Source organism: Chryseobacterium sp. FR054, from assembly GCF_056844565.1.
In genome coordinates, this window is the sequence record NZ_JBXDSA010000002.1 from 788,503 (window position 1) to 846,173 (window position 57,671).

Below are 57,671 nucleotides of genomic sequence, written 5' to 3' on the forward strand. Positions count from 1 at the left end.
GATAAATGCCTAAGATACAAAGATTAAAATAATAAGAATATTGTGAATGAAAAATGTCTGAAATTAATGTTTTACAAACCGTTTGTAAATAGAATTAAATAATTATTTTTGCTCAGCTTAACAAATATTAAAAAAAAATTAAAATATGGCATCAGGCTTTTTTGCAATTTTAGATGATATTGCAGCATTGATGGATGATGTGGCAGTTACCAGTAAACTGGCGACACAGAAAACAGCAGGAATTTTAGGAGACGATCTTGCGGTAAATGCCGAAAAGGCAACCGGTTTTCTATCCTCCCGCGAACTTCCGGTTTTATGGGCCATCACAAAAGGATCATTCATTAATAAACTGATTATTCTTCCCATTGCTTTCCTGCTCAACTGGCTCTATAAACCGGCCATTGAGATCATTCTTATCCTGGGAGGGTTATATCTGGCCTTTGAAGGAGTGGAAAAGATCATCGAATTTTTATTTCACCGTTCCAAAAAAGGGCATGAAGTAGTACAGGAAAGTGAAGAAACTGAAAATTCTGAAGTGACAGAAAAAGCTAAAATAAAATCGGCCATCACCACAGACTTTATCCTTTCCATTGAGATTGTTATCATCGCTTTGGGAACGGTAATTCAGGAAGAACATCCGTTGCTTACACAGATTATTACAGTAACATTCGTATCGTTTATTGCTACGGTAGGAGTATATGGGATTGTTGCACTTATCGTAAGAATGGATGATGCAGGATTCAAGCTGATTAAAAAGAGCCACGATAAAGGAGTTGTTTCCAAACTGGGGCATTTACTGGTAAAAGCACTTCCCGTAATCATCAAAATATTGGGAGTAGTGGGAACTATCGCTCTTATTCTGGTATCAGGAGGGATTTTCTCCCATAATATCCACTATCTTCACGAGCTGCTTCCTACCTGGCCTTCCATACTGAAAGAATTTACTTTCGGAATTGCAGGCGGACTGGCTGCCGTAGCTGTTTTCACCGTAGGAAAAATGATTTATTCCCTTGCCGTAAAGAAATAATTAATTGACGACTGTAATTGAAATAAAAACTCAGCGGTGGATTGACTGCTGAGTTTTTTATTGTTATTATTGAAATCAACAGGTGTTTTTAATGCGCCTGAAAAACAATCAAAGCACAAAAAAAAGAGACCCTAAGGCCTCTTTGTATTAATTGAATAAATCTTTTACTTTGTCAAAGAAAGTTTTTTCCTTTCCGGATGGTTCTGCAACCATATCTCCGCTGTTCATCTGCTTTTCAAAGAATTCTTTCTGTTCCTTATTAAGCTTCTGCGGGGTCCACACATTGATATGGATGAACATATCACCTTTACCATAGCTGTCTATGCTTGGAAGACCTTTTCCTGCCAGTCTCAGAATTTTTCCGGACTGGGTTCCCGGATCAACGGTGATCTTCACTTTTCCGCCAACAGTTGGAACTTCTTTTTTCGTTCCTAAAGCTGCTTCTGCAAATGAAATATATAATTCCTGATGAAGGTTGTCCCCTTCTCTCTTGATGGTTTTATCAACTTCCTCTTCAATGATTACCAAAAGGTCTCCCGGAACTCCGCCGAAAGGAGCATCATTTCCTTTTCCTCTTACATTAAGCTGGATACCGTCTCTTGCTCCGGCAGGAATATTGATGGTTACCTCTTCCTCATCTTTGATCAGTCCCTGAGCGTTGGCTCCGGCCGGAATTTTATCGGCTACTTTCCCGATTCCCTGACAGGTTCCGCAGGTCGTCTGGGTCTGCATCTGCCCGAACATGGTATTCATTACTTTAAGCTGAACACCGGACCCGTTACAGGTAGGACATGTTTTGGAAGTAGCACCTTCTGCCACCTTCATTTTTTTAACTTTGATGGTTTTCTGGGTTCCGTTTACCATCTCTTCAAGGTTCAGCTTGATTCTGATTCTTAAATTGGAACCTCTTGCCTGCTGGCGGCCACCGCCACCACCGCCGAAACCTCCAAAGCCACCTCCGAAAATATCTCCGAACTGGCTGAAAATATCTTCCATATTCATGCCGCCTCCGAAGCCTCCGCCTCCGAAACCTCCGTTGCCGCCTACTCCGGCATGGCCGAACTGGTCATAGCGGGCACGCTTCTGCTCATCGCTCAGTACTTCGTAAGCTTCAGCAGCTTCTTTGAATTTTTCTTCCGCCACCTTATCTCCCGGATTTTTATCAGGGTGATATTTGATGGCCATTTTACGGTATGCTTTTTTTATTTCGTCGCCTGAAGCAGATTTGCTGATCTCCAGAACCTCGTAATAATCTCTCTTTGACATAATGCTTATAACTGATTACTGATAAAATGATAATTGATGTTTACTGCATACAGATTAAGCCGTTGCCAATCAATTATTTTTCATCATTTGATATTAGTTTCCTGTTACTACTTTAGCGAAACGGATCACTTTATCATTCAGAGTATATCCGGTTTCAATAACATCTACGATTTTTCCTTTCAGATCTTCCGATGGAGCAGGAATCTGAGTGATGGCTTCATGGAAATCCACATTGAAGCTGTCTCCAGCCTTTACTTCCATCGTTTTTAAGCCTTTTTCGCTCAGTTTATTTTTAAATTTCTGATAAATAAGTTCTACTCCCTGAAGGTCGGCAGGGTTTCCGTTTTTAGCGATTTCTTTCAATGCTCTTTCAAAGTCATCTAAAACCCCTAACATAGAAACCATCATGTCCTGGTTGGCGTACTGGAAGAATTCCATCTTCTCTTTAGCCGTTCTTTTTTTATAGTTTTCGAACTCTGCATACAATCTGATGTAACGGTCTTTTTCTTCTGCCAAAAGTTCCTCTGCAGAAGGTGAAGATGTCACATTGTCTCCGGATGTTGCTTCGTTCTGGATGTTGTTCTCTTCCTGATTATTGATGCTTTCTTCGTTAATATCCTGGTTTTCCATAATTCAATATTTATTTACACATTGATTTGACAAAGATTCTGCCAAATGGAAAAATCAGGACATTAAGGCAGAAAAAGTGAAAAGGAAATGTCAATAATGAATGGTGAAAAATTAATTTCTCAACCCTTCAAACAATCATCAATTATTACCCTATTACCCATTACCTATTACCCATTGCCCATTGCTCATTATTTCCCCATAAACGTCTGATACAGCAGATACAGGTTTAAAACAATAATAATCACGGAAATCACCCATACACAGATCTTAAGGAAGGGTTTATTGGCAAATTCTCCCATTTTGGCCTTGTCGTTGGTAAACATCACCAGAGGAACGACCGCAAAACTCAGCTGCATCGACAGGATTACCTGGCTTAATACCAGCAGGTCTGTGGTTCCCTGTTCACCATAAATAATAGCAACAATCAGGGCCGGAATAACAGCGATAAGTCTTGTAATCAGTCTTCTCAGCCAGGGTTTCAGTCTGATATTCAGGAAACCCTCCATGACGATCTGCCCGGCAAGAGTTCCGGTAAGGGTAGAGTTCTGTCCAGAGGCCAGAAGGGCAATGGCAAAAGCAATACTTGCCATAGAAGCTCCCAGAATAGGAGTAAGCATTTTATAAGCGTCATGGATGTCTGCTACATGCTCATTTCCCGTAGTGTGAAATGTTGCCGCAGCCAGAATAAGGATGGCTGCATTGATGAAGAAGGCAAGCATCAGAGATACGGTGCTGTCCAGAGTCGCAAATTTGATGGCTTCTTTTTTTCCCTCCCTGTCACGTGTATAATCTCTGGTCTGTACAATACTGCTGTGCAGATACAGATTGTGGGGCATTACAGTCGCTCCCAGAATCCCGATTGCAATGTACAGCATGGCCGGATTCTGAATAATTTCTTTCTGAGGAACCAGGCCGCCGAGAATTTCGTTGAAAGCAGGTTTGGAAATAACGATTTCGTAAACAAAACAGGAGAGGATGATAAAAATAAGTCCGCCCACAATACTTTCTATCCATCGGAAGCCTTTGGCCTGAAGAAGAAGGATAAACAGTACATCAATCGTGGTGATCACAATTCCCCAGGTGAGAGGAATATGGAACAGGAGATTTAATGCAATGGCAGAACCGATCACCTCGGCAAGGTCACAGGCAGCAATGGCAATCTCACAGAATACCCACAAAATGAAGTTGGTGGTAGGGCTGAAGTGATCCCGGCAGGCCTGTGCAAGATCTCTTTCTGCCACCACTCCAAGTTTTACGGAAAGATGCTGAAGGACCATGGCAAAAATATTGGAGATAAGAATAACTGAAAGCAGGGTATAGCCAAACTGTGCCCCTCCGGCAATATCGGTAGCCCAGTTTCCGGGGTCCATATATCCTACGGCAACCATAAGTCCCGGACCTGCAAAAGCAAGATATTTTCTCCAGAAAGTTGCTTTTTTAGGAACTTTGATGGAAGAATAAACCTCGGGAAGTGAATGAGCCGTTTTATCTTTACGCCATGCGTTTTTTATATTGAAATTCATAAATGTTAGAAATGACTAACAAATTTAATTAAATAAATATAAATATGAAAATAAGAAAAAGAAAAATCCCGGAAAATTAATTTCCGGGATTAAATTTTTATTGATTCTAAAAAGGATTATTTAGCAAATCTTACTGCCATCTTTCTGTCGGCAGCTCTTTCTGCATCAGAAGCTTTGGCATCTACCGTAGCAAATTTGCTTCCGTATCCGTCAGCTTCCAGAACCTGAGCTCCTACGCCTGCTTTGGTTAAAGCAGCTTTAATGAACTCAGCTCTCTCTTTGGATAATTTGATGTTGGCAGCTTCGTTTCCTGTTTTATCAGTATAGCCTCCAATCTTGATTTTAGCTTCCGGGAATGCTTTTAAAATAGCTACCAAATTATCCATCTGGCCCTGAGAACCTGCTTCCAGTTCAGTAGAGCTTCCCATTTTGAAATTTACATGGTCAAAATTATACCACTTATCTTTTAAAGCAGCATCGTCTGCGGCATTTTTATATCCTCCTGACTTAAGGAAAGCGATCATCTGATCTTCCATACCTCCTTTATAACCTTTCAGCATTACCCCGTTAAGGTCGATGTTTTCATCTGTTTTGGCTGCCGGAGTTGTAGTGGCTGATGAAGTATCTGCCGGGGTAACAGCAGCAGATGAATCTCTGGATGAACCTGTGGAGTCTGTGGCAGTAGTAGTGGTGGTGGTTTGCTTTTTCTCACACTGTTTCCATAAGAAATAACCGGCAGCAATTAACAGCAAAAGCGGAAGCAGCCATTTCCAGATGGAGCCTCCGCCTTCGTTATTGTTATTTCTGTCAGGATTTGTTCCTGTAGGGGTAGTACTTCTCGTTACTTCTACTTTAGGCTCTTCACTGGCCGCCGCAGCAGCAGCAGAAGTGTTACTGTCATTATCAAACTTATATCCTTTAGCCCAGTCACCGATATTCAGTGATGCCAGAGAAAGTCCTGCCGGCAGTAATGAAGAGATAATTCCTTTCTGGTCATTCAGTAATCCTGAAATCCCGGATTTATCCAGATTGTTATCCGCGGCGTATTTTCCGATGGATCCCACCGTGGCTCCTGTTACCAGATTCAGCAATGAACTGGATGAGTTATTGCTGATGCCTGCAAAAGTCGCAATAGAATTGATGATTCCGCTTACCTTGTCTCCGAAAATCGAAGTGAGAAGATTAGCGATCATGGGATTATTAGAAGCGCCTCCTAATAAATTTCCCAAAATTCCGCTTGACGAAGCTCCGCTTATGGCATCCAAAACACCGGGGTTGTCCGAATTATTGGCTAATCCTCCTACCACAGCAGGGAGTAAACCTCCAATTGCTTTTGATATACCGGATTCACTTTCTCCGAACTGGGATGCTGCCTGTGAAACCAATGCAGGACCCAGCTGCCCTTTAATTAAATCAATGACATTTAAAGACATAATAAATTTATTTTGAGATTAATGTTCTATAAAATTAAACAAAAATCTGTCCAAATGTCACTTTTTTTAAATATTTATTTAAATTCTGTCGGAATTTTTGGAAATTGACAAAATTATTAGTAGGCTTTTGCGAATAACACACGTCTTTTTGAAGGCTTTCCTGAGATCATGGAAACTCCCTCTTCAATGTCGTCATCTAAAGGAATACATCTGATGGTAGCTTTCGTTTCGTCTTTGATCTGCTCTTCTTCTTCAGCCGTTCCGTCCCAGTGTGCATAAATGAAACCTCCTTTTTCTTCAAGAACCGTTTTGAACTCTTCATAAGAATCCACTTTGGTGATATTATCTTTTCTGAAGTTGAAGGCTTTTTCAAAAATATCTTTCTGAATGGTCTTCAATAGTTCTTCGATGTAGCTATCCAGTCCTTCAATAGAACGGACTTCTTTGGTAAGGTTATCTCTTCTTGCAATTTCAACAGACCTGTTTTCCAGATCTCTTGGTCCCATTGCAATTCTTACCGGAACCCCTTTTAGTTCATATTCTGCAAATTTCCAGCCCGGTTTGTTCTGGGTATCGTTGTCAAATTTCACAGAGATTCCCTTTGCTCTCAGTTTAGCCTGGATATCCAGAGCCACTTCACTGATCTGGGCAAGCTGTTCATCTCCTTTAAAGATCGGAACAATCACTACCTGGATCGGAGCCAGGGTAGGAGGAAGTACCAATCCGAAATCATCGGAGTGGGTCATGATGAGTGCTCCCATCAGACGGGTAGAGGTTCCCCATGAGGTAGCCCATGCGTGTTCAATTTTTCCTTCTTTATTGGTGAACTTTACATCGAAAGCTTTTGCGAAATTCTGACCCAGGAAGTGAGACGTTCCTGCCTGAAGGGCTTTTCCGTCCTGCATTAAAGCTTCAATACAGTAGGTCTCGTCAGCACCTGCAAATCTTTCAGAAGGTGTTTTTAACCCCTGAATTACCGGAATGGCCATAAAGTTTTCTGCAAAATCGGCATATACCTTGTTCATTTTTTCGGCTTCTTCCACGGCTTCTTCTTTGGTGGCGTGCGCTGTATGGCCTTCCTGCCATAAAAATTCAGCGGTTCTCAGGAATAAACGCGTTCTCATTTCCCAGCGTACCACATTGGCCCATTGGTTGATCAGGATCGGAAGGTCTCTGTAAGACTGGATCCAGTTTTTATAGGTATTCCAGATGATGGCTTCAGAAGTCGGACGTACGATAAGTTCTTCTTCCAGTTTGGCATCCGGATCTACAATCAGTTTGGAAGGGTTGTCCGGATCTGTTTTTAATCTGTAATGGGTAACCACTGCACATTCTTTAGCAAAACCTTCTGCATTTTTCTCCTCAGCCTCAAACAAGCTCTTGGGCACAAAAAGCGGGAAATAAGCATTAACGTGACCGGTTTCTTTGAATTTTTTATCCATTTCATCACGCATTTTTTCCCAGATTGCATAGCCGTATGGTTTGATCACCATACATCCTCTTACTCCGGAGTTTTCTGCTAAGTCAGCTTTTACAACCAGCTCATTATACCATTTGCTGTAATCTTCGCTTCTTGAGGTTAATTTTGCCATTATTTTTTAAAATTTTTTTAACTTTTGTACATTATTGTAATCTAAAAATAAAAATCTATTTTTGATAGATTTTTTTACCAGTGTTTGGTACATTTTTGGTACAGATTGCAAATATAATTTAAATTAAAAATTTATACGTTATCATGAAAAAAAATATACATAAAAATTTGCTTGGTTTGTTAAAATCCAAAGGGATTTTAGCCATATCGGGCGGATTGCTGCTTGTGTCTTGTGGCGCTCAGATGGGCGGATACACAGAGACAGACGGGGTGTACTATGACCCGAATAAAGATACGCTGCCGGAAGGAGTAATTATCAATGATGGCGGAAACCGTGTAGGTGAATATTACGATTATTATCAGGACTCTAATGTGATTCAGAATGCGGAAGCTAATGCAAGAGAGCGTGATAACAGATATAATTCATGGAGTGATGTCAATCTGAATGTCAATGCTACGGATTCAGACTGGGGTAATTTTGCAGGCTCACAGACCAACTATTATGACAATTCCTGGGGGTGGGGATACCCGTGGGGATGGTATGGCGGTTATAACCCATATTGGGGCTGGAACCGCGGCTGGGGCTGGGGTATGGGATTATCCTGGGGCTGGGGCGGATCGATCGGCTGGGGCTGGGGAGGCTCTATGGGCTGGGGAAGTCCGTACTGGGGCTATGGATATTCTCCTTATTGGGGAGGCTATTATGATCCATTCTGGGGAGGAGGCTACGGTTATCCTTACTGGGGCTGGGGCGGTGGCTACTGGGGCCACGGACATTACAACAGACCGATTTACAGAAGAAGCAGCGGTGGTGGTTTCAGTAATCCCGGCCTAACCAATGCTGTTTACAATACCAATACTTACAGAGGTGGTTTCAGAAACAGCGGTGATGCTGTGAGAAGTTCCAATAGTGGTTTCAGAAGCGGGAACAGTTCAAACGGCGGTTTCCGTAATTCAAATACAAATGGCGGCTTCAGACAGGGGAACACCAATGGAGGTTTCAGACAGGGAAATACCAATGGAGGTTTCAGAAACCAGTCTCAGGGTGGTTTCCGCAATTCGAACTCTCAGCCAAGACCTAATTATAACTACACTCCACAAAGAGATAATAGCGGTTTCAGATCGAATGGCGGTTTCAACAACAGCAATTCAGGCGGCTTCAGAGGAGGAGGTTCTTCAGGTGGTGGCGGAGGCTTCAGAAGCGGCGGCGGAGGCGGCGGCTTCAGAAGTGGCGGCAGATAATTGTAAACTAAATAACTATTAAAAAAATAATGTTAAAAAAATCTTTAGTATTAACGGGCATAGCTGCGGCATTTTTTGCACAGGCTCAGGATGTTTCTGTATTGAGGAATACTGTAGATGTATATTCCGGTTCTCCTATGGTGGGATCAGCAAAATTCAATGCAATGGCAGGAGCTAACGGAGCCCTGGGAGGTGATGCCAATTCACTGCTTACAAACCCTGCCGGTTTAGGAGTAGCTATTTCAGGTGAGGTTTCAGGAACTTTATCCATTGCAGGAAACAGAAACAAGAGTACCTGGAACAGCTCTACGGTCAATTACAGTAAAACAACAACTGATCTTGGAAATGTCGGTGGAGTGATTACTTTTCCGCTAATGACTGAGACGGCCTGGAAGTTTATCAATATCGGTATCAATTATTCCAACCAGTCATTAGATAACTATATAGAATCTCCGGGGAGCAATAATCTGATCACGGATTTCAATGACGGTAAAAGTGCATCACTGGCCGGACATGCCTACAACAGATATGGAAATCTTTCCAAAACAAGCTTCGGGGTAGGTGCCAATTATAATCACAGTGTGTATATAGGTGCCGGTTTAAACTTCTTTGGAGCTTCTCTTGATCAGTATGATACGGCAGTTTTTCAAATGACGGATAACGGATCTTTAGAGTTTTTTGACAGACAGAATACCCCTTTTTCTGAAAGGTCAACCGGTTTTTCCGCTTCCTTAGGGGTTATCGGTAAGTTGAATCCTAATTTCAGAGTAGGTGCATCCATTGAAACACCTACATTCTGGTCAATAGACAGGGAATACAATTTCTATAACGATCCTCAGAGAGGAGATGGTGTTGGCGGAGAAAATAACAAGCTCACCACACCACTTAAAGCAACCGTGAGTGCAGCGTTTGTAGCAAGCAAAAACTTCTCGTTGAATGTAGATTATACGCTGGGAGTTACCAGACCTAAATATAAAGTATACTCAGGAACAGAAAGTGAACTGAACAGTTTCTTTAAAGATAATTATAAGAATGTTTCAGAAGTGAGAATCGGTGCAGAATACAGAATAAAGCAGCTGAGACTGAGAGGAGGATATTCTTATTCTTCCAATCCTTTTGATGCTTTAACGGTAAGCCAGCTGAATCCTGATGCTTCCACTTCGGACCGCTCAAACAGTGACATGATACTGAATGACCGGAATCTGGCTTCTTTCGGTATAGGGTATGACTTTAAGTCATTCTATGTAGATGCATCCTATCAGTACATTACCTCTTCATACAGTAATCCTTATTTAAGAGGTATTGAGACAGGAAATCCTTCTACGGATACGGCTTATTATTCCGGCAGCAGAATTCTGGGATCAGATTATTTTGTGGTAAGCGATGTGAAAAACAACAGAAATAACTTCTTTATTACATTCGGCTGGAAGTTCTAATTCCAGATTGTGTAATGAGTGATTAAATTGAGGCTCCGGACCAATGGTCCGGAGCTTTTTTTATTGGCCGTATTTTTAAGGCTGTGAAAATTAAGTTTACAGGTACTGAAAACTGCTGTAAGATCAGATTATGTTGGGAAAGATAAAAACAGATCAGTATTTATGATTGATGTATTGAGAATTTCCCTCTTTCATCACCGTTTTCAAACCTTTATCCAAACTGAAATGAAATTAATGATGATGTCCCACATGAGAGTGGTTGTGGAAAAGATGCATAACCAGCGCTAAAGAAACGCCTACGATGACCAGACCGATCTTGACCCAGTCGATATTGTGATTCTTGTTGCTTTCAAAAATAATGACGGATGAAATATGAAGAAAAATCCCGCCTACGATAGCCAGAAAATAAGGCTGCAAATCCGGATTGAAATAATTACCCAAAAGCATTCCCATTGGAGAAGCAAGAGCAAAGAGGGCAACGATCAGGAGGGAGGGGTATGATGATCCCTGGCTATCATTTTTCCTGTTGAATAAGAAGGCACCGAGAATGAACGAAATAGGAAGGTTGTGAAATACAATTCCCAGCAGGTAAGGGGAAAGCTCATGCTCTTCATTGGCCAGAGGAATTCCCTCGATAAAGGCATGGACAAATAATCCTACCATTAAAGCAACGGGAAGGATGTTATGCTCATTATGATGATGAAAATGTCCGTGCTCGAAACCTTTCGTCAGTGCTTCAAGGATCATCTGCAGAAGAACTCCTGCAATAACGAATATTCCCAGGCTGCTTCCTGCTTCGGAGGTGTATACCTGAGGAAAAACTTCATTCAGGCAGATCGTAATCAGGAATCCTGCACTCAGGATCAGCAGATTTTTGGCCAGTTTTTCTTTTTTTCCGAAGTGCTTCCCAAGGAATACTCCTGCTATTACACTCAGAATCAGTAAAAGTACCGTAATCATTATTTTTTCTTAAATAGATTAATGCATCTTGGAGAGATGTCTTTAGAGAATTCATTTAACTGATAATCTCCCCAGACTTTTATTCTTTCAAAACCACAGTTTGCCGCATAAGAATGAATCTCTTCCAGTGAATGGAGTTTTACTTTTTCAAAAAAATGAAAAGGTTTCCCATCTGCTTCAAAACGAATGTCTTTGATCACGTGCCGGCCTTCAATCTTTTTAAGGATCTTAAATTCAATATCTCCGCGTGTTACAGAGGCTTCAGGTACTAATGTCCTCCTCACATATTCCTGGTTCAGATAGTCCAGAACGAAATAACCTCCGGGCTTCAGGACATTGTATACGGACTGGAATACTTTTTTATCGTCATTTTCATTGTCGAAATAGCCGAAACTGGTAAACAGATTGAATACTGCATCCATAGGATCGGCATCAATCGGATTTCTCATATCGTGTACATCGAAAATAAGGGTCTGGTTTTCAAACTGTCTGTCGAATTCTATACTCTGTCTGGAAAGGTCAAGCCCCAGTACATCATACCCCAGTTTATTCAGGAATACGGAATGTCTTCCTTTTCCGCAGGCAAGATCAATAATTCTGGATGCTGGCGGCAGCTGAAGGTCTTTCGTCAGTGCTGTAATAAAGTTTTCTGCTTCCGTATAGTCTCTGTTGTTGTAGAGAAGATGATAATAAGGGGTATCAAACCAAGATTCAAACCATTCCATAATACAAAAATAACTAAATTTGCGCTGTTAAAAGCAAAGTATTTTTATTTTGAAGGATAGACAGGCTCAATCGGATTTTGAATTATGATCGTTAATCTTTTAATTTTTAAATCATTAAATCTTTTAACACCTTAAATTATGGATATAGAAAATCTAAAGATTCAGATAAAAACATTCTTCGGGCTGGAACAGGTTTTGGCAGAAGAGATCAAAAAATTGGGAGGAAGAAAGGTAGAAGTGAAAAACAGAGCTGTAAATTGCGAAGGTGATCTCGGCTTTCTTTATAAAGTAAATTATTCGGCAAGGACTGCTTTGAAGATCCTGATTCCTATTTATGAGTTCAAAGCATTCAATCAGCATCAGTTTTATGACAGGCTTTTTAAAGTATCCTGGGAAGAGTTTATGGATGTAGACCAGTCTTTTGCGATTGATGCTACGGTAAATTCCGAAACCTTTAAGCATTCGCAGTTTGTGACCCTTAAAATGAAGGATGCAATTGTAGATTATTTTCAGGATAAGTTCAAGAGACGTCCTAATGTAGAAACAAGATCGCCGGACATTAAATTTCACCTGCATATTGACCGTGAGCTGATTACCATTTCTCTAGATTCTTCAGGAGATGCCCTGTTTAAGAGAGGATACAGGAGAGAGCAGGGGGAAGCACCAATCAATGAGGTTCTTGCCAGCGGAATGCTTCAACTGGCAGGCTGGGATGGGAAAGGAAATTTCCTGGATCCTATGTGCGGTTCGGGAACTCTTCTGATTGAAGCGGCCATGATTGCCATGGATCTTCCGGCACAGATTTTCAGAAAGAGATTTGCATTCCAGAACTGGAAAAACTATGATGCGGATCTGTTTGCCAAGATCAAAGAATTCAGGATCAACAGGGTAAAAGAATTTACGGGAAAAATTGTAGGGTATGATATTGATGCCCGCATGCTGAATGCAGCAAGAATGAATATTGAAGCGGCCGAAATGGAAGATGTGATTGAAGTGAAAAAACAGAATTTCTTCGATTCCAAAAAAGATCTTTTCCCGTTACTGATGGTATTCAACCCTCCTTATGATGAAAGAATTTCCATTAATGATGATGATTTCTATAAAAAGATAGGAGATACGTTTAAAACCCATTACCCGAATACACTGGCCTGGCTGATTTCTTCCGATCTTGAAGCTGTAAAAAAGATAGGGCTTCGTCCGTCAAGAAAGATCAAACTGTTCAACGGAAAACTGGAAACAAGATTCCTTCAGTATGAAATGTATGAAGGAACCAAGAAAGTTCATAAGATTGAAAATTCAAAATAAAATACCAACCTTCCATTCCGGAAGGTTTTTTTATTGGGCAGTCTGTCTTTTTAAATTTTATTTGAAATATCGGAATTCTTTAAATGGTAAAATAAATTAACCTCAGTGTGGGATAATATTTGAAGCTGGAAGTTATGTAAGACATCATTATGATAAGTGCTGATCTCTTTATATTCTTTTTAAATTTTATTTGAAACATTAAAATCCTTTTAAGGTAAAATGAATTAAGGAAAAAATCAAAGATTTTTTATAGGTATAATGCTTTAAGGTAAGACCTTACTTCATATTCTAAAGATCTTACGTCTCCTCATTTTGCCCAATATTTTTGGATAAAACCACGGAATCAGCCCTCAAAATTATTTTTTTGATCCGGCCGGAAGTTCTGATCCGTTTTTTAAAAATCTTATTCTGTTCTGTTTATATTAATCGGATTGCATCCGATTCTATGTTAAATCGTCCCTTCGGAACTCTTTTGAAATAATTCTTTAATTTTGGGTAAATTCAGGATAAAATATGAACTGGGATTTTTTTGAGGTTACAGATTGGATATCAAATGTTGTATCCTTTGGATCATCATCATCTTCAACATTGAATTATGATGACAAACCTAAGAGCGGTAAGAAAATAAAATATCTTACAGAAAAGGCCGCTACTGTTTTCATAGCTATGGCTTCCGTACTGCTGTTTTTTGTTTTTAAAGATCCGCTCCCGCAGGAAAATTACTGTCAGACTCTTATTGTTGCTTCGCTGATTGGTATTGCGGCTTCCGGTATTCTTTTTTTTATTTTGCACATTTTAGAGCTTTATTATTTTAAAAGCCTGTTCAGACTGGTGCTTTTCAGTGGTTCAGCGATTTTATTTTTTATTTCACTGGTACTTTGTGTCTATTTTAAATCCGGTCTTTTTATTTAAATAAAAAGCTCCCTGAAAAAGGAGCCGGGTATTGTAAAAAACGGCTTCGGGCCGGTATCATTTTATAGAGTTGTTTTGGTAAACATCTGAACCGACATATATCCTCTTCCCCAGTTAAAATTCGGATCCGTAGGTGCCCACATGTTAAACCTGATCGTTGAGGCATCTGAGGTAGGCTCTACATAACCATTTAAAGCATAAGTTACATTAATTGGAGTAGCTGTATTATTAACAACAGTATCACCTACCGTAGCATTTACGGAGGCCATTCTTGACGCAACTCCCGTTGAAATGGCAGGTACGGTGTATTTTCTTGATCCGGCCGGAAGTTCTGATCCGTTTTTCAAAAATCTTATTCCGAAATATCCCCCGAAATTGGTTGATATTGTAGTGGTACCGATAGGAACACTGTAAGTGGTAACCAGTTTGGCCTGAGTAAACGGAGGAATGGTGATGGTAATATTTAGTCCTAAATTGAGATTATTTACCGTAGTTCCTGATGTTACAGGCTGATCTACGGGAGCAGCTGCGGTAACGTCAAATACGTTGTCAAGTCTCCAGGCTGTTTTGTCACGCTGCTGATAGGTGATCCATTGGGGAGCAGAAGGAGTTCCGTAATTGGTGTAAAAACCTTCTTCCATATTTACGGTGACATTGGTATTGTAAACAATAAGACCTTTTGCCGGTGAAGGAATTGTAGTTCCGTCGGAAGGAGTGCTCAGGCTGACACGGGGAATGAGCATGCCTTTATTGGTAGCATCAATCTGAAATTTTGCAGAGGCATCCGGTGTTATTGTCCCTAAACCTGCTGATCCGGCTGAGGTAACAATGAAGTCATTGGCGATCTGTGCGGCGGTAGGAACGGCGGCATTATCTTTACTTCCATCCACATGAAGGGTCCCGCTGGGGTTGTTTGTTCCTATTCCCACTTGGGCATATGAGAAAAGACTGAAAGCCAGTAAAATAGGAGTTAAATTTGTTTTCATAAATTATATTATGTTAAAAATGTTTTTAAAAATAATAATATTAATTTAAATTTTTCTTAAAATTAATCAATATTGTATGAATTATTTTTTCAATAATGATTTATGGCTGTTTTTTTGTACTGATCAAAAAATGTTGGATAATCTATGGCAAAGTGTTTGCGGATTCTTTTGTGAATAAGTATTTTTGAAAAATTTTTGATTTGAAGCCTAGTATTTCCATTGTCGTTGCTATTTTTAACCGGAAAGATGAACTTTTTGAGTTGCTCAACTCATTATCTCATCAGACTGACAAAGAGTTTGAGGTCATTATTGTTGACGACGGTTCTTTTATAGATCTTAAGCCCACGATACATAATTTTGAGGGAATGCTGGATGTTAAATATTTCCGTAAAGACAATTCAGGACCGGGGCTTACCAGGAATTACGGGGCAAAAAGAGCTCAGAATGACTGGCTGCTTTTTGTAGACAGTGATGTGATCGTGGAAAAGGATTATATTGAAAATATTAAAAAAGACATTGAGACCATTCCATGTGATGCATTTGGTGGGGCAGATAAGGCTCATAAAGGTTTTAACCTGATGCAGAAAGCCATTTCCTATTCTATGACATCTGTTTTTACAACCGGAGGAATCAGGGGAAATAAAAAGTCGGTTTCTAAATTCCAGCCGAGAAGTTTTAATATGGGAGTAAAGAAATCCGTTTTTGAAAAAGTCGGCGGTTTTTCTGAAATGAGAATTGGCGAAGATCCGGATCTGTCGATGACACTTTGGGAAAATGGCTTTACAACAGCTTTTTTTGATGATATTGCTGTTTATCATAAACGGAGGGTAGACTTTGGTAAGTTTTCAAGGCAGGTGTATCAGTTTGGCTGTGCAAGACCGATTCTCAACCAAAGGCATCCGGATTATGTAAAAATATCATTTGCCTTTCCTACCTTATTTCTGTTAGGATATATTCTGGGCTTTTTAGAGTACATTATGATGAGCAGGGGAATTATCCTTGCATTTTACGGGCTGTACACTTTTATGGTGTTTTTTCACGCACTGGCTGTTACCCGGAATATAAGTATTGCCGGTATGGCGGTAATTTCCACTTATATCCAGATGTTTTCTTATGGCTACGGCTTTTTAAAATCATGGATATTGCTGAATATTTTCAGAATGAAGCCGGAAGATGCTTTTCCGAAGCATTTTCATATAAAAAAATAAAAGCTGCCGGAGATCCGACAGCCTTTGTAACAATAAATTTAAGATATGAATATGGTTTCATGGTTGAGAACGCCTGTTTTCAGCATGCATTCCCGCATTTTTTGATAAGTTCTCTCTATATCCTGATCCAGTCCGATAGAGAATCTGATAAGTCCGTCCGATATTCCCATTGCTTCCCGCTCTTCCTCAGGGATTTCTGATGAGGTGGAGCTTCCTGAACAGGAGAATAGGGTTTTATAAAAGCCTAAGCTTACCGCCAGATAGCCCAGGTTTTCCTGCTGCATCATTTCCATCAGTTCGTTGGCTTTGTCCGTTGTTCCTGCATCCAGTGCCAGCAGGCCTCCGAATCCATAGTCTTCATGCATCATGCTTTTCATCAGCTCATGATCCTTGTGAGATGCCAATCCCGGATAAGAAACCTTTAATCCGTCTTTTTCAAACCGCTCTGCAAGATATAAGGCATTGTGGCTGTGCTGTTTCATTCTGATGTGGAGGGTTCTCAGGTTCTTCAGGATGCTGGCAGAACGGAAACTGTCCATTGTCGGTCCCAAAAGCATGCACGCTCCGTTGTTGACGTTTTTGGTATCATTGATGAATTCCTGGCTTCCGCAGTATACTCCGCCAACAGTGTCACTGCTTCCGTTGATGAACTTGGTAAGACTGTGGATCACAATATCAGCCCCCAGTAGTTTTGGGGAAACAGAAAGAGGGGAGAAGGTGTTGTCTACAATCAGCTGTAAACCATGTTTTTTACAGATCTCAGAAAGTTTTCTAAGGTCTGCCACTTCCAGAAGCGGATTGCTCACACTTTCACAATAGATGATTTTTGTGCTGGGTTTTATGGAATTTTCGATAGATTCAAAATTGCTGATGTCTACGAAAGTGGTTTCAATATTGAAGGGAGGCAGGAAATTTTTTAAAAAAGCATATGTTCCTCCATAAATGGTTCTGCTGGAAATAATATGATCTCCGCTTTTACAGATCTGCATCAGAACGGAGGTAATAGCTCCCATCCCTGATGCCGTTACATTGGCCGCTTCAGTGTTTTCCATCTTAGCCAGAGCCTGTGCCAGATAAAGATTCATCGGGGATGAATGTCTGGAATATAAATAACATCCTTCTGCGTTTCCTTCAAAAGTATCAAACATGGTTTTGGCAGAAAGAAAAGTATAGGTAGAGCTGTCAGAGATCGAAGGGTTTACTCCTCCGAATTCACCAAAATACTGAAGGTCCTGGATCTCATTGGCTGCATTGAAATTTTCCATAAGCTTTAGGTTTTATTGATGGCCTAAATATGCTTTGTTTTCAGAATTATTACAATATAAATTTGAATTTGTAGAATATAAATCTATTATTTGCGTTTTGATTAGAAAATATGTTTATTATCTTTGAAAATGTTAAACTTTTTCCAAAAAATTATCTATGAATTTTGATGAAACAGATAAAAAACTGCTGCTCTTATTACAGGAAGACTGTAAACAAACCACCAAAGAACTGTCTTATAAGCTCGGACTCTCTGTTACGGCGGTATATGAACGGGTAAGAAAGCTTGAAAACCTGGGGGTGATCTCAAAGTATGTGGCTCTTCTGGACCGGCATAAGGTAAACCGTGATTTTATTGTCCTGTGTCATATAAAATTAGCACAGCACAAAAAGGAATTTGTTCTGCAGTTTGAAAAGGAGATCCTGAATCTTAGTGAAGTCACAGAATGTTTTCATGTAAGCGGAGACTATGATTATATCCTTAAAATAGGGGTAAAGGATATGCAGGACTACCGGAATTTTATGCTTACCAAGCTCACGGCATTACAGCATATCGCAAGTACCCACAGCTCATTTATGATCTCTGAAGTAAAAAATACAACCGCAATTGCACTTTGAGCCGTTGGTTCTGATGATTAAATCAGAACACCGTGTTTGGATGAAATAGGTTCCGGAAGATCGGTTTCTCCGCTCATCTGAAGAAGATCAATTTCAATGGTTCTGCATATGGAAAGCATCGGAACATCAAACATCAGCCCGGCAAAAGGATTTTCCGAATAATCTCCTACCAGTTCCATGATGATATAGATCCATCCGATAATAATGCAGAAAGGAATAGAAGCCCAGATTCCGAAATCTCCCAGTTTGGCAAATTCATTCACCAGTCCCAGCGGAAGCAGCATAATAAACAGAATATTGAAGATAAACGCAGTACTGGCGAACTGTCTGGGCGATGGAAATTTTTTGATTCTTTCCGCCTGTCCCTGGAAAGCATAGAATTCATTCAGGCAGGTCTGAAGCTGCATCTGATTGAAATCTGTAATGACATTCATATTTTTCAGCTCATTGATGTCTTTTGCCTGCTGTGAATTCAGGTATGTGGCAAAGTTCTTATAATCGTCCTTGAGATCATATTCTTCTTCCGAAAGGTATTTGTGAAGAAAAATAGGAGCTCTTCCGTAGTCGGGGAATCCCGCTTTGATCAGTCTGTTTCTTCTCAGGTTGATATTTCCGAATTTATTTTCCGAGCTGATGTGTTCCCATTCAGTAGGCACCAGAAGCTGTTCGCGGAAAGTGTACAGCCATGCAATATGGCGGTAAACGATTCTTCTTTTCCGGTCTTCCAGATCGAAAGCTCCTACCTTTTCATTTTGAGTGTCAAAAGCGTAAACCATAGAAGCAAAGGAACGGCTGGAATTGACGATGCCTCCCCAGATCTTTCGGGCTTCCCAAAGCCTGTCATAAGCCTGATTATTTTTAAAGCCTACCAGAAAGGCTTCCGCTGTACCTATCAAAGCTACCGGTACCCAGGGTATGATCATCCACTCCCAATTGAAAAAATAAAAAAGAACGGCAATCAGGGTACACCATATACTGATGAGAATCAGATGAGCGCCGGATAAATTGAGAACCTGTCTGTAATTAACATATTTTGTTGTGATCATAATGCTTCAGGAAATTTGATGTGCATATAAACAAAATGAATACCAAAATGAGGTATCCCTTTGCTTATTAAAATTAATAAAAAAAACCTCTGGAAAATCAGAGGTTTCAAATATTTAATAATGAAGCATTTCTTCTATTTTTTTGCTGAGTTTTTCAGCATTCGGAAGCATTTCTTTCTCCAGAACAAGATTGATCGGAACGGCCGGGACATCCAGCGATCCCATAGTTTCTACCGGAGCATCCAGGTATCTGAAGCAGTTTTTAGAGATGCGGTGGGCAAAAGCTTCTGCGAACGAATTGTTAAGCTGTTCCTCAGTCAGCACGATGCATTTACCATGTGCTTTTACTCTTTCAAAAACAAGTTCTTCATCCAGTGGAATTAAAGTTCTCAGATCGATGACCTCAACTCTTCCATTAAAGTTCTTAGCCGCTTCTTTAGCCCAGTAAACACCCATTCCATAAGTTACCACAACCAGTGTTCTGCCTTTTTCCGTTTCATTCTGATCTGCTTCGATGATCACTTTTCCTTTTCCGAACGGAAGGATATAATCCTCTGCCGGTTCAATGGTCTTGGCATCTTCGGTTCCTGGAACTTTGCTCCAGTACAGACCTTTATGTTCCAGCATAACGACCGGATTCGGATCGTAATAAGCGGCCTTTAGCAGACCTTTAAAATCTGCTGCATTACTCGGATAAGCAATTTTGATTCCTTTTATATTGGCCAGGATACTTTCCACGCTTCCGCTGTGGTAAGGTCCGCCTCCGCCATAAGCACCAATCGGTACACGGATGATATTGCTTACGGGATATTTCCCTCCACTCAGGTAGCTTGATTTTGAAATCTCTGTGATGAGCTGATTGATTCCCGGATAAATATAATCGGCAAACTGAACTTCCACGATAGGCTTTAATCCTACGGCACTCATTCCTGTGGTGGATCCAATGATATAAGCTTCCTGGATCGCCGTGTTGAATACTCTTTTGTTTCCGAATTTTTTACCTAAAGTAACCGTTTCACGGAAAACTCCCCCGATTCTTTCTCCTACATCCTGCCCGTACAGCAAAGCTTCCGGATGTTTCCACATCAGTTCCTGAATGGCGTGAATGGCAGCGTCTACCATAACGATCTTCTCACCATCCGCAGGTTCACGGGTTCCTGTTTCTTCAGTGATTGGAGTGGGCGCGAAAACGTGCTGCATAACCGTTTCTGGCTTTGGATCTTCAGCATTTTTTGCTTTTTCAAAAGCCTCTTCAGCTTCCAGTCTTGCTTTTTTCGTGATCTGTTTTAAAAGATCTTCATCGGTTCCGGATTCCAGCAGGTGTTTTCTCAGGATTTCTCCCGGATCTTTAGCTCTGTGCTTGGTTAAATCTTCTTCGTCTCTATAAAATTCTCTTCTCACCCCGGAGGTATGGTGGCCGATAAGAACGGTTTTTGCACAGACTACTAAAGGTTTTCTTTCGTTTCTTACAAAATCAACCGCTTTCTTCATCGCTTCAAAACTTTCCACGAAGTCTGTTCCGTCTACACGCATTCTGCTGAGACCGGTAAATCCTGCCACAAAATCGTAGGCATCACAGGTTCGGGCTTCTTCTTTGGTTACGGAAATTCCCCATTCATTATCCTGTACAAGGAATATGACCGGAAGCTGATGCAAAGCGGCAAATTGCAACGCTTCACTTACTTCACCTTCCGTTACAGAGTTGTCTCCAAGACTGCATACAACAACCGGGTTGTTTTCGAAATTCTGTAAATTGAATTCCTGGATGTATTTTATTCCCTGAGCAACCCCAGTTGTAGGAATGGTCTGCATTCCTGTGGCTGAACTCTGGTGAATGATCTTTGGCTTGTCTTCATCCCTGCTTGAAGGATGGGAATAATACGATCTTCCTCCGGAAAAAGGATCTTCTGCTTTAGCAAGTAGCTGAAGCATCAGCTCATAAGGTTCAAAACCTATTCCTAAAAGAATACTTTCGTCCCTGTAATAAGGGGAAACCCAGTCTTCTTTTGTTAGCTGATAAGCGGTAGCCAGCTGGATGGCTTCGTGACCTCTTGAAGTACTATGAACATATTTACATATATTTCTGTTTTCTTCATAGATGTCTGCCATTGCCTTAGCCAGCATCATATGATTGTATGCTTTTAGCAGGATATCCTGAGAAACCTTTTCGTGAAGTGTATTTTCCATAGATAGCAAATATACATAAAAAAACAAAATACTAACAAGTGTTAGTATTTTGTATGGAATCCCAGGATCAGGAGCTTATTCCCTGATCACTTTTTTAGAAATGATATCTTTTTCAGTTTTTATTTCAATGATATAAATTCCTTTGGTGTAGGACGACAGATTTACAGGTTCTTTCTCATTGTTGATAATTCCGGTCTGTAATTTTTTACCGGAAAGGTCATAGATGGTATATGCTGATCTTTTAGGTGCTTTCAGGATGTTGGTGATATCCTTTGTAATGCTTGGTGCTACGGTAATTCCTCCTGGGTTTCCGGCTTCCTGGGTTCCTAAAATGGAGGTATACCCCGTTACAATAATTGAATAATTTTGGGGTGCCGTAACCGGAGAGGCAACATTATTTACCAGTGTTCCTTTATGAGTTACTTCAATTCTGTATTTTCTGCCTGCGACAGGGGCATCAACGATAACCTGTTCTACATTGTCTACGTTGTTGTCTCCTTTAACAGCTGTATTCGGGCTTGTTGGATTTAATTTCCACGGAAGATAGGAAACTCCTGTTTCAGTATCAATGATTCTTAAATCAAGATCATTCACCAGCCTCGATGCCCTGTTGTTGTGTGCGTCTGCCCAGGCTATATTTGCAGGTAGCTTATATTCCGGATCAATCCAGGAAATGGTTACTTTAAGTGGTTCGCTGCCGGAAGCAAGAACTGCCTTTTTATTATTACCTCCGTTGTTTAATATTTCATCGTTGAAAATAATTGTATTATTTGATTTGGCCACTAAAAGTTCAGCTCCTTTTTTTGCGTTGATAAATCCCCATCCGAATAACGGATCCGGACCTGCATTTCCCGCTTCGGAAGCTGAATGGATCATTAAGGTTTTTGCAGAAGCGGCATTGAATTCGCTGTTAAACAGTTGTTTGCTGATCTGAGTCCAAAGACCGATAATTCCGGTTACAACCGGTGCTGAATAGGATGTACCACTGCCAACAATCAGGCTATGACTTCCTGTTGTATTTTCTGCAGTTGCGGCACTGCCTACACTGGTTCCGACAGCTGATATATCCGGTTTTATACCTCCGTCATCTCTTGGCCCTGCACTGCTGTAATCTGAATGTACAACATCAGCAGCTGTAACATACCTGCCATCATTGGCTGTGATAATATCCGTAGCTCCTACCACGATAATGTTTTTTGCCACGGATCCGGTGCCGATACAGTCGTATCCAAGACTGCAGCTTACAGCAGGCAGGGTGTCTGTGGCAGCAAACTGTACCGGGCTGGAATTATTTATGTAGTAGTTAAGATAGCCGGCAGTTTCGGGAGATCCCGGCCCTGATTTGAAGGAATTTCCTGAAGATTTTACAATGATATAGGAAGGATTGTTATAAACGATCTGATCATAATTCTGATCATTCGTATGATAGGTTCCCTGTAAATCATATGAAGTATCCGGGCTGGTGAATTTTCCGGTCCATACCCAGGCCGCAGATCCGTTCACGAGTGCTTCAATCCAGCCTGGGTTGGTTCCGTAGGAATGATTGGATATTTTAGGTTGTGCTGCAAGTATTTTTTGAAATATTGTACTTGTAGAGGTATTTCCCGGTAAGATAGTAGTGTTAAAAGAATAAGAGTCCATTGTTGAATTTTTGGCAATACCCTGGAAATTGATCGTTTTGGTGCTTCCATCATTAAAAGTTACCGTTTGCGTATAAGCTCTTGCTCCGATAAATCCGGCCACACCGGTAGCATGCGAGCTGTAACTCATTGAGCTGGCTTCTTTATTGGTAATTCTGTTGGGAATATTGTTAAAAAATGAATGTCCTGCAAATACCCTTCCTCCGTCAAAAACCGTGAATTTGATATTCTCGCCGTTAAACGATCCGGTTAATCCGCTTACAGTACCATTCTGAAGAAAATCAGAATTGGAGTTTTTAATCTGATCCATATCCTGATTCTGCAGAAAGTAAGGTTCGCCGTCAGGATTAAATCCGGCAAGGCGGGCTCTCTGTTCTTCTGTTTCTTTTTGTGATTCAGTATTCCATGCGGAACTTCTGTGGTGTTTTGAAACATAAGAGTCAAATTTTTCATTATTCTCTTTGTTTTGTTTTTCAAACTCTCTTTTCAAGGCATCATTGTTATTTTGAGCATAAGCAAAAGAAATAATCAATGTGCTGACAGAAATAAAGATTTTCTTCATAATGTTTATAAGTTTAATATGAATACTTGGAAGATTTTCTGTCTTTAAATGTATGAATTAAACATTATGTTGCTTTATTTTGTGTGAATTTTGTTTGTTTTTGTTTAAAATGTGAATTAATTTTCAATTTTTGGTTCAAAATTTTATTTATATTGTATTGATGTGTGTTTTTAATTTTATGAGAAATTGTTTAAAAGGTAACTGTTTTATAGATTTTTTAGCCGGAATTAACCCATAAAAGAAAGGGATACTAACATTTTGTTAATATCCCTTTTAAAGACAATATTGAATTAATGATTATTCTTTGATCACTTTTTTAGAAATAACGCCCTTACCGGTCTTTATTTCAATAATATAAATTCCTTTGGTGTAGGAAGACAGATTTACAGGTTCTTTCTCATTGCTGATAATTCCGGTCTGTAATTTTTTACCGGAAAGATCATAGATGGTGTATGCTGATCTTTTAGGTGCTTTCAGGATGTTGGTGATATCTTTTGTAATGCTTGGTGCTATGGCAATTTCTCCCGGGTTTCCGGCTTCCTGGGTTCCTAAAACAGAGGTGTATCCCGTTACGATAATTGAATAATTCTGGGGTGCCGTAACCGGAATGGCAGCATTATTTACCAGCGTTCCTTTGTGGGTTACTTCAATTCTGTATTTTCTGCCTGCGACAGGGGCATCAACGATAACCTGTTCTACATTGTCTACGTTGTTGTCTCCTTTAACAGCTGTATTCGGGCTTGTAGGATTTAATTTCCACGGAAGATAGGAAACTCCTGTTTCAGTATCAATGATTCTTAAATCAAGATCATTCACCAGTCTCGATGCCCTGTTGTTGTATGCATCTGCCCAGGTGACCGTTGCAGGCAGTTTGTATTCCGGGTCAATCCAGGAAATGGTTACTTTAAGAGGTTCGCTGCCGGAAGCAAGAACTGCTTTTTTATTATTACCTCCGTTATTAAGTGTTTCGTCATTGAAAATAATTGCATTATTTGATTTGGCCACTAAAAGTTCAGCTCCTTTTTTTGCATTGATAAATCCCCATCCGAATAATGGATCCGGGCCTGCATTTCCCGCTTCGGAAGCTGAATGGATCATTAAGGTTTTTGCAGAAGCGGCATTGAATTCGCTGTTAAACAGTTGTTTGCTGATCTGAGTCCAAAGACCGATAATCCCGGTTACAACCGGCGCTGAATAGGATGTACCGTTGCCAACAGTCAGGCTTTGACTTCCTGTTGTATTTTCTGCAGTTGCGGCACTGCCTACACTGGTTCCGACAGCTGAAATATCCGGTTTTATACCTCCGTCATCTCTTGGCCCTGCACTGCTGTAATCTGAATGTACAACATCACCGGCTGTGGCATATCTTCCGTCATTGGCTGTGATAATATCCGTAGCTCCTACCACGATAATGTTTTTTGCCAGTGATCCGTTACCGATACAGTCGTATCCAAGACTGCAGTTTACAGCAGGCAGGGTGTCGGTAGCGGCAAACTGCACCAGGGTATTGTTACTTTTGTAGTATTTAAGATAGGCGGAACTCCCCGGAGCGTCTGGTCCTGATCCAAAATAATTTCCTGAAGATTTTACAATGATATAGGAAGGGTTATTATAAACGATCTGATCATAATTCTGATCATTTGAAAAATAAGTTCCCTGCAAATCATATGAAGTATCCGGACTGCCGAATGCTCCGTTCCAGACCCAGGCCTTAGATCCGTTCACAGTTGTTTCAGCCCAGCCCTGATTGGTTCCGTAGGAGTGATTGGATATTTTGGGTTGCGCTGCTATTATTTTTTGAAATACTGTGCTTGTGGAAGTGTTTCCCGGTAAGGTAGTGGTATTATAGGTATAGGAGTCCATTGTTGAATTTTTGGCAATGCCCTGAAAATTGATCGTTCTGGTACTGCCATCAGTAAAACTTACCGTTTGTGTATAGGGCCTTGCTCCGATAAACCCGGCTACACCGGTAGAATGGGAGCTGTAATTCATTGTGCTGGCTTCTTTATTGGTAATTCTGTTGGGAATATTGTTAAAGAATATATGTTCTGCAAATACCCTTCCTCCGTCAAAAACGGTAAATTTAATATTCTCGCCGTTAAATGATCCGGTTAATCCATTTATGATACCGTCCTGAAGAAAATCAGAATTGGAGTTCTTAATCTGATTCATATCCTGATTCTGCAGAAAATAAGGTTCACCGTCAGGATTAAATCCGGCAAGGCTGGCTCTCTGTTCTTCTATTTCTTTCTGAGTTTCAGCGCTTCGTTTGTTTCCGTATGCTTTTGCAACATAAGAATCGAACTTAGCGTTGTTTTCTCTGTTCTGTCTCTCAAACTCTTTTTTTAACCCTTCATTGTTTTGCGCACTTATTAAAGCAAAGGCTAAAGTGCCGACCAAAAGTAAATGTTTCTTCATGATGACTGATAAAATATTAAAAATTATAACGGGTTAAAGATAGTGTTAAATATTTATAAACTAGGTTTTTTAATATATATAATTCTAATTTTCACGTTGATTAATTGTTGATTAATTGTTATTTTGAATTGTTTTTAGTAATATTTTAATTTTGTTTTTTTTATGTATTCGTAAAAACTGTATTGCATGCGCTTTTACTGAAAGATAATATTTAGAAAAAAATGAAGTAACTTTACATTCTCTTTTTTAAAAAAGTTAGAAAATTATATGTATTTAATTTTTGATACAGAAACAACCGGTTTACCTAAGAATTTCAATGCCCCGCTATCAGACTCAGACAACTGGCCGAGAATGGTTCAGATCGCATGGCAGGTTCATGATGATGACGGGAATCTTATTGAAAACCAGGATTATATTATAAAGCCGGAAGGGTATGATATCCCATTTAACGCAGCCAGGATTCACGGGATTACAACTAAGATTGCCAATGAAGAAGGCCGCGATCTTCAGGAGATTCTGGAAGAATTTTCAAAAGTACTGGAGAGAGTAAGAGTTGTATCCGGACATAATGTAGAATTCGATTATAATATTGTAGGAGCTGAGTTTTACAGGAAAAATATAAAAGATAATCTTCAGGAAAAACCCAGGGCAGATACCATGATTCTGGGAACGGATTTCTGCCGGCTTGGCGGAGGAAGAGGGGGAAGATTTAAACCTCCCAAACTTGAAGAACTTTACGAGAAATTATACGGACATAAATTTGATGAAGCGCATAACGCTGCTGCCGACGTAAATGCCACGGCACAGGTCTTTTTCGAAATGATGAGGATTGGTGTGATTCCTTCAGAAGTGCTGAAGATTTCTGAAGATCAGCTGGCCTATTTCAAAACGCTTTATCCGGATCCTGTCAAGCCTTTCAGTATTGTTATCAGAAGACAGGTTGCTGATTTCAATAACAAGAAAAAGCAACAGGATTTTGGAAGTATTGATGAGATCGATCTCGGGCAGTATTTCAATTTTGATAACCATAGTGTTTTCTCTACATTATCCGCTACTTCAAGCATCAACGATCTGATTAAAAGAGCATCGGATGACAATTTTCCAGCAGTGGGAATGGTGGATCTGGGTAATATGATGGGAGCCTTTAAATTTGTTTCTGCCGTAGAAGCTGCCAATGGAGACCGCGCGAAAAAACATAAAGAGTTTTTGGCAAAAAAGCAGGAAGCGGAAGAAAACGGAAAAGAGTTTAATGAGCCGGAACCCGTTTCAGAACCGTTGATTCCAGTGGTTGGCTGTGAATTTTATATTTCAGACCGGTATGAGCAGAAGCAGTTTACCAAAGACGATCCGGACAGAAGAACGCAGGTTGTCCTTCTGGCTAAAGATTTTAACGGCTATAAAAATCTGGCAAAACTCTCAAGTATCGGTTTCTTAAAAGGATTCTACTTTGGGGTTCCCAGGATAAGCCGTGAGCTGATCGCCCGGTATAAGGAGGGAGTGATTGCACTGACGTCCGGGATTCACGGAGATATTCCGGATGCAATTCTTAATACCGGTGAGCAGAAAGGGGAAGAACTTTTCAAATGGTGGAAAGACACCTTTGAAGATGATTTCTATGTTCAGATCCAGAATCACAAACTGCCGGAAGAAGAACACTTGAATGAGGTTTTACTGTATTTTGCAGATAAATATAACGTCAAGATTTTAGCCCAGAATGAAACCTATTATACCAATAAAGATGATTCCAATATCCAGGATATTGTAAGCTGTATCAAAGACGGTGAAAAGCTGTCAACTCCGGTTGGTAAAGGATTTGGGAAAAGGAGAGGTCTGGCAACAGGAGAATATTACATTAAAAATTCCGACGAGATAAAAGAAGCTTTCCTGGCTTATCCGGATGCGTTTGAAGCTTATGAAGAATTTACGGCTAAATTCAAACCCTATACTTTAAAAAGAGACGTTCTCCTTCCGAAATTTGATATTCCGGAAGAGTTCATCCATGCTGAAGATGAGGTAGACGGTGGAAAAAGAGGGGAGATGGCCTACCTTACCCATCTTACTTATGAAGGGGCAAAAAAAAGATATGAAGCGACGGGGATTACGGAAGATATCAAAGAACGTCTCGACTTTGAGCTTGAAGTAATTGCGAATACAGGTTATCCGGGATACTTCCTTATTGTACAGGATTTCTGTAATGAAGCAAGGAATATGGGAGTCTGGGTAGGTCCCGGAAGGGGATCTGCTGCTGGTTCTGCGGTGGCATACTGTATCGGGATTACCAATGTTGACCCTATTAAATATGATCTCCTTTTTGAGAGATTCCTGAATCCTGAAAGGATTTCAATGCCTGATATCGATATCGACTTTGATGATGAAGGAAGGGATAAGATTATCAAGTGGGTAATCGATAAATACGGACAGAGCCAGGTGGCACAGATCATTACTTACTCTGTTTTGGGTGGGAAATCTGCAATTAAGGATGCCGGAAGAGTGCTTGATGTTCCTATTCCCGATACTAATAATATTGCAAAGCTGATTCCCTCCACACCGGGAATGAATATTGCCAAAGCTTTGGCTAAATACGATAAACTGAAGCCGGAAGAACAGATGCTTGTTGATGAAATGAGATTTGTTCTGGACAGTCCCGGGGATCCTCGTCACGATGTTCTTGCAAGTGCGAAAAAGATGGAAGGATGTATCAGGAATACCGGGATCCACGCCTGTGGGGTTATTATTACACCTGAAGATGTAAGTAATCTTGTTCCGGTAACCATTGCGGCAAAAGATGCCGATATTCTGGTTTCGCAGTTCGATAACTCGGTGGCGGAAAGTGCCGGCCTTCTGAAAATGGACTTTCTGGGGCTAAGAACCCTTACCATCATCAAGGATGCTTTAAAACTGGTTAAAGCCAGATACGGACTTGATATTGATCCGGATCTTATTCCGCTGGATGATACAAAAACCTATCAGCTATTTAAAGAGGGAAGAACAGTGGGGATTTTCCAGTATGAAAGCCCGGGGATGCAGAAATACATGAGAGAGCTTAAACCGACCGTTTTTGCCGATCTTATTGCAATGAATGCACTGTACCGTCCGGGACCTATCAAATACATCCCGAACTTTATCAACAGGAAGCACGGAATTGAAGAAATTGTCTATGACCTTCCTGAAACAGAAGAATATTTAAAAGAAACCTACGGAATTACCGTTTATCAGGAGCAGGTAATGCTTTTGTCACAGAAGCTGGCCAACTTTACAAAAGGTGAAGCTGATACCCTCAGAAAAGCAATGGGGAAAAAGCAGATCGATGTTCTGAATAAAATGTACCCTAAATTTATTGAAGGAGGAAGAAAGAATAATCTGAATGAAGAACGGCTTGAAAAGATCTGGAACGACTGGAAAGCCTTTGCAGAATATGCATTCAACAAATCCCACTCAACCTGTTATGCGTTTATTGCCTACCAGACCGCGTTTTTAAAAGCGAATTACCCTGCCGAATATATGGCGAGTGTGATGAGTAATAACATTAACAATACAGACTCGATTACCATGTTCATGGAAGACTGTAAAAGTATGGGAGTAGATGTTCTGGGACCTGATGTGAATGAATCGCAGTACAAATTTTCGGTAAACGAAAAAGGACAGATCCGTTTCGGACTGGGAGCGATCAAGGGAATAGGGGAAGGACCGAGTGAGGCGATTACCAGGGAAAGAGAAAATGGCAGATTCAGAAATATATACGATTTCTTCGAAAGAATACTCCCTTCCCAGATGAACAAAAGGGTAGCGGAAAGTCTGGTGCTGGCCGGAGCGTTTGATGAACTGGACGTTTTCCACAGAGGTCAGTATTTCGATATTGATATGGCCGGGAAAACCAATCTGGAAAGACTGATCAGATATGGACAGAGCTTTCAGGAAAGCAAACATGAAATGGAAAACTCCCTGTTTGCCGATTTTGCGGAAGAAGTACAGATTGAGCAGCCTAAACTGGCTCCATGCCCGGAATGGCCGAATATGCATAAGCTGAATAAAGAAAAAGAAATCATAGGATTCTATCTTTCTGCACATCCGCTGGATGAGTTTAAATATCAGTTTCAGTTCATGCAGGGGCAGCTTTCCAAAAAAGCGGTACTGGAAAAAGGAGAAGACGAAAAAGTAACAACAGATGAAGCACCTGTGCTGGAAGCAGATACCCAGGATGAGTCTGTGGATCTCACGGAAATAATATCGGATGATCTCACTGCCGGAGAAGAGGAAGTTGTGGAAGAAACTGTGAAAAAGGCTGAACCCAAAGGAAATTTCATGTTCCTGAATCTGGATGAGGTAGATGCTTATAAAGAACAGGCTTTCTCCGGTAAACAGGAAGAGCTTTTTGAGGAGAAAAAGAAAGACTGGAAAACCATTCAGAAAGAAAGAGAGAACGGTGGAGGCGGAAAAGAATATACCGTAGCCGGACTGATCACCGAATACAGGGTTCAGGATGGATTCCGGAGCGGAGAGAAAGTGGCTTTTGTTACCCTTGAAGATTACTCAGGATCTTATTCTTTCAGGCTGGGAGACCGGGATTATATGCGTCTTAAAGAAAAGCTCGAAGTTCAGAGGTTTGTTATTTTTAAAATAAAATTTGCCCAGGTAAAAGACGGGCGGGTTTTTGTGAATGTAAACGATGTCATTGAGCTGCAGGAAGCTTTCGAAAGATTTGCCAAAAGTATTTCTCTGGTAATGGATGTGATGGATGTAAGGCCGGAAGATCTGGATTTCTTCAGAACAGTTCTTGACAGGAATAAAGGGAATCAGAAACTGAAATTCTTTATCCGGAATGTAGAAGATGATTCCCATATTGAAGTACAGTCTATGAAGCATTCCGTAGATCTGAACGGGGATCTGATCAAAGAGATTCAGCTTTTGAACAAATATGAGTTCTACCTCAACTAAAAATATAAAACAGGAGAAATGTAAAACGGCTTTTTGCCGCTTTTTTTGTTTTTATTCAGCAGTTTAAAGTGAATAGTCTATAAAATTTATCAGGAATTATTTTATGTTAAATTGTATTTTTCTCCACTTAGAGATTTAAATTGATTTTGATTTAATTTGTTAATAATCAGTATTTTATATTTTAACTCTATATTGTGAAATATTTGTTAAAATTAAATTAATGTTTAAATTTTGATATAATATATAAGTATTTTGAATATTATAATTTAATATTTTAAGATAAATTTTGATATTTGATTAAATATTTACTTACTTTTACCTCCCTAATTTTTATTTTACGAAGTATGAAAAAACTTTTACAAACGTGTATGCTGACTGCGGGAATATGGTCATCAGCACAAACCACCCTTATATCGCCCACGGTGAATAATGGAGGATTTGAATCCGGTACTACCGGTTGGACAGTTGTAAATGGTACAGAAACCAACAAATGGCAGGTAAGTACTGATGCAACTGCGGGATTTTCCGGAACAAATTCTGCTTATGTTTCTAATAGCGCAAGTGCGCCGTTTGCACATGCTTATACGGATACAAGTAGCTCTACGGTATTCATGTATAAGGATGTAACTTTTCCGGCAGGAGATGTAAAGGCTAATTTAACTTTTAAAACCCTTGTTCAGGGGGAAGGTACTTCTACTCTTTATGATTATCTGAGAGTATATCTGGTGCCTGCAACTTTTACTCCGGCGGCAGGTACTGTACCAAGTACAACAACCTATCCGAATAACTGGACATTCAACTTGAAGGGAGCCTCATGGACTGATCAGAACGTCAGTATCCCTCTTGGAAATTCTTCCGCTCCGGTTACCATGCGTCTGGTATTTATGTGGAGGAATGATTCATCAGACGGTACACAGCCTCCTGCTGCTATCGATGATATTACATTAGTTTCAAGCCCTCCGGGTAACTTTGTATCGGTTGCTACCGGAAACTGGAATGCGGCTTCAACATGGGATGCCAATGCTGTACCAACAGTCTATGACCATGCCACTGTTAATACCGGGCATACGGTTACAATAGATGCATCCAGCATGGGAGCCAACAACCTGACTGTAAAAGGAACTTTAGCTTATGGATCCACTCCAAGTTCGTTTGCTGTGAATGGTAACCTGAATATAAACCAGGGAGGTGTTTTCAATGTTTTTAACGGAACAACAGGAAAAACACTGAATGTAACCGGAAATATTGTTAATGATGGAACGATGGATCTTTCTGTGGGTTCCACAAGTTCAGGAAACCTTACACTTAACGGTACTGCCGTACAGTCGGTTTCCGGAGCAGGAACATTTAATAACGGTGTCATCAGAAACTTAACTTTTTCTAATACCAGCACTGCAATTCCTAACATTAACTGGTCGTTCGATAATATTAAGGTTGCCTACAACCTGAGTATGACCGGTGCGAGAGTGAATTTAGGAAACTATAAAATGACATTCGGAAATAATGCGGCGGGGAATACTCTTACTGCTCCAAGCGGAACAGGGTTTTTACCTGGAGCTAAATTCTCAAGATACTGGGCGGCTACCGGAACGGGAAGTAGCATTAGTGCGGGAAGTGACCCTACATCTACATCAAGCAAATATCCTTTTGTAACAGCAGCAGGTGTTGACAGATCTATGTTTATTACCAGAACTAACGCTACGGGAGCTGTGGCAGGAGAACTTGCAGCAATATACAACGATGCCGGTACAATGACTTCAGGTCTGAGTATTGCAGATGGTGCTTATACCGTTACAGACAGATATAACGGAAACTGGGCTGTATCTAATGAAGGAACATCTGTAAGTGCAGGTTCTTATTCTGTGGCCCTGCTTGCGCCGGGAGCTTTTCTTGCTGTCAATGGAAACAGCAGAATAATAACTGCCAACAGTGCTTTAGCCGGAGCTCATCAGAATGGAACAACAACGCCTGGAGCACAGCGTATAACCCTTCCTCAGGCTGATCTTCTGGCTGCTCCGTTATATATAGGTATTGCCAATTCAGATATACCGTTTGCTTCTGTTGCGAGCGGAAACTGGAATAATGCAGCTACCTGGAATAAAGGTTCAGTGCCGGTATGTACAGATGCTGTAATCATTTCCAATACCCATAATGTAACGGTAAACTCTGCTGCCAGCGTTTCTAAAAATGTAACGATTAATACAGGAGGAACTCTTACCATCGCTTCAGGAGATCTTACCGTGGGATGTACCAATAAAAATAATGTACTGGCTAATAATGGAACACTTACTGTTTCCGGAGGTACACTGAATGTAAATGGTAACATCAACAGTACATCTGCATCTACATTTAATCAGTCCGGAGGGGAAATTGTTGTGGATGGTAATGATGGAGGTGCTTCGGCAACTTCAGTAGCTTCAGGAACTCCAATCGTTCTGCTTAGCACCAGTAACATTAACTGGACAGGTGGTAATTTCACGGTGGTAGACCCTCATGCAAACTCTACTTCTACATCAGCTTTCTCTTATAGTAATAGCTCCAGCGTAGAAGTTTCCACTGCTCATACCCTGAAGTTAGGAAACGGAGTATCCACCGATGCAGGAGGAAACAGTGCTGCCCAGTTCAAAATGGATACCTATACAAGTACAGGAAGACTTAATTTAGGTAATCTTGAAATAAACACCCTGACAGGTACCAACAGAAATGTAACGATTCCTTATACTACACCGGTTAAAGGAAACGTAACTATATTCTCCGGCTCAGAATATGCAGGAGGATCAGTACTTGCAGTAGGGGGTAATCTGGTGAACAATGGTACATATACAAGTACCAGTACTTTACAGATGGCTTCTGCTACCGGTACTAATTTGGAGGCTTCAACCCAGGCTCAGAGCATATCAGGAACAGGAGTATTCAGAAACGCAGCAACAACTGCTACTGCTAATATTGCCAGTCTTACAATCAACAACTCAAATGCTGGTGGAGTTACACTAAATGTTCCATTATCAGTAAGCGGAACTCTAACACTTACAGCAGGAAAGGTAAATACGACTTCTGTTAATTTACTGACTTTAGGAACTGCAACTGCAACAGGAACTTTATCAGGTGGATCAAATTCAGCCTATATTAACGGACCTTTTGCCAGAACTATTGCTAATAACAATACAAGCTATGTACATTATCCGGTAGGAAAAACAACGTATGCGCCAGTTTGGTTATCTCCGGCTACTACCGCTGTTTCCAATATGAAAGCAGAAGCTTTCGATTCAAACTCAGGAACAGCTGAAACCGGTCTTGTTAATCTTTCTGCAAAAAGATGGGAAGCTCCACTGGTTTCCGGAACAATCACAAGCATTAATGTGAGACTTGGAGAGGCAGGTATTCAGAATATCAGCCTTCCTGTAATGGCTCCGGCAGCTTCAGGTGTTTATGCAAAAGTACTTGGTAACACCGGAACTTTTGCCGCCGGCACATCTACTTCTCCTAACACGATCCAGTCTACTACCGCAGCAGCTTCTGCTGATTATACAGGATTCCTGGCTTATGCGGAAAAAGATCCTAATCTTGCAACAGGTGAAACAGCACTTAATCAAAAAGCAATAAAAGTATATCCAAATCCTTTTGCTGATGTTCTGAATATTTCAGATGTGAAGAACGTAAAATCAGTTTCTGTGATCGATATTTCAGGAAGAGTAGTGAAGACAATCGACAGTCCTTCTTCTGTTCTTCAGCTTGGAGATTTGAAGCAGGGAATGTATCTGATTTCTCTGCAAATGAAAGACGGATCTGTACAGACAGTAAAAACTATTAAAAAATAAATTTTTTAGTATTAATCAGTGTTTTATGAATAGCGGCCTAATAGGTCGCTATTTTTTTTACGATATATTCAAATAAATTATTAATTTAACGAAAAATTTAAACTTAAAAATAATATGAAAAGAATTTTATTTTGGAGTATGCTTCTGATAAGTATATCCATGAATGCCCGGGTAGAGACAGGAAATCTCTCTCCGGATAAGAAAGAATTTAAGGCCCGGAATAAAGCATGGAACCCTCCGGCTAATGATGATTGTGAGAATGCAGTACAGCTTACTGTGAATTCAGATATGAATTGTAGTGTTTCCGTTGCGGGAACAACCCTGGATGCTACGGATTCAGGCTGGGATCCTGATACCTGCTACGGAAATCCTGATGATGATGTCTGGTATAAATTTACAGCAACAGCTTCCACTCATGTCATCTCTCTCAGAAATATCGTTTCGGTAGGAAGCGAGAATTCAACAGATATGTATTTCCAGGTGTTTAGCGGAACCTGTGGTAACCTCACCAGTATTGAATGCTCAGATCCTGAAGAAAACATTGTGAGAGAGCTTACTGTGGGAGAAACTTATTACATCAGGGTTTACAGTTATTACGGAGAGGGTAGGGCTCAGAATTTTAATATCTGTGTAGGAATGCTTCCTTCACCTCCTGCAAATGACGATTGTTCAGGAGCAGTAACCCTGTCTGTGAATGCAGATCTGTTTTGCGGTAATAAAACGTCCGGAACTACAATGGGGGCTACCGATTCGGGAGTTGATCCGTGTGAAGAAGGCCTGCCTGATGACGATGTTTGGTATAAGTTTACTGCAGTAGGGACTTCTCACATTGTCTCACTGAGCAACACGGATTCTATTTTTGGTTATGATTATCCAATTTTTGAAGTATTTAGCGGAGCATGCGGAACTTTGTCCAGTATCGGATGCTCAGAGTATGAGAGTTCTCGTGTATTTACCGGATTAACTCCCGGAGAAACCTACTATGTACGGGTATTCGGAGATGAGGACGGATATGTTACTTTTGATCTCTGTATAGGCACACTTCCCGTAGTTGCTCCTGTGAACGATGAATGTTCAGGAGCGGTAACGTTAACGGTAAATCCGGATATGAACTGCGGCAGTAAAATGTCAGGCCATACTGTGGAAGCCACGGATTCGGGGGTTGATCCTTGTGATGGTGAACCGGATGATGATGTATGGTATAAATTTACAGCAACAGGTGAATCTCATGTTGTTACCGTAAGTAATGTTAATACCCTCAGCGGATATGACGGAGCTCTTTTTGAGGTGTTCAGCGGTTCATGCGGCACACTTACCAATATCGTATGTTCAGATTATGAAGACTATCAGGTTGTGAGCGGGCTTACTCCGGGTGAAACTTATTACATCAGGGTATTCAGCAGTTATAATGAGAGGATTACCTTTGATATATGCATAGGGACGCTGCCTCCCGCACCGGCCAATGATGCCTGTTCAGGAGCTTTGGCTGCAACAGCATTCCCTTATAGCTATACTCAGACGGATGCGGCAGGAGCTACCAATAATGACGGGTTTATTGAGACCTGTACAGGTAGTGGAATGAATGACGGAACATGGTTTACATTTACAGGCAACGGGAATACTTTTGATATTTCGGTTACCTTACCTTCAGGAAGTAGCTTTGACCCTGAGATCGGGGTATACAGTGGAAGCTGTGGGAACCTGGAATGCGTGGGAACTGCGGATCTGGGAGGCTCAGGAGGAGCGGAAACCATTTCTGTTCCTACAACGGCCGGAACCGTTTATTATGTGAACGTAGGCCATTACAGCAGTTCATCGGATAATATGGAAGGAGCCTTTACCATTGCAATTAAAAACGGTTCTCTCGGAACTTCAGAAGTGTCCGTGGAAAAAGAGAAGATCAGGGCATATCCGAATCCGTTTAGCGAAACACTTAATATTACAGATATTTCAAAAGTACAGTCCATCACTGTTTCTGACAGTTCCGGAAGACAGGTGAAAAATATAGCTGCACCATCTTCTGTACTTCATTTGGGAGATTTAAAACAGGGAATGTATTTTATTTCGTTAAAAATGAAAGATGGATCAATGCAAACGATTAAAGTTATTAAAAAATAGTATAAAATTAGTTATTTTTAATTATTTAATAAATATCAGCCCTAAAGGCTGATATTTATTAATAAATTATGCGTAATTATTATTAATTTAACTGGTGAAATTAAATTGTAATTATTATGAAACGAATTTTACTTTGGTGCTTACTGCCGGTAAGTATAATCTTACATGCTAAGGTAGAGATAGGTACGTCATCCTTTGAAAAAAAGGAACCCGGTGAACGGAATAAAGCCTGGAATCCTCCTGCTAATGACAATTGTGAGGATGCAGTTCTTCTTACGGTAAATTCAGATCTGAACTGTGGTGTGGTTACAGCGGGAACCACATTAAACGCAACAGATTCAGATCTTGCCGGAAGTCCCTGTTTTGGATATCCTGATGATGATGTCTGGTATAAATTTACAGCAACAGCTTCCACTCATGTCATCTCTCTCAGAAATATCGTTTCGGTAGGAAGCGAGAATTCAACAGATATGTATTTCCAGGTGTTTAGCGGAGCCTGTGGGAACTTAACCAGCATTGTATGCTCAGATCCTGAAGAAAACATTGTCAGAGAGCTTACCGTGGGAGAAACTTATTATATAAGGGTTTACAGTTATTATGGAGTAGGGGTAGCTCAGAGTTTCAATATTTGTGTGGGAGCCCTTCCTCCTCCCCCGGCTAATGATGAATGCTCCGGAGCAATAACGTTAGCTGTAAATCCGGATATGAGTTGCGGGAGTAAAGTTTCGGGAACTACATTAGGTGCAACAGATTCAGGCATAGATTCCTGTGGTGGGGAACCCGATGATGATGTATGGTATAAGTTCACTGCTGTGGGTACCTCTCACGTAGTTTCATGGAGTAATAATAATGCTGTTACCGGATATGATTTCCTTTCTTTTCAAATCTTCAGTGGCTCATGCGGTACATTAATCAATGCCTTATGTTCTAATAATGAAGCTATGGCTGTTGCAAATGGGCTGACTCCGGGAGAAACTTATTATATCAGGATATACAGCACTGGTGACGGATATAATACCTTTGATATCTGTGTGGGAACAATTCCTCCTCCCCCGGCTAATGATGAATGTTCCGGAGCAATAACATTAGCTGTAAATCCGGATATGAACTGTGCCGGCAAGCTGTCGGGAAATACTGTAAGTGCCACAGATTCGGGAATTGCGGCTTGTGAAGGTGAGGCAAACGATGATATCTGGTATAAGTTTACTGCTGTGGGAACTTCTCATGTCATCACCTTAAGCAATACTGATTTTATTTTTGGTTACGATTCTCCTTTATTTGAGGTCTTTAGCGGCTCGTGCGGAACCCTGACCAGTATACTGTGTTCGGATTTTGAAGATTACAAGGTGATTAACGGATTAACGCCCGGGCAGACATATTATGTAAGAGTGTTCGGAGCTGATCAGTGGTATGTTTCTTTTGATATCTGTGTGGGAACAATTCCTCCTCCTCCTGTTAATGATGCGTGTTCAGGAGCTTTGGCTGCAACAGTATTCCCTTATAGCTATACTCAGTCTGATGCAGCGGGAGCTACCAATAATAACGGTTTTGTTGAAGTCTGTTCCGGAAATGAGATGAATGACGGAACCTGGTTTACCTTTACAGGAAACGGAGGTACATTCGATATCTCAGTTTCAATGCCTGCCGGAAGCTATTTTGATCCTGGGATCGGTGTGTATAGTGGAAGCTGTAATAGCTTAACATGTGAAGGAACAGTAAATGATGAAGAGATAGGAGAAACAGAAAAGATTTCTGTTTCTACGGTGGCAGGAACTGTATATTATGTAAACGTAGGATATTATAATGGTATTACAGATCTGCTAGAAGGAACATTTACGATTACAATCACTAATGATTCTCTCGGAACTTCAGAAGTTTCCGTGGAAAAAGAGAAGATCAGAGCATATCCGAATCCGTTTAGTGAAACACTTAATATTACAGATATTTCAAAAGTACAGTCCATCACTGTTTCTGACAGTTCCGGAAGACAGGTGAAAAATATAGCTGCACCATCTTCTGTACTTCATTTGGGAGATTTAAAACAGGGAATGTATTTTATTTCGTTAAAAATGAAAGATGGATCAATACAAACGATTAAAGCTATTAAAAAATAGTAAAAAATTAGTTATTTTTGATTATTTAATAAATATCAGCTCTAAAAGCTGATATTTTTTTATAAATTATGCATAATTATTATTAATTTAACTGTCAGAATTAAATTATAATTATTATGAAACGAATTTTACTTTGGTGCTTATTGCCGGTAAGTATAATCTTGCATGCTAAGGTAGAGATAGGTACGTTGTCCTTTGGAAAAAAGGAATCCGGTGAACGGAATAAAGCCTGGAATCCTCCGGCTAATGACAACTGTGAGAATGCAGTTCTTCTTACGGTAAATTCAGATCTGAACTGTGCTGTGGTTACAGCGGGAACCACACTCAACGCAACAGATTCAGGTCTTGCCGCAAGCCCCTGTTATGGAAATCCTGATGATGATGTCTGGTATAAATTTACAGCCACTGCTTCAGCTCATATGATTTCACTTAAAAATGTGGTTTCAGTGGGAAATCCCTTTTCTACCGATACTTATTTTCAGGTATTAAGCGGAGCCTGTGGAAGTTTAACAAGCATAAAGTGTTCAGACCCTCCCGAAAATCTGGTTACAGGACTTAATGTTGGGGAAACCTATTATATCAGGGTGTTTAGCTATGGACAGGCGGGAAGAGCCCAGAGTTTTAATATTTGTGTGGGAACCCTTCCTCCAACTCCTGCCAACGACGACTGTTCCGGGGCAATAGCATTAACGGTAAATCCTGACATGAATTGCAGCAGTAAAGTTTCAGGAACTACATTAAGTGCAACAGATTCAGGTATAGCACCCTGTCATGGAGAGCCGGATGATGATGTATGGTACAAGTTTACTGCCGTGGAAACTTCTCATATCATTTCATTCAGCAATGAGGAATCTGTTATAGGATTTGACAGTCTTCTTTTTGAGGTCTTCAGCGGCTCATGTGGTGCACTGACCAGTATTTCCTGTCCCGGTGATAACTCTGTTGCCAGTGTAAACGGACTGACTCCGGGAGAGACTTATTATATCAGAATATACAGTCATGATAACGGATACAGTACTTTTGATATCTGCGTGAGAACCCTTCCACCTCCTCCAGCCAATGATGAATGTACCGGAGCAATAACATTAGCTGTAAATCCGGATATGAGCTGTGGCAGCAAGCTGTCGGGAGGTAATGTAAGTGCCACAGACTCGGGAATTGTAGCTTGCGAAGGTGAGGCAAGCGATGATGTATGGTATAAGTTTACAGCAGTTGAAACTTCTCATGTCATCACTTTGAGCAATATTGAAACTGTTTTGGGCTATGCCAGCCCTGTCTTTGAGGTCTTCAGCGGCTCATGCGGAACTCTTACCAGTATGGTATGCTCAGACTTTGGTCTCTTTAAAATCCTTACCGGGCTGACTCCCGGAGAAACCTATTATGTACGGGTATTTGATGGCGAAACCGGGCATGTTTCTTTTGATATCTGTATAGGAACGCTTCCATCTCCGCCAGCTAATGATGAATGTACCGGAGCAATAGCATTAACGGTAAATCCGGATATGAACTGTGGCGGTAAACTCTCAGGAAGTACCGTAAGCGCTACCGATTCCGGTATTACACCTTGTGATGGTGAGCCGGATGATGATGTCTGGTATAAATTTACTGCGATGGCAACTTCTCATATCATTTCCTTAAGTAATATTGAATCTGTTTTGGGATATAGCTTTCCTCTGTTTGAGGTTTTCAGCGGCTCGTGCGGAACACTGTCCAGCATGCAGTGTTCGGATTATGGAGGCAGCCAGATTCTCACCGGATTAACTCCCGGAGCAACCTATTATATACGGGTATTTGGCGATCTTGACGGATATGTTACTTTTGATATTTGTATAGGAACCATTCCTCCCACTCCTGTAAATGATGCCTGTTCAGGGGCCTTAGCTGTAACAGCATTTCCTTACAGCTATACCCAATCGGATGCAGCAGGGGCCACCAATAATAATGGATTTATTGAAATCTGTACAAGCGGTGCCATGAATGACGGAACCTGGTTTACATTTACAGGAAACGGAAACAATTTTGATATTTCGGTTACTGTACCTGCCGGAAGTACCTTTGATCCTGAAATGGGTGTGTATAGTGGCAGCTGTGATAACCTAACATGCGAGGTAACAATGGATGAAGGAGCAATGGGAGAAGGAGAAACGGTTTCTGTTTCTACGGTAGCTGGAACTGTATATTATGTAAACGTAGGACATTACAGCAGTACTTCGGATGAGCTGGAAGGAACATTTACGATTACAATCACTAATGATTCCCTCGGAACTTCAGAAGTTTCTGCAGAAAAGAATAAAGTTAAAGTGTATCCGAATCCGTTTACAGAGATGTTGAATATTACAGATGTTTCAAACATACAATCTATCACTGTTTCCGATATGTCCGGAAGACAGTTGAAAAATATAAGTAAGCCATCCTCTGCGCTTCATTTGGGAGATTTAAAACAGGGAATGTATCTTATTTCTTTAAAAATGAAAGACGGATCGGTACAGGCTATGAAAATTATTAAAAAGTAGTAAGAACCCTGATTCTCTTTTATTATTCATAAAAATAGATCTGAAAAGTTGTTATGAATTTTACATAGCTATTGTTAAATTATTTGTTTAATCTAAAGTATATTGATTTATGAAAAAACTTCTATTTTCATGTTTCTTAATGTTAAGCATGATCATGAATGCCCAGATTGATCTGGGTACAGGAAGTACTAATACAGGGGCTGCCCCCGTAAGTACTTTATTTGAATATTCTTATGTTCAGCAGATTTTCACGAAACAGGAAATCAATGCCAATGCAGCAGGTAATATTACCGGGCTTAAATTTTATCTGAAGCCTAATGCGGTTATTACCAATTCATCTGATTGGACAGTCTATCTGGGGCACACTTCAAAAGCAAACTTTACCTCAGGCAATGACTGGATTCCGGTTGCTGATCTCACACAGGTATATGAAGGAAGTGTTACCCAGAACAACGGGGTAGTGGAGGTAACTTTTACCACTCCTTTTCCTTACAACAATACCCAGAATCTGGTAGTGGCCGCTCAGGAACATATGCAGGGATATGATTCCAATAGTCTCAGTGAGGCTTTTTATGTGTATAATATTTCAGTGGCAGGATCTTCTCTTCAATACAAGGAAGATGATGATCCTTTTGATATCGGAAACCCGGTAGGAGGAATATTAAGCGGAAATAAATCCGTTATTACCATCATGGGGCTTACTTTAAGTCCTGTACCGACATGTCCTACGGTGACTTATCCTGCCAACAATGCTCAGTTTGTTCCGTTATCTCCAAATATTACCTGGAGCGCACCAGCAGGTGCCCAAAGTTATAAAGTATCCATAGGAACTGCACCGGGCGGAACGGATATTGCCAACCAGGAATCAGTAACAACAGCAAGCTTTACCCCTTCCACACCTCTTGCCGGCAACACGACTTATTATCTTAAGCTGGTTGCAGTAGGAACCGGAGGAGAGTCTGCCGGCTGTTCAGAAACGACATTCAAAACCATTCCACCTCCACCATCCAATGATGAATGTGCAGATGCTGTTGAATTGACGGTAAGTCCTACTACAGAGTGCAGCAATCCGGTAGCCGGATATACATTAGGGGCTACGAACTCCGGAGTACCCACAGGTGCCTGTTATGGAAATCCTGATGATGATGTATGGTATAAATTTACGGCTACCGCTTCCACGCATCTGATTTCACTTATCAATATTGTTTCAGCGGGAAGTTTTAATTCTACGGATACTTATTTTCAGGTTTTAAGCGGGGCATGCGGCAGTATGTCGAACGTATTATGCTCAGATCCTGAAACAGCACTGGTTAATGGTCTTACACCTGGAGATACCTATTACATAAGAGTATACAGCTATGGAGGAACCGGCAGGGCTCAGGGTTTTAATATCTGTGTAGGTACATTACCTCCTCCTCCGGTCAATGATGCCTGTTCCGGTGCGTTGGCAGCAACAGCATTCCCTTATAGCTATACCCAGGCTGATGCAAGCGGAGCGACCAATAATAATGGATTTATTACAGTCTGTTCCGGTGGAATGAATGATGGTACATGGTTTACCTTTACAGGAGACGGAGATACTTTTGATATTTCAGTATCCATGCCGGCGGGAAGTTCGTTTGATCCGGAATTAGGGGTTTACAGCGGAAGCTGTGATAATCTTTCCTGTGAGAAATCAGTAGATGATGGAGGTAACGGAGGTACCGAAACAGTTTCCATACCTACTGTTGCAGGAACAGTTTATTATGTAAATGTAGGGCATTACAGTGGTGGTACGAATGGTCTTGAATGGCCGTTTACCATCAATATCAGTAAAGGAGCTCTTGGTACGGCAGAAACAGCTAAGGCCAAAGATGCAGTGAAAGTATATCCTAATCCGTTTACGGATGTCCTGAACATTTCAAAAATAGAACTGGTAAAAGCAGTTTCTATTTCAGATGTTTCAGGAAGGCTGATGAAAACAATTGAGAACCCTTCTTCTGCGCTTTATCTGGAAGACCTGAAACAGGGAACATATCTGGTGATTTTAAATATGAAGGACGGTTCAAGGCAGACCGTGAAAGTAATCAGAAAATAATATTTCAATTTTTAACAGATAACAGCAGCTCAAAAGGCTGCTGTTTTTTTTATATAGTTGAAGAACGGAATTTATGGGAAGAACTTTAGATAGTGGCTGTTATATAATCCAATAGACATAGGGGTTTTCTTTAATGAAAATATCAATTTGTGGAGAAATATTATTTTTTCATTGATTTGTGAAAAAATAAAAAATCATTTAAATGGTTTGTTTTTTTAATTTAAAGTAATTCTTTAGTTTAAATATTGCTAAATTAGTTGCTTAAACACTAAAATATACTAATTTATGAAAAAACTTCTATTTTCATGTTTCTTAATGTTAAGCATGATCATGAACGCCCAGATCGAACTGGGCACAGGAAGTACGAATGTAGGCACTGCTCCCATAAGTACTTATTACGGCTATTCTTATGTTCAGCAGATTTTCACGAAACAGGAAATCAATGCCAATGCAGCAGGTAATATTACCGGGCTTAAATTTTATCTGAAGCCCAATGCGGTTATTACCAATTCATCTGATTGGACAGTCTATCTGGGACACACTTCAAAAGCAAACTTTACCTCAGGCAGTGACTGGATTCCGGTTGCTAATCTCACACAGGTATATGCAGGAAGCGTTACCCAGAACAATGGGGTAGTGGAGGTTACTTTTACCACTCCTTTTCCTTACAACAATACCCAAAATCTGGTAGTGGCTGCTCAGGAACATATGCAGGGATATGATTCCAATAGTTTCAGTGAGGCTTTTTATGTGTATAATGTTTCGGTAGACGGATCTTCTCTTTATTACAGAAACGATGATACCCCTTTTAATATCGGAAACCCGGCAGGAGGAACATTAAGCGGAAATAAATCCGTTATTACCATTCAGGGGCTGACTCTGAGCTCTGTACCGGCATGTCCTATGGTGACTTATCCTGCCAATAATGCACAGTTTGTTCCGCTGTCTCCGAATATTACCTGGAACGAGCCGCTGGGTGCCCAAAGTTATAAAGTATCCATAGGAACTACACCGGGCGGAACAAATATTGTCAACCAGCAATCGGCAGCAACAGCAAGCTTTACCCCTTCCACACCGCTGACTCCCAACACGACTTATTATCTTAAGGTGGTTTCAGTAGGACCCGGAGGAGAATCTGCCGGCTGTTCAGAAACGGTATTCACAACTGTTCCACCTCCACCAGCCAATGATGAATGTGCAGGTGCTGTTGAATTAACGGTAAGTCCTACTGCCGAGTGCAGCAACCCGGTAGCCGGATATACATTAGGGGCTACGGACTCCGGAGTACCCACAGGGACCTGTTATGGAAACCCTGATGATGATGTATGGTATAAATTTACGGCTACCGCTTCCACGCATCTGATTTCACTTACCAATATTGTTTCGACTGGAAGCTCCAGCTCCACGGATACTTATTTTCAGGTTTTAAGCGGGGCATGCGGCAATTTGTCGGATGTATTATGCTCAGATCCTGAAATGGCACTCGTTAATGGTCTTACACCTGGAGATACCTATTACATAAGAGTATACAGCTATGGAGGAACCGGCAGGTCTCAGAGTTTTAATATCTGTGTAGGTACATTACCTCCTCCTCCGGTCAATGATGCCTGCTCCGGAGCATTGGCAGCAACGGTATTCCCTTATAGTTATACCCAGGCTGATGCAAACGGAACAACCAATAATGATGGATTTATTGAAGTTTGTTCCGGAGGGATGAATGATGGTACATGGTTTACCTTTACAGGAGATGGAGATACTTATAATATTTCAGTATCCATGCCGGCGGGAAGTTCGTTTGATCCGGAATTAGGGGTTTACAGCGGAAGCTGTGATAATCTTTCCTGTGAGGAATCAGTAGATGATGAAGGTTCTGGAGGTACCGAGACAGCTTCCATAGCTACTGTTGCAGGAACAGTTTATTATGTAAATGTAGGCTATTACGGCAGTAGTACAGATGATATGGAATGGCCGTTTACCATCAATATCAGTAAAGGAGCTCTTGGTACGGCAGAAACAGCTAAAGCTAAAGACGCAGTGAAAGCATACCCGAATCCGTTCACGGATGTCCTGAACATTTCAAAAATAGAACTGGTGAAAGCAGTTTCTATTTCAGATGTTTCAGGAAGACTGGTAAAAACAGTTGATAACCCTTCTTCTGCGCTTCATCTGGCGGACCTGAAGCAGGGACTTTATTTTGTCACATTACAGATGAAAGACGGATCTAAGCAGACCATCAAAGCCATTAAAAAATAAAAATAATCTGTTGTATCATAGAAAAAGACGGCCCAGGCCGTCTTTTTTATTACTTATCACTCATTACTCATTACTTATCCGGTACCGGCTGTATTTCTCCTGTATTCATAAGATCAAAAATGGTAGGGAAAAAAGTGACCAATATAAAATAAATGATAATCATCAAAACAATCAGGGCAAATAGAATAATGACCAGACTGTTCGGTTTGTTTTTCTTTTTTGGTTCCATGACTTTGTGGTATTTGGTGAATAGATTTAACTGATACCCTATATCAAGCTAATTTCTTGCCACACTATTCCCGTATATTGTTTAATTGTCAATATCCGCGGTTTTATAAATCAGTTTCAGAAGCAGTACCCACAAATTGTAAAATGGTTTCTGATCTTTAATTTAACCTCGGTTCAGGATAAGAATATCTGATAGATGCAGGTTTAAAGCCGGAGGATGGAAGAGGATGGACCTGATTTTATTTAATTTGGTTCTCCGGAGGTTTTCAATCCATATAATTAATAAACTTTCAGGCTTTTACACTTAAACACTTTAACCCCGAAATCAGGTTAATTTATTAAAATCGCATCTGTTGTGTCGAATTGGGGAACAGGCGTTTTTATCTGCAGAGTAATCCGGTTAAGCTAATTCTGTTTTTTATAAAAGCTGCAGGTCCCTTACCAATGCAAGGAACCTTTTAGCTTTATCAATTGTGTTTAAAGGCTTCCTGGTAATTATTCTTTTATGATTTTCACGCGTTCCGTACCCGTTGTTTTTTGTATTTCAGCAATGTATGCTCCTGGTTTTAATATGGAGAGATCGATAGCCCGGTCTTTGAAGTTTATACTTTTCTCAGATACGAGCCTGCCGGTCATATCAAAAACCTTAACGGACTGAATTTTTTCATCAGGCTGAAAATACAGGTTGTTTTTAAAAGGATTAGGATAAACATTTGTCTTTTTATCCTTTACATATTCTTTCGTTCCCAATGTAGATCCTGTGGTTACTGTGAAATCATCCAAAAGGAGGCAGACTGCCCGTTTTTGCAGATGTTCAGGAAATAGGGGATTATCGTAAAATTCAGAAATATAATGAATGGCCAGATAGACTTCCGTATTGCTGTACGCATCAAGATCTATCACAAATTCAGTCCAGTCTGGGTTGGTGAAATAATCGCCGTTATACACTTTTGGAAAAGCGGTGAAGCTTTGAGGGTCAGTATCTGTTGTTGAAATCAGGACATCAAACTTTTCATGTTTATTATAGTCCATATGAGATGATTTTACATAAAATGAGAGCTTATTTCCATGAGGACCCAATTGTATTTTAGGAGAGATGATCCAGTCGTTGTTCGGAGGAAGCAGTGCTGCAAACATTCCTAAAGCTTTTTGTCCTGTTCTGGCTTCAAAGTTTCTATAGTTGGGAATATTGATGTCCGCCACTCCTGGGGTAGCGGTTGTACTGTTAATAATTTTTCCGGCAAAAGGGTGAAATTCATTACCAGGAAAAAAGACTCCCAAAATTGCAATCTGGTCTTCCGCATCTAGATCTGTCAGAGTCCAGTTACCGATTCCGGAATAAATCCAGTCCGGATACTCTTCAAAACTGTCATGAAAAAGAACTGTACTATTTTGACCGCTGGCGAACAGCGAGCTTAAAAAATAAAGCATGAGTAAAATTTTACTTTTCATAATTTTTGTTATTTTTAGATTCAGATTGTAAAGTTAAAAGCACAGAAATGAAAGCAAAAAAAATCCCTGTTACAAAATATTTCATGCAGATATTGAAACATTTCAAAATATTTCAGTCTGAATTTAATGTGTTGTTTATCAGGGTTTTAAATGTGCGGTTTCTTTGTTTTTTGTGCCTGTTTTTTTGGTCGTCGATAACCTGTCAGAACGCTGAGAAAAATAAGAAGGTATTTTTGATGCTGAATGAAATAAGGAACCTTCAGGGTACTGATGAAAATAAAGCCCTGAATCTGCTTAATGAAGCTTTGGATTATGAAAAAAAGCTGCCGGATACTTTACTGATAAAGCTGTACGATACTGCGGGAATGTTCTATGATTCTCAGGAAGTATATGATTATGCTTTAAATTATTATAATTCTGCATTACTTCTTCAAAAAAAAATAAATTCCCGGGATCAGTATATCACTCTCAAGAATATCGGGAATGTATATTATAACCTGGCCAAAAATAATATGGCCAAAAAATACTGGCTGGAAGCATTGGAGGGGTATAAAAAAAATCACGTTCCTAAAATTTACGCTTTGTATAATAATCTTGCCATATTGGAAGAGACTTCAGGAAACTATGATAATGCAGAAAAAATGTATAATAATGCTTTGGCCAGCAGTACAAGATTAAAAGACAGTAAGGGTCAGATTATGGCTTATCAGAATTTAGGGATTGTAAGTTTTAAATTAAAAAAATTTAAAGAGGCATTAAATTTTTTCTTCATTGCAGAAAAATTAGCTTCCCGATATAATGAACAGGATGATCTGGCCAGATCATTTTACAATCTGGGATATTTTTATTATAGCCTGCCTGTTAAAAATAAAGACTCCGCAGAATATTATCTGAATAAATCATTTTTACTGGGCAAGAATATTAAAAACACGAATATTCAGAAATTAAGCTCTGAAACCCTGATTAAACTGTATGAAGAAGATCATAAAACAGAATTGGCTAATTTCTATTTGCATCAGACAAAACAGATCAGTGAAGTTGAACTTAATAGAATGAATGACAAACAGATTCGTAAAATAGAGTTTAAATATCAGCAGAAATTAAAAGAGGAGGCAAATATTTCAAAACAAAAAAGACAGAACTGGATCTATTTCACATCTTTTTTCGTTCTTGTCACAGGGTGTATTATCTTATTTCTTATTTATAAACTGCAGAAAATTAAATTAATAAAGACAGGGTTAGAAAATGAGCTGCTTCTTGAAAAATTAGATGAACGGAATAAAGAAATTACTAAAAAAAGCCTTGAAGTACTTCATGCCAGCGAAATACTGGACGTAACAAAACGAAAGTTAACAGGTTTAAAAGGAAAACCGGAAGTGAAAACACAGGTTACTTCTATTTTGAATGAAATTAAAAGCAGCGAGAAAGTTTTAAATCTTGAGGAATTTGAAAAAGTTTTTCAGGATATTCATAAAGATTTTTATAAAAAACTTATAGAATTGCACCCTGATTTATCAAGAACCGATCTCAGGCTTTCGGCCTTTTTACGCTTAAACCTTTCTACAAAAGATATTTCTGCTATTACAGGACAAAGCCAGAACAGTATCAATATTGCCAGACATCGGCTAAGGAAGAAAATAAAGCTCAAAGAGCATGAGAGTATCATTAATTATTTAATCAATGTTGTATAAATTGGTGATGATCTGAAATGTATTTTTGAAAATAGAATTTTACGTCAGTTTCTTGCCACACTGTTTGCAGTATCTGGCATCATCATCAATATCTTCATTACCGCAGCGGTCACAAACCTTTTCCAGATTCTGTCTTTTGTTCCGCATTTCTGCTGTTACAATTCCTGTGGGAACGGCAATAATGGAATAACCCGCAAGCATCAGAATAACGGCAAAAAATTTCCCCAAAGGAGTAATGGGAGATACATCTCCATATCCAACGGTAGTTACTGTAACCACCGCCCAGTAAATAGATTGCGGAATAGTTTCAAATCCGGGTCTGCCTCCTTCCACCATAAACATCATAGAACCTACAATAACTGAAAAAATAATCAGGAACAGAAGGAAAATGTAGATCTTTCTGGAGCTGTTTTTCAGTGCTCTTACGATGAGGTAGCCATCGTTCATGAAATCAAGGAGATTGAAGATTCTGAAAATTCTGAGCATTCTGAGCATTCTGAATATCAGGAAATATTTTGTGATCGGGAAAAAGAGGCTCAGATAAAAAGGAATCAGCGCAAGAAAATCAATAATCCCGAAAAAACTGAAGATATATTGTTTTTTATTTTTTACTACCGCAATACGCATCAGGTATTCTGCGGAGAAAAACAGAGAGATAATCCATTCCAGGATCAGGAAGGTGTAATGGAACCTCTTGTCGAGTTTAGGTACACTTTCCATCATAATAATCGCCGTACTTGCAAGAATTAATGATAAGAGGATGATGTCGAACAGCTTTCCGAGCTTTGTATCGGCGCGGTAAATTATGCGGTAAAGGAATCTTTTCCAGAGTTTATCTTCAGGAACAAGGTTATGTTCTCTCTCCATTTCAAAAACAGTATTTCACAGTAAAGTTAATAATTTCCCCCATAGGCCGGGTAAAGATAGGATTGTTGCTACATATCTGCAAATGTTAAAAGTTTTTCTATCATTAAAAAGTGAATTATTTTACATTAATGTAATGGTTTTCAGTGACTTGTATTGTGTAATATACGAATATAAAATTGAAATTAAAAATTTATTTTTTAACATAATTTGTTATTCAATGTGTAATTTTATTCTACAAAAAAACAATCATTATGAGAAAAATATTAATTTCGTGGATCTCAATCTGCATGTATGGTATTTTGTACGCGCAGGTTGGCATCAATACAAGTTCTCCAAACGGAGCAGCCGTATTGGATATCGTTTCCAATCAGAAAGGTCTTCTTATTCCGCGTCTTACTGATACAGAAAGAGATACAAATCTGGCAGACAATACTACTGCTACCGTACCGCCTGCCGGAATGCCGAATCCTGCTCTTGTTGCAGGTACACTTATTTTTAATACAACATCCAATAATTTCCAGTATTGGGATGGCCTTCTCTGGAGGCAGCTCTTTGTTCCCACATCATCTCAGGCTGGTAACGACGGTGTCGTTAAAATAAATTCTGGAAACGCAGATGTAAAACCTTCCCTCAACCTCAGCGGATCAGGTAGCGGATATGGATTAAGACAGCAGGTAGTGTACAGCACTCCTTTGGTCTTTGCTCCAAGCCCTACAACAAGCTGGCCGGAAACAACAGTTCCTTTCCCCGGAACTACGGCTAATATCTACAATTCGGGTAAATGGAGAGAAAATGAAATTTATGGCCAGGTTCATGCCTGGAGACTTATTGTGAATGTGATAGCCGGAGCTAATTCTTCAGGGTCTGTAAAAGCGACCTTTAAAAATCCGGATTCAGGATTTGAAATCAACTCGATTCAGCTTGTTCCCAGCGGGTCGGGGTCCGGAAACCTTCTTACCTTCTACTTTTATACCATTGCAGACGCTGCCAGTCTTGATCCGGGCAGAGGGTACCAGCTTTTCCTTGAAGCAGATCTCACATGTACCGCCGTTGTAGATTCCTTTACAAGAATATCTCTCTTTAAAGATTAAAAACTAGGGAGTGGTTTTAGTTTGAAACTCAGCCGGCTTTCAACAGGCCGGCTTTTTATTGTGTCAGAAATATTTTCAGGGTTTTTCTAAAAATCAATATCTTCGTTGAAACTGAAAATTTATATCATGAAGTTAAAAACGGTTATTTCAAAAATTGAAGAGGAGATCAGTATCAGACAGGCAGAGGACTTTGATAACGTAGGATTGTTATGCGGTGTTCCGGACCGGGATGTTTCCGGAATTCTGGTGTGTCACGACGCCCTGGAAAATGTAGTGGAGGAGGCTGTTCAGAAAAACTGTAATCTCATTGTCTGTTTCCATCCCATCATTTTTTCCGGATTAAAATCTCTTACCGGGAAAAACTATGTGGAAAGAGCGGTTTTAAAAGCGATTGAAAATAAAATTGCCATTTATGCCGTACATACGGCGTTTGATAACGACTTCTTCGGGGTAAATCATGGCATTTGCAGCCATCTTGGTTTGAACAATATGAAGATCCTTCAGCCTAAAGAAAATAATTTAAAACAACTGACGGTTTTTGTCCCTTCAGAATTTTCTGAGAAAGTAAAAGAAGCCATGTTTGCCGCTGGAGCCGGAAATATAGGATTTTACGATGAGTGCAGCTTTTCCGTAAACGGAAACGGTACATTCAGACCTGTTGAAGGTTCCAACCCTTTTTCCGGACAGCAGAATATCCGTGAAAATGCAGATGAAAATATGATTTCGGTTATTTTTGAAGGACACAAACAGGGGCAGGTTGTAGCTGCAATGAAACAGGCACATCCTTATGAGGAAGTAGCCCACCAGATTTACAGCCTGGACAACAAAAACCATCATTCCGGACTGGGGATGTATGGTGAACTTGATGACGCGATGGAAGAAAAAGACTTCTTACAGCTGGTGAAAGATAAATTCGGGCTTGAAATGATCCGTCACTCTGCATTCAATGATAAAAAAATCAAAAGAGTAGGGGTTCTGGGAGGTTCCGGAGCAGGCGGAATAAGAACTGCTCTGTCTAAAAAATGTGATGCCTATCTTACCGGAGATATCAAGTACCACGATTTTTTTCTTGCAGAATCCAAAATGCTGATCTGTGATATAGGTCATTATGAATCAGAACAATTGGTTACCCAACAATTATTTGAAATTTTGTCACAAAAATTTAGTACATTTGCAATTTCAAAATCTATTGAAAAAACAAACCCAGTAAATTATTTCATTTAAATATGGCAAAAACCAACGATATTTCAGTTGAAGAAAAATTAAGAGCTTTATACGATTTACAGATCATTGATTCAAGATTGGATGAAATCCGGAATACCAGAGGAGAATTGCCAATTGAAGTTGAAGATCTTGAAATTGAGATTGAAGGACTTGAAAAAAGAGCTGAAAAATTTCATGCAGACATTAAAGATCAGGACGACCAGATCAAAACAAAGCATGAAGTAATCAACCATGCAAAAACTTTAATTGAAAAATACAAATCTCAGCAGGATAATGTAAGAAACAATAAAGAGTTTGAAGCATTAGGTAAAGAAATTGAATTCCAGGATCTGGAAATTCAGCTTGCTGAAAAAAGAATTAAAGAATTCGGAGCTAAAATTGCTCATAAAAATGAAACTTTAAGTGAACTGAACGCAAAGATCGACGATCTTAAGAATCACCTGAAATTCAAAAAAGAAGAATTAGACGGCCTGATCTCTGAAACTCAGAAAGAAGAGGAATACCTGATCGAGCAGTCTAAAGAATTTGCAAGCCAGATCGACGAAAGATTATTGGCTTCTTACAACAGAATCAGAACCAACTCTATCAACGGTCTTGCAGTAGTAGGATTAGAGAGAGGGGCTCCTAAAGGTTCATTCTTTACCATTCCGCCTCAGAAGCAGATGGAAATTGCCCAGAGAAAGAAAATCATCATCGATGAGCATTCCGGAAAAATCCTTGTTGACGACGAGTTGGTAATGGAAGAAAACGAAAAAATGAAATCTGTAATTAAATTCTAATTGCTGGTTTTTTAAATAACACAGAACTGCTTCAGAAATGGAGCAGTTTTTTTATAGTAGGGAATTAATCAACTAAATGATAAAACTTACCCTAGAATATAAATCCGTTTCAACAAAGTTGAAACAGATTTTATACTATACAATCTGAAAATATCAATTATTTTTAGGAACATAGCCTTCTTTTATCGTTACATTTCCGAAAGAATCTATATAGCCAAAGACTTCATCATAATTTTCATAAAAAGACTGGAGCCCTACGAAATTTTTCTCAGACGAAAGCCGGTGGCTGTAAATAAGCGGAAGAATTTGTTTTCCGGTATTATCATAAATCCCGAATTTTGATCTTTGAGCGACCAAAAAGAAATCCAGTTCCGTATTTCGGATATAGCTGAACTGTGCAGGAATAATTTCCTTAGCCTCTTTTACATGATATACTCCCCATTGTTTGTCACCTGTGTCGGGAGATTTTCTGGCTACATATACATATCCCGTCATCGCAGATTCTGTAATCATATCATAGATGTTATTGAGGATGATTTTGTAGTTATTATCCATAATCCCGTATTTTCCGTCTTTCTTAAAGTATATAAAATGATTGGGGTGGTTGGCCGTCATGGAAGGTTCAAAAGTAAGAATGGGCTGATTAGAAGCAACAAAGGCTTCCGGCAGAATCTCATCATAGATAAAATCTGAAATAACTTTTCCTTCTTTCACAATGGCCAGTTTATCTTTTTTTCTTAAAAACAGAAAAGGTTCTGAATGTTGCTCATAAGAATTTACCAGGTAGATGACCTCATCATAACCTACATTAAACCTTACTTTTTTGCCGTCCAGGGTCATTAAGTCTTCTGTCTGATCTTTTGTATCACCTGTATTGATCACGCCTTTTGCGTAGTAATCGGAGGCAGCTATAAAATTATATTTAAAATCTGTAATTGGTTTAAGATCTTTGGTGAAAAGGGCCGCTTTGTTGTGTTGATTATGAACGGCCACTGCCACATTGTTATCATTTCCTATATCATTAAAATAGTGCATTGCTTCTTTTATGATAAGATTTCCTTTCAGATCATAGGCGTATTTTTTATCATCATCGGTTCCGGCCACAAGAAACTTTGCTTTTTCCATATAAGTGACATAGCTGAACTTTGCCGGGATAATCATTTTCGATGATGACAGATCATACACTCCGAATTTATTTTTATCCGCAGGGCTGGCCACCATAAAAAGAGTATCGGTGAGACGGATAGCTTTCCCAAACTTTTTAGACAGTTTATAAATATCGGGATTATTATCAAGTGAAGCTCCCTGAAGCTTATACAGACTTTCCTTATGTTTGATCTGTTCACCTTTTTTATTGAGATAGATATAGGATTCTCCCTGCTTTGCCTTGAAAATAGAATCTTTAAAAATCCCTGATTCAAACTTTTCCGGCTGGATTCTTCTGGCAACAGGCCGGTATTCCTCAAACCAGAGGTGGTCATAGATGAAACGAGTTTTCAGGCTGCCGTAATAGTCGGATATGGCCCATCCTTTTTCATTTTGAAGAAGAAAATGATCATGGTAGCCGGGAAGTCCGGTCCAGGTATTATAGATTCCGCGGATTTGTTTGTATTCATTTTTAAGGATCTCTTTACCAAAAAGATCTATTACCCCCAGCTTATTGTCTTTAACCGTCCCGGCATAAATCAAAAGAGGATTAAGGCTGATCGTATCAAACTTTCCTATACCGTCATAGCCCCTTTCTTTTTTCAGCTTTAGATATTCGGATTCAATAAGGGTTCCGGTTTTATCGGTCTGAAGCTTTTGTTGTGAAGCCAGGGAAGCAGATAAACATAAAAATGCAAGTAAGAAACTTTTAAAACGGGTATAATGTGTAAACATGGTTATATTTTCTGAGATCAAAGGTTCAAAGATAAAGAAATCTTGGCTGTCTGGTTAATGCAAAATAAAAACCGCCTCGGTTGAAGCGGTTTCTTTATGTTCAGGGCAGTTCTTATTGCTTTTTATCATTTCCGTAGTAAAAATCAATCTGTTTACAAAGGCTGATAATGGCAGCTTTACCGGATGAAGTGAAGCCTTCCTCATAATATTCGTCTTTTGTTCCCTTATTAAATACTTTATGTCTTCTGGCCGGAATGTCAATCTCAGAAATTGATGTATTACAGCTTAAGCAGATACTGATCTGATCGGTTTTCCTGTTTCCTTTAAAAAATACCAATCCTAAATGAGGCCGGAAACAAGCGGCTGAACTTTCCCCATACGTTGAGTTTGCTGCTAAGGCAGATAATATCTGATCCGCCTGTTGCTGCGTCAGAAACTGCTGTTTTGATATGACAGGAATAAACTTTCCGTTTTCATCAATAGCATTGGGGAATTTTTCTTCATCACCCATAAAGTCGTAAGCAATAACCCGGTCATAATCAAGCTGGCTGAAAGGAATCCCGTTTTTCAGATTGGGCTTCAGAATATCTGCTGTATGAATATATTGCAGTAATGCTTTTTCTTTTAAAAAAGTAAGAGAATCGGAGTATAAAGAAGATATAGAAGGTTCCTGTATCTCCTCATTTGATATTTTAGATGTTTCAGCTGTTTTTTGGCAGGAGAACAGAAAAAATGTCAATCCAATGAATATGGATTGACATATTGATATTGTATTGAATAATAGTTTCACTTTCTCAGATATTATTCACGATGTTCATACATCTTATTGTAGAGGTCAATAAATTTCTCTTTAATGGCTTTTCTTTTCAGTTTTAAAGTAGGAGTAAGAAGACCTCCGTCAATACCCCAAACTTCAGGGGTCAGTTCAATTTTCTTGATCTTTTCCCAGTTTCCAAGATGTTCGTTGATGCCGTCTATTTCCTTTTCAATTCTTGCTTTCAGTTCAGGACTTTTTGCAATTTCTGCGGGAGAAGATCCGATATTTAAATTATTTCTCATCGCCCAGTTCTTGGCAAACTCAAAATCCGGCTGTACCAGTGCACACGGCATTTTCTCGCCATCACCAACCACCATGATCTGCTCGATGAATTTAGAAGCTTTGGCTAAATTTTCAATGGTCTGTGGGGCAATATATTTACCTCCTGAGGTTTTGAACATCTCTTTTTTACGGTCTGTGATCTGAAGGAAACCTTCGCTGTCGATGTGGCCGATATCTCCGGTTTTAAAGAATCCGTCATCAGTAAAAGCCTCTTTGGTCATCTCTTCATTTTTGAAATATCCTTTGAAGACAGAAGGTCCTTTTACCGTAATTTCACCATCTTCCTGGATCTTCACCTGTAAATTATCCAACGGAGGTCCTACCGTTCCGATTTTCATTTTATTCACACTGTTTACAGAGATCACAGGAGAAGTCTCCGTTAAACCATATCCTTCCAGGATCGGAATTCCGGCATTCTGGAACATCAGATTTAATCGCGTAGATAAAGCCGCAGAACCGGAAACCAATGTAATGATCTCACCTCCCAAACCTTCTCTCCATTTAGAAAATACCAGTTTGTCAGCAATGATCTGCTGTAATCCGGAAGGTTTTGAAACTTCCTTCTTTTTATTGATAAGATTCAGAGCCCAGAAAAATATTTTTGATTTCAGACCTCCCGCTGAAGAACCTGTATTGTAAATTTTATCGTACACTTTTTCTACAAGTCTCGGTACCACACTCATATAGTGAGGCTTTACTTCTTTCACATTTTCTCCCATCTTATCGATGCTTTCTGCGAAATATACGGAGAAACCGTTGTACTGGAAAAGATAGAAAAGCATTCTTTCAAAAATATGACAGATCGGAAGGAAGCTCAGTACTCTGGTATCTTTATAGTCTAAACTCTTTTTCTTCGGAATCCTCGGAACAGAACCTAAAACATTGGAAACAATATTGTGGTGGGTAAGCATTACACCTTTCGGCCTTCCCGTAGTTCCGGAAGTATAAATAATAGTTGCCAGATCTTCAGCGTTGATCGCGTTGGAAAGATCTTCCACTTCAATCTGTGTGGAATCATCCTCACCAAGATCCAGGATTTCTCTCCAGTTGGCTGCCCCGCTTACCGTATCGAATGTGAAGATCCCTTGTAGAGTGGGAATATTATGCTTTACCTTCATCACCTTGTTAAGGAGCTCTTTATCAGACACGAAACAGTACTGTATCTCGGCATTGTTAAAGATGAATTCGTAGTCTTCAGGAGAAATACTCGGATAAACAGGTACGGAAACTACCCCGATCTGGGATAATCCGAAATCCATGATCGCCCATTCTGTACGGGAATTCGTTGTGATCAGCGCGATTTTGTCACCGGGTTTTATACCCAGCTTCAGAAGTCCTCTGGATATTTTATTTCCTTCATTGATAAACTCCTGTGTGGAAGTTTTTTTCCATTCACCCTGATATTTGGTCACAAACATATCCGTTTTAGGAAATTTTTCTAAAGCGTAATGTGGAATATCGAATAATCTCTTGATCGTCATGATTTTTTAAGTAATATTTAAAGAAATCTAAATATAAGCATTTTTTTTAATTGCAGACCGCAGAAATCACTA

General features: G+C 39.9%; 37 protein-coding genes. 18 read left to right on the plus strand and 19 right to left on the minus strand.

Going from position 1 to position 57,671, the window contains the following annotated elements; all coding sequences use genetic code 11:
- Nucleotides 1-145: 145 nt before the first annotated feature.
- Complete coding sequence (locus AC106S_RS10970; RefSeq protein WP_482439108.1) at nt 146-1,027, plus strand: DUF808 domain-containing protein; 882 nt, start codon at nt 146-148, stop codon at nt 1,025-1,027.
- Between the two features lie 147 nt (nt 1,028-1,174).
- On the opposite strand, the gene dnaJ is transcribed toward AC106S_RS10970, so the two are convergent.
- The 5 genes from dnaJ to proS all read right to left on the minus strand — a co-directional run bounded on the left by dnaJ (nt 1,175) and on the right by proS (nt 7,471).
- Nucleotides 1,175-2,293, minus strand: a complete 1,119-nt coding sequence (dnaJ, locus tag AC106S_RS10975; protein WP_482439109.1) for a molecular chaperone DnaJ — start codon at nt 2,291-2,293, stop codon at nt 1,175-1,177.
- Nucleotides 2,294-2,386: 93 nt separating this feature from the next.
- Nucleotides 2,387-2,923, minus strand: coding sequence for a nucleotide exchange factor GrpE (locus tag AC106S_RS10980; RefSeq protein ID WP_482439110.1), 537 nt, complete (start codon nt 2,921-2,923; stop codon nt 2,387-2,389).
- A gap of 188 nt (nt 2,924-3,111) precedes the next feature.
- Entirely contained in the window at nt 3,112-4,446 is a 1,335-nt protein-coding gene (locus AC106S_RS10985; RefSeq protein WP_482439111.1) for an Nramp family divalent metal transporter, read from the minus strand.
- 116 nt (nt 4,447-4,562) lie between these two features.
- A complete protein-coding gene (locus tag AC106S_RS10990) occupies nt 4,563-5,879 on the minus strand; it encodes an OmpA family protein (RefSeq protein WP_482439112.1) in 1,317 nt (438 codons plus the stop codon).
- A 116-nt stretch (nt 5,880-5,995) separates the two neighbouring features.
- Entirely contained in the window at nt 5,996-7,471 is a 1,476-nt protein-coding gene (gene proS / locus AC106S_RS10995) for a proline--tRNA ligase (RefSeq protein WP_482439113.1), read from the minus strand.
- 143 nt (nt 7,472-7,614) lie between these two features.
- On the opposite strand from proS, the gene AC106S_RS11000 reads away from it, so the two are divergent.
- Together AC106S_RS11000 and AC106S_RS11005 are read left to right on the plus strand one after the other, a co-directional pair.
- The gene (locus tag AC106S_RS11000) at nt 7,615-8,712 is read left to right on the plus strand and encodes a prolyl-tRNA synthetase (protein ID WP_482439114.1); all 1,098 of its coding nucleotides are present in this window, start codon (nt 7,615-7,617) and stop codon (nt 8,710-8,712) included.
- A 29-nt stretch (nt 8,713-8,741) separates the two neighbouring features.
- Nucleotides 8,742-10,148, plus strand: a complete 1,407-nt coding sequence (locus tag AC106S_RS11005; protein WP_482439115.1) for an OmpP1/FadL family transporter — start codon at nt 8,742-8,744, stop codon at nt 10,146-10,148.
- A gap of 231 nt (nt 10,149-10,379) precedes the next feature.
- On the opposite strand, the gene AC106S_RS11010 is transcribed toward AC106S_RS11005, so the two are convergent.
- Both AC106S_RS11010 and AC106S_RS11015 read right to left on the minus strand, forming a co-directional pair.
- Entirely contained in the window at nt 10,380-11,105 is a 726-nt protein-coding gene (locus AC106S_RS11010) for a ZIP family metal transporter (RefSeq protein WP_482439578.1), read from the minus strand.
- 2 nt (nt 11,106-11,107) lie between these two features.
- A complete protein-coding gene (locus AC106S_RS11015) occupies nt 11,108-11,833 on the minus strand; it encodes a class I SAM-dependent DNA methyltransferase (RefSeq protein ID WP_482439116.1) in 726 nt (241 codons plus the stop codon).
- Between the two features lie 138 nt (nt 11,834-11,971).
- Between AC106S_RS11015 and AC106S_RS11020 the strand changes: the two genes are divergently transcribed.
- Together AC106S_RS11020 and AC106S_RS11025 are read left to right on the plus strand one after the other, a co-directional pair.
- On the plus strand, nt 11,972-13,138 hold the full coding sequence (locus AC106S_RS11020) for a THUMP domain-containing class I SAM-dependent RNA methyltransferase (protein WP_482439117.1): 1,167 nt from the start codon (nt 11,972-11,974) through the stop codon (nt 13,136-13,138).
- Between the two features lie 513 nt (nt 13,139-13,651).
- Nucleotides 13,652-14,050, plus strand: coding sequence for a branched-chain amino acid ABC transporter substrate-binding protein (locus AC106S_RS11025; protein WP_482439118.1), 399 nt, complete (start codon nt 13,652-13,654; stop codon nt 14,048-14,050).
- Nucleotides 14,051-14,112: 62 nt separating this feature from the next.
- On the opposite strand, the gene AC106S_RS11030 is transcribed toward AC106S_RS11025, so the two are convergent.
- Entirely contained in the window at nt 14,113-15,036 is a 924-nt protein-coding gene (locus AC106S_RS11030) for a hypothetical protein (protein WP_482439119.1), read from the minus strand.
- A gap of 200 nt (nt 15,037-15,236) precedes the next feature.
- Here AC106S_RS11030 and AC106S_RS11035 point away from each other — a divergent pair, with 200 nt between their 5' ends.
- On the plus strand, nt 15,237-16,244 hold the full coding sequence (locus AC106S_RS11035; RefSeq protein ID WP_482439120.1) for a glycosyltransferase family 2 protein: 1,008 nt from the start codon (nt 15,237-15,239) through the stop codon (nt 16,242-16,244).
- Nucleotides 16,245-16,282: 38 nt separating this feature from the next.
- Here AC106S_RS11035 and AC106S_RS11040 read toward each other — a convergent pair whose 3' ends face one another.
- A complete protein-coding gene (locus tag AC106S_RS11040) occupies nt 16,283-17,509 on the minus strand; it encodes an aminotransferase class I/II-fold pyridoxal phosphate-dependent enzyme (protein WP_482439121.1) in 1,227 nt (408 codons plus the stop codon).
- A gap of 157 nt (nt 17,510-17,666) precedes the next feature.
- Here AC106S_RS11040 and AC106S_RS11045 point away from each other — a divergent pair, with 157 nt between their 5' ends.
- On the plus strand, nt 17,667-18,125 hold the full coding sequence (locus AC106S_RS11045) for an Lrp/AsnC family transcriptional regulator (RefSeq protein ID WP_482439122.1): 459 nt from the start codon (nt 17,667-17,669) through the stop codon (nt 18,123-18,125).
- A gap of 17 nt (nt 18,126-18,142) precedes the next feature.
- On the opposite strand, the gene AC106S_RS11050 is transcribed toward AC106S_RS11045, so the two are convergent.
- The 4 genes from AC106S_RS11050 to AC106S_RS11065 form a co-directional block, all read right to left on the minus strand.
- Complete coding sequence (locus AC106S_RS11050; protein WP_482439123.1) at nt 18,143-19,171, minus strand: bestrophin family protein; 1,029 nt, start codon at nt 19,169-19,171, stop codon at nt 18,143-18,145.
- 114 nt (nt 19,172-19,285) lie between these two features.
- Nucleotides 19,286-21,358, minus strand: coding sequence for an alpha-ketoacid dehydrogenase subunit alpha/beta (locus AC106S_RS11055; RefSeq protein WP_482439124.1), 2,073 nt, complete (start codon nt 21,356-21,358; stop codon nt 19,286-19,288).
- A 75-nt stretch (nt 21,359-21,433) separates the two neighbouring features.
- A complete protein-coding gene (locus AC106S_RS11060) occupies nt 21,434-23,560 on the minus strand; it encodes a S8 family peptidase (protein WP_482439125.1) in 2,127 nt (708 codons plus the stop codon).
- 297 nt (nt 23,561-23,857) lie between these two features.
- The gene (locus AC106S_RS11065; protein ID WP_482439126.1) at nt 23,858-25,978 is read right to left on the minus strand and encodes a S8 family peptidase; all 2,121 of its coding nucleotides are present in this window, start codon (nt 25,976-25,978) and stop codon (nt 23,858-23,860) included.
- Between the two features lie 267 nt (nt 25,979-26,245).
- Between AC106S_RS11065 and dnaE the strand changes: the two genes are divergently transcribed.
- The 7 genes from dnaE (at nt 26,246) to AC106S_RS11100 (ending at nt 45,806) form a co-directional block, all read left to right on the plus strand.
- The gene (gene dnaE / locus AC106S_RS11070) at nt 26,246-30,913 is read left to right on the plus strand and encodes a DNA polymerase III subunit alpha (RefSeq protein ID WP_482439127.1); all 4,668 of its coding nucleotides are present in this window, start codon (nt 26,246-26,248) and stop codon (nt 30,911-30,913) included.
- A gap of 344 nt (nt 30,914-31,257) precedes the next feature.
- Nucleotides 31,258-34,731 (plus strand): T9SS type A sorting domain-containing protein, encoded by a 3,474-nt coding sequence (locus tag AC106S_RS11075; RefSeq protein WP_482439128.1) that lies wholly within the window; start codon nt 31,258-31,260, stop codon nt 34,729-34,731.
- Nucleotides 34,732-34,845: 114 nt separating this feature from the next.
- On the plus strand, nt 34,846-36,849 hold the full coding sequence (locus AC106S_RS11080; RefSeq protein ID WP_482439129.1) for a T9SS type A sorting domain-containing protein: 2,004 nt from the start codon (nt 34,846-34,848) through the stop codon (nt 36,847-36,849).
- Between the two features lie 116 nt (nt 36,850-36,965).
- Nucleotides 36,966-38,963 (plus strand): T9SS type A sorting domain-containing protein, encoded by a 1,998-nt coding sequence (locus tag AC106S_RS11085; RefSeq protein WP_482439130.1) that lies wholly within the window; start codon nt 36,966-36,968, stop codon nt 38,961-38,963.
- A gap of 116 nt (nt 38,964-39,079) precedes the next feature.
- Nucleotides 39,080-41,476 carry a T9SS type A sorting domain-containing protein gene (locus tag AC106S_RS11090; protein ID WP_482439131.1) on the plus strand — a complete coding sequence of 799 codons (2,397 nt, stop codon included), beginning with the start codon at nt 39,080-39,082 and terminating at the stop codon, nt 41,474-41,476.
- Between the two features lie 109 nt (nt 41,477-41,585).
- The gene (locus AC106S_RS11095; RefSeq protein ID WP_482439132.1) at nt 41,586-43,553 is read left to right on the plus strand and encodes a T9SS type A sorting domain-containing protein; all 1,968 of its coding nucleotides are present in this window, start codon (nt 41,586-41,588) and stop codon (nt 43,551-43,553) included.
- Between the two features lie 285 nt (nt 43,554-43,838).
- Nucleotides 43,839-45,806 (plus strand): T9SS type A sorting domain-containing protein, encoded by a 1,968-nt coding sequence (locus AC106S_RS11100; RefSeq protein ID WP_482439133.1) that lies wholly within the window; start codon nt 43,839-43,841, stop codon nt 45,804-45,806.
- Nucleotides 45,807-45,876: 70 nt separating this feature from the next.
- Here AC106S_RS11100 and AC106S_RS11105 read toward each other — a convergent pair whose 3' ends face one another.
- Together AC106S_RS11105 and AC106S_RS11110 are read right to left on the minus strand one after the other, a co-directional pair.
- Complete coding sequence (locus tag AC106S_RS11105) at nt 45,877-46,035, minus strand: hypothetical protein (protein WP_482439134.1); 159 nt, start codon at nt 46,033-46,035, stop codon at nt 45,877-45,879.
- 494 nt (nt 46,036-46,529) lie between these two features.
- Nucleotides 46,530-47,486, minus strand: a complete 957-nt coding sequence (locus AC106S_RS11110; protein WP_482439135.1) for a choice-of-anchor J domain-containing protein — start codon at nt 47,484-47,486, stop codon at nt 46,530-46,532.
- Between the two features lie 236 nt (nt 47,487-47,722).
- Here AC106S_RS11110 and AC106S_RS11115 point away from each other — a divergent pair, with 236 nt between their 5' ends.
- Nucleotides 47,723-49,177, plus strand: a complete 1,455-nt coding sequence (locus AC106S_RS11115) for a tetratricopeptide repeat protein (protein WP_482439136.1) — start codon at nt 47,723-47,725, stop codon at nt 49,175-49,177.
- Nucleotides 49,178-49,216: 39 nt separating this feature from the next.
- Here the strand turns inward: AC106S_RS11115 and AC106S_RS11120 are convergent, their stop codons facing one another.
- On the minus strand, nt 49,217-50,044 hold the full coding sequence (locus AC106S_RS11120) for an ion transporter (protein WP_482439137.1): 828 nt from the start codon (nt 50,042-50,044) through the stop codon (nt 49,217-49,219).
- A 251-nt stretch (nt 50,045-50,295) separates the two neighbouring features.
- On the opposite strand from AC106S_RS11120, the gene AC106S_RS11125 reads away from it, so the two are divergent.
- The 3 genes from AC106S_RS11125 to AC106S_RS11135 all read left to right on the plus strand — a co-directional run bounded on the left by AC106S_RS11125 (nt 50,296) and on the right by AC106S_RS11135 (nt 53,138).
- The gene (locus AC106S_RS11125; protein ID WP_482439138.1) at nt 50,296-51,135 is read left to right on the plus strand and encodes a hypothetical protein; all 840 of its coding nucleotides are present in this window, start codon (nt 50,296-50,298) and stop codon (nt 51,133-51,135) included.
- Between the two features lie 126 nt (nt 51,136-51,261).
- A complete protein-coding gene (locus AC106S_RS11130; RefSeq protein WP_482439139.1) occupies nt 51,262-52,359 on the plus strand; it encodes a Nif3-like dinuclear metal center hexameric protein in 1,098 nt (365 codons plus the stop codon).
- A gap of 2 nt (nt 52,360-52,361) precedes the next feature.
- Nucleotides 52,362-53,138 (plus strand): zinc ribbon domain-containing protein, encoded by a 777-nt coding sequence (locus AC106S_RS11135; RefSeq protein WP_482439140.1) that lies wholly within the window; start codon nt 52,362-52,364, stop codon nt 53,136-53,138.
- 153 nt (nt 53,139-53,291) lie between these two features.
- On the opposite strand, the gene AC106S_RS11140 is transcribed toward AC106S_RS11135, so the two are convergent.
- From AC106S_RS11140 to AC106S_RS11150, 3 genes are all read right to left on the minus strand, one after another.
- Complete coding sequence (locus tag AC106S_RS11140) at nt 53,292-55,019, minus strand: hypothetical protein (protein ID WP_482439141.1); 1,728 nt, start codon at nt 55,017-55,019, stop codon at nt 53,292-53,294.
- 112 nt (nt 55,020-55,131) lie between these two features.
- Nucleotides 55,132-55,758: a hypothetical protein gene (locus tag AC106S_RS11145; protein ID WP_482439142.1), complete on the minus strand. Its 627-nt coding sequence runs from the start codon at nt 55,756-55,758 to the stop codon at nt 55,132-55,134.
- Nucleotides 55,759-55,820: 62 nt separating this feature from the next.
- Entirely contained in the window at nt 55,821-57,599 is a 1,779-nt protein-coding gene (locus AC106S_RS11150) for an AMP-dependent synthetase/ligase (RefSeq protein WP_482439143.1), read from the minus strand.
- Between the last annotated feature and the right edge of the window lie 72 nt (nt 57,600-57,671).

What these genes read in the sequence shown, in the direction of transcription:
- AC106S_RS10970 (WP_482439108.1), top strand. Translation starts at nt 146, where the DNA reads ATGGCATCAGGCTTTTTTGCAATTTTAGATGATATTGCAGCATTGATG.
- dnaJ (WP_482439109.1), bottom strand. Translation starts at nt 2,293, where the DNA reads ATGTCAAAGAGAGATTATTACGAGGTTCTGGAGATCAGCAAATCTGCT.
- AC106S_RS10980 (WP_482439110.1), bottom strand. Translation starts at nt 2,923, where the DNA reads ATGGAAAACCAGGATATTAACGAAGAAAGCATCAATAATCAGGAAGAG.
- AC106S_RS10985 (WP_482439111.1), bottom strand. Translation starts at nt 4,446, where the DNA reads ATGAATTTCAATATAAAAAACGCATGGCGTAAAGATAAAACGGCTCAT.
- AC106S_RS10990 (WP_482439112.1), bottom strand. Translation starts at nt 5,879, where the DNA reads ATGTCTTTAAATGTCATTGATTTAATTAAAGGGCAGCTGGGTCCTGCA.
- proS (WP_482439113.1), bottom strand. Translation starts at nt 7,471, where the DNA reads ATGGCAAAATTAACCTCAAGAAGCGAAGATTACAGCAAATGGTATAAT.
- AC106S_RS11000 (WP_482439114.1), top strand. Translation starts at nt 7,615, where the DNA reads ATGAAAAAAAATATACATAAAAATTTGCTTGGTTTGTTAAAATCCAAA.
- AC106S_RS11005 (WP_482439115.1), top strand. Translation starts at nt 8,742, where the DNA reads ATGTTAAAAAAATCTTTAGTATTAACGGGCATAGCTGCGGCATTTTTT.
- AC106S_RS11015 (WP_482439116.1), bottom strand. Translation starts at nt 11,833, where the DNA reads ATGGAATGGTTTGAATCTTGGTTTGATACCCCTTATTATCATCTTCTC.
- AC106S_RS11020 (WP_482439117.1), top strand. Translation starts at nt 11,972, where the DNA reads ATGGATATAGAAAATCTAAAGATTCAGATAAAAACATTCTTCGGGCTG.
- AC106S_RS11025 (WP_482439118.1), top strand. Translation starts at nt 13,652, where the DNA reads ATGAACTGGGATTTTTTTGAGGTTACAGATTGGATATCAAATGTTGTA.
- AC106S_RS11030 (WP_482439119.1), bottom strand. Translation starts at nt 15,036, where the DNA reads ATGAAAACAAATTTAACTCCTATTTTACTGGCTTTCAGTCTTTTCTCA.
- AC106S_RS11040 (WP_482439121.1), bottom strand. Translation starts at nt 17,509, where the DNA reads ATGGAAAATTTCAATGCAGCCAATGAGATCCAGGACCTTCAGTATTTT.
- AC106S_RS11045 (WP_482439122.1), top strand. Translation starts at nt 17,667, where the DNA reads ATGAATTTTGATGAAACAGATAAAAAACTGCTGCTCTTATTACAGGAA.
- AC106S_RS11050 (WP_482439123.1), bottom strand. Translation starts at nt 19,171, where the DNA reads ATGATCACAACAAAATATGTTAATTACAGACAGGTTCTCAATTTATCC.
- AC106S_RS11055 (WP_482439124.1), bottom strand. Translation starts at nt 21,358, where the DNA reads ATGGAAAATACACTTCACGAAAAGGTTTCTCAGGATATCCTGCTAAAA.
- AC106S_RS11060 (WP_482439125.1), bottom strand. Translation starts at nt 23,560, where the DNA reads ATGAAGAAAATCTTTATTTCTGTCAGCACATTGATTATTTCTTTTGCT.
- AC106S_RS11065 (WP_482439126.1), bottom strand. Translation starts at nt 25,978, where the DNA reads ATGAAGAAACATTTACTTTTGGTCGGCACTTTAGCCTTTGCTTTAATA.
- dnaE (WP_482439127.1), top strand. Translation starts at nt 26,246, where the DNA reads ATGTATTTAATTTTTGATACAGAAACAACCGGTTTACCTAAGAATTTC.
- AC106S_RS11075 (WP_482439128.1), top strand. Translation starts at nt 31,258, where the DNA reads ATGAAAAAACTTTTACAAACGTGTATGCTGACTGCGGGAATATGGTCA.
- AC106S_RS11080 (WP_482439129.1), top strand. Translation starts at nt 34,846, where the DNA reads ATGAAAAGAATTTTATTTTGGAGTATGCTTCTGATAAGTATATCCATG.
- AC106S_RS11085 (WP_482439130.1), top strand. Translation starts at nt 36,966, where the DNA reads ATGAAACGAATTTTACTTTGGTGCTTACTGCCGGTAAGTATAATCTTA.
- AC106S_RS11090 (WP_482439131.1), top strand. Translation starts at nt 39,080, where the DNA reads ATGAAACGAATTTTACTTTGGTGCTTATTGCCGGTAAGTATAATCTTG.
- AC106S_RS11095 (WP_482439132.1), top strand. Translation starts at nt 41,586, where the DNA reads ATGAAAAAACTTCTATTTTCATGTTTCTTAATGTTAAGCATGATCATG.
- AC106S_RS11100 (WP_482439133.1), top strand. Translation starts at nt 43,839, where the DNA reads ATGAAAAAACTTCTATTTTCATGTTTCTTAATGTTAAGCATGATCATG.
- AC106S_RS11105 (WP_482439134.1), bottom strand. Translation starts at nt 46,035, where the DNA reads ATGGAACCAAAAAAGAAAAACAAACCGAACAGTCTGGTCATTATTCTA.
- AC106S_RS11110 (WP_482439135.1), bottom strand. Translation starts at nt 47,486, where the DNA reads ATGAAAAGTAAAATTTTACTCATGCTTTATTTTTTAAGCTCGCTGTTC.
- AC106S_RS11115 (WP_482439136.1), top strand. Translation starts at nt 47,723, where the DNA reads ATGCTGAATGAAATAAGGAACCTTCAGGGTACTGATGAAAATAAAGCC.
- AC106S_RS11120 (WP_482439137.1), bottom strand. Translation starts at nt 50,044, where the DNA reads ATGGAGAGAGAACATAACCTTGTTCCTGAAGATAAACTCTGGAAAAGA.
- AC106S_RS11125 (WP_482439138.1), top strand. Translation starts at nt 50,296, where the DNA reads ATGAGAAAAATATTAATTTCGTGGATCTCAATCTGCATGTATGGTATT.
- AC106S_RS11130 (WP_482439139.1), top strand. Translation starts at nt 51,262, where the DNA reads ATGAAGTTAAAAACGGTTATTTCAAAAATTGAAGAGGAGATCAGTATC.
- AC106S_RS11135 (WP_482439140.1), top strand. Translation starts at nt 52,362, where the DNA reads ATGGCAAAAACCAACGATATTTCAGTTGAAGAAAAATTAAGAGCTTTA.
- AC106S_RS11140 (WP_482439141.1), bottom strand. Translation starts at nt 55,019, where the DNA reads ATGTTTACACATTATACCCGTTTTAAAAGTTTCTTACTTGCATTTTTA.
- AC106S_RS11150 (WP_482439143.1), bottom strand. Translation starts at nt 57,599, where the DNA reads ATGACGATCAAGAGATTATTCGATATTCCACATTACGCTTTAGAAAAA.